The organism is Enterobacter sp. EGD-HP1 (assembly GCF_000733275.2).
GTDB lineage: Bacteria > Pseudomonadota > Gammaproteobacteria > Enterobacterales > Enterobacteriaceae > Enterobacter.
Genome location: NZ_AVOP01000012.1, coordinates 453518 through 511188 on the forward strand (window position 1 = coordinate 453518; position 57671 = coordinate 511188).

A 57671-nucleotide genomic window follows, 5' to 3' on the forward strand; every position below is an offset into this window, starting at 1 on the left:
CGCCACGGTCGCGGCGGGAACGCTTTCAAAGCCCGGGAAGAATCCGTCGTACGCTTCGGCGGATTCGGTGAGCACCGTCGGGCTAATCAGGTTGATGCGGATCCCACGCGACAGCTCACACGCTGCGGCGCGGACAAACCCTTCCAGCGCCGCGTTTACCGTGGTGGCATTCACGCCCTGGGCAATAGGCTCGTGCGCCACGATGCCGCTAATCAGGGTGATCGAGCCGCCCTCGTTCAGGTAGTGCTGGCCGGTCAGCGCCAGGCGCACCTGCCCCAAAAGCTTATCCTGAAGGCCCTGGTTGAAGTCGCTGTCCTTCATGGTCGCGAGCGGGCCAAAGTAGAGACCACCGCTGGCGGAGACAATGGCATCCACCGGGCCGATTTTCTCAAACAGCGCCTGGACGCTCGCCTGCGAGGTGATATCCACCTGCTCGTCGCCCTGCGTGCGGCCGACGCGGATGACCTCGTGGCGACGACTCAGCTCTTCCGCTACTGCACGACCGACCGTACCGCTGGCACCAATAATGACGATTTTCATAGCCGACTCCTTATGTTGTGAGCCTTCATTCTTTAATAAATAAAAATGCAGATAAACTGGGCTAAAGTTAGAAGATTGCTAACCAGAGGTTTGGAATATGGATAAGCTTCGCAGCATGGAGACCTTTATTGCCGTGGTGGAAAGCGGCAGTTTTACCGGTGCGGCGGCACGGCTGGAGATGTCGGCGGTGATGGTGGGGAAATACGTTGCGCTGCTGGAATCACAGCTTGGCACCCGCCTGCTGGAGCGTAACACGCGACGCCAAAGCCTGACGGATGCCGGACGGGTCTATTTCGACGAGGCGAAGCGGGTGCTGGAGCAGGTCATGATTGCCGAAAGCGCGGTTGAACGGCTGCGCGCCGTACCGTCTGGCACCCTGCGCGTCACGGCACCCACGTCGTTTGGCGGCTGCGTGATTGCCCCGCTGACGGCAACCTTTTTACAGCGCTACCCGGAAGTACGCATTGAGCTGGATCTCACCAACCGGATGGTCGATCTGGTGGAGGAGGGGGTCGATCTGGCCATTCGCATTGGTGACGTTCGCAATGACGATCTGGTGGCGAAGTACCTGTGCCCCTACAACATGGTGATCTGCGCCGCGCCGGATTATTTAGCGCGACACGGCACGCCCCAAACGCCAGACGATCTGGTGGATCATCTGTGTCTTTCGCACACGGTGTGGACGGCACGTAACGAGTGGCGGCTGCCGGGCGTGGAAGGTGAGGTGCGCTGGAAGCGGGATGCGGTCTTAAGATGTAACGACGGCTACGGCTTACGCATGGCCGCGCGAGCCGGGGCGGGGCTGTTGCTACAACCGGAAGTGCTGGTGGCGGAAGAGCTGGTAAGCGGCAGGCTGGTGCGGGTGCTGGAGCAGTACACGCCCGCGCCGAGGCCGGTGCATTTATTGTGGCGCCAGGATTTACGTCAACTGCCTAAGCTTACGGAATTTATCGCCCATATTCTGCTAAGATTGGGCACAATATAAAAAAAGAAGGTAATCAAAGAATGTCTGCAAACAAACTCGCCAGCAGCGCGCAGGGCCTGCAATCCTCTGCCATCCGTGAATTATTAAAACATAGCAAAATGGCGGGGGTGATTTCGCTGGGCGGGGGTATTCCTAATCCCGATCTGTTCGATCACGAAGGGCTTAAAATTGCTGCCGATGCCGTCTTATCACAGCATTTTGGCGAGGCGTTTCAGTACGGCCTGACCGAAGGCGTACCGGGACTGCGGGAAGAAATTCAGCGCATCTGCGAAGGGCGAGGTATTCGCTGCAAGGCGGATGATGTGGTGGTGACATCCGGTTCGCAGCAGTCTCTCGACGTGCTGGCGCGTGCATTAATTAACCCGGGCGATACCGTTGTGGTTGAGCGTCCAACCTATCTTGCTGCGCTGCAGGTATTTGGCCTGGCGCAGGCGAATTTTGAATCCGTTGGCACCGACGGCGACGGAATGAACGTCGACGAGCTCGAAGCGCTGGCGGCAAATAAAACCATCAAAGCGGTCTATATAGTGCCGACGTTTGGCAACCCTGGCGGGGTAACCCTTTCTGAAGTGCGCCGTAAGCAGCTGGTGGAATTATCGAAGCGCTATGACTTCGTGATTATTGAAGACGATCCGTACAGCGAGATTAACTATACCGATGAAGTGTTCCGCCCGTTAATTGCCCATGCCAAAGATATCGGCAACGAAGAGAACGTGGTCTATACCTCGACCTTCTCTAAAATTCTCGCGCCGGGTACGCGCGTAGGCTGGGTGCTGGTGCCGGAATGGCTGAAGCGCGCGGTGGTGAACCTTAAGCAAACCACCGACCTGCACACCAGCACGCTGTCGCAGCTGATGACGTACGAATACCTGAAAACCGGTCGTCTGCCCGATCAGATTAAAACGATCCGCGAAGCCTATCGCCAGAAGTACCAGACGTTCGCAACCGAACTGGAGGCCGAGCTGGGCGATGTGATGTCGTTCCACAAGCCGAAGGGCGGCATGTTCCTGTGGGCGAAGATGAATAATGGTAGTAATACCACCCGCTGGCTGGAAAAAACGTTAAGTAACGGCGTAGTATTTGTGCCGGGCGAATTTTTCTACTGCAATGAGCCAGACCATTCAACGCTGCGCATGTCGTTTGTCACGCCAACGGATGAAGATCTGAAAGAGGCGGTTCAACGCCTGAAAAAATCGCTGTAAAAGACCTGCGCATAATGGCGTTCTGGCCATTATGCGCAATACGCGTTCAGGGCGGCACGGGCCGCGATCGTCCATGGAGATCTCCATGTTTGAATTTCTGTTCGGTGTCGTTACGCATACGCCCGTCTGGGTGTGGGTGCTGTTTATCTTCCTCATCTCTCGCGGCATTAAAGCCCGCAGGCCCGCCACCGTCACGCTGGAGCGGCTTGCCATCATTCCGGGCATCTTTCTTATCTGGGATATTTACGATCTGGTGGTCTACCGCACGCTGACTCCCGGAACTGTCGCCTTGTGGACGGCGGGGATCCTCGCCGGGGCCGCGCTGGGGTATTTCCTGATTAAGCAGGCGGCTATCACCCGCGCAGAGGCGCCGCGCAGCCTTTACCGTCAGGCAGACTACACCGCGCTGCCGTTTATGATGCTGGCGTTCGGCGTGAAGTATGTGCTGGGCGTGATGAGCGCGGTCTCTCCGCAGACGATGCAGCAGCCTGCCATGAGCGCGCTGGCGATCGTCTCCGGCGGCGTGTTTGCGGGCGTGTTTATCGGGAAATTTGCGCGCTATGTTGGGGTGTATAACCGTACCGCACCGCGCCCGGCGGGGTGACGTTATTCTATCGCGTGTGCCAGCGTGCGGTCTGCAGCATCACCGCTGAGGGCTCGCGTGACTTCATGGATCCGCCAGATTTTCCCTTCACGCATCGCGGCAAACAGATAAACCTCGATAGAGTCCCTTTTTCAACTTAAACTATTACTTAAAATAAGTATCACACTCGATTTTACATTCATAATTCCGTCGTGCTAATTATATACTTTAGAATTCCGTTGAATTCATTGAATGATTCTAGAACCCCTGGGGCTATCTTATCTCGGACTTCAAATATTTTACATTCCATATTGTATAAAAAGTATGACATACTATCTTCTCCTATAACGATGTTATCTTTTAAATCCGGATCTATAAATATTTCATTATCTCTATAATAAAAATTCATTGTATAAATATTTGACCACAACAGTTCCCCATCAGCAACCTGACTGAACCCATATATCGTCGCCGCATTAAATTCTAATCCATCAATTTTCGCATAAAAATGTTTAATATCCTGCCTTTCGTCAAATATTGTTTTTATGTCCTGGTGTACATTTTTCTTTATTTCATTCCATTCTGCGGGTGGCATGTCGCTTTGAATAAAATTTTTTATGTCTTGAGTGAGCGGTGTTGCGATAGTGTAATGATATTTGATCATATTGTTTTTTAATATTTCAATTGATTTATCAATATCTTGAAAATTTATACTTTCCATTGTTCACTCCTATTTTTTGTAAAATGTTCCATTTGGCATAGGCCATAATGTATCAATGCTTTGACCAGGTATCAAATCTTTAGTTACGGATTTTTGCACACCATTTAATACATTATGATATGGCTTTGATTGTATTAATATCAAATTTCCAAAGCTATTATCCCCTCCATCATCGAGAGGTAATTTATGATGAACCTGCCAGGTCTCAGGAACACCACCACGCGCCATTAATTCAATTTGAGCGGCATTAAAATAATTATCAATACCTGGTTCGACAGATAAACTTTTCATAAATTTTTTTCTGACAGAATTATCAAACTCTTTTCTAAGTATTAAATATTCATCACGCGGTCTGCGTAAGTAATTTATCTCTTCAATTTTAACGTCCTGCAAGAAAACTTTTGAATTTTTTGTTTCCCCCAAAAATCCTGTTAGCTCTTCAGCCATCGCAGGATTCTTTACTAAAAGAATAGATGCAGCCGCTATACCGATACCGATATTTGTATCAGTCATAACTCCATCATAACCCTCTACCGTTTCTTTACCCAGTTGCTCCGCAGTTTTCCTGAAGTCATCAATATTATTATTGTATATCCCACCTGCTGCAAGGAGACGACCTACATTTTTATTATTTAATGTTTTAGTCGATTGAGCATGTTGCTCAGGTTCAACATAACCCGGTGCACCGTATTGAATTTTTTGGGTTGGTCTGGGTTTTATTCCTCGATTTCTTTCTAAGACTTCCTGATATGCGCCCATCACAACATCACGGAATGAACTATCCCACGCATCTCGCATAAAAGGTTCATAAACAATATTCCCTTCTTCATTAAAATAAAAAGGATTATTATACCAGGCCCAATGCTCTTCTCTATCTACAGCAATCAACCATCCTAGTTGCAAATTCCTCTTTACCTCATCATATATTGGATCATAATAAACTAAACTTTTTCTTTTATATTTTTCCCCGAAGAATCTATTTCCGTTCCTTTTTCTTTCTGGCAAACGAAAACGCAGTTGCTGTTCATAATAATCATAGTCTAATTCATAATAGCTACATGCCAATTCCAATCCTCTCTTTGGACTTACTATCCTTTCAAAGTCTGTAATATTGGCTCTCCGTCTAAAATCATATTGTTCATAAAGTTCAAATCTAGGCATTTTGTTTCCTCTATCTATTCAAATGGTAGAAACATTCACTATACATGCATGGAAATAATATCTTTTCTTTGTTGATAAGGAAGCAAATGTCCATAAATAAAATCCGAATTGCATTTATATGCAATTCGGATCTAAATTTTTATGGCTGAAAAATTACTTATGCAAAAATCACGTTACAAAACTATATCATTTTCCATGATTTTATTGATAATTTCCATACCATCATCTTCTAACAAAAGACTTAACGCCTTTTCCCATTTTAAAGTAGTTTCGCGCTTTTCAATGAAGTAATCATATTTATCATAGTGCTTTTTACTGATGGTTTTGTTTACATGCTGATTGACTATGTCACGTTCATTTTCTGTAAAATGTAGCATTCCAGCGAGTGTTTTAAATGTACGGCGAATATCACGCATAGAGAATGGCTGATCAAAATGTATTTTTGCGAATTCGTTCATATGCTTTTTCCATGCATCACTATTAAGTCCTGTAGTGGGTTTTTCCATCTTAGTAATCGGATTTGCTTTTAATTCCTTTTTGTATTTTTTTAATTGTTCTTCATAGTTTACGTTTGGGAAAAAGAAATCACTATCCGGATAGCGAGCTGCTTGATCATTTAGAATTTCTTTGGCTTTATTACTGATGAATATTGCTGTTTCGATTCCGGTTTTTGAGAACTCTTTAGCAAGAACTATTTTATTTTGTTCCGGGATATATCTGCTTTTTTGTAAGTGACATAACTCGAACGGGCGTTGTCCACACGTATAAAATCCAAGTTCAACTAAACTTTGTACATCAGGAGGAAGGACATTTTTTTCGTTATCAAATAGCGTTAACAGATAACGTAGCTCTTTAAAGTCAAGATAACGATCGCCTGGTGTACCAGCCTCAAAATTCTGGACATTACGCACCGGATTATGAGCAATCTGAAACTGCACTCCGTTGCATGCAACATCACTAAGCGGATCATTATCAGCAACAATGCCGTATTCAAAAAGAGCATGAAGTTTTTTCCTGACTTCTTTCGCTCTTGACATGAAATCTTGCTTTGTCCAGTGCTGGATGCAGCGTGTGATCTGCACAGACGTAATCTCATTAGCTATTTCATCACCTGTGAAGAGTTTTAGTTTGATTAGCTGTTCAAACAGTGCGCCATACTGACTTATCGTGCTGCGGTGTCCAGAGCGCGATTTGAAGGCTATGAAAGCCGCAAAGAGTTCGCGCAGTGTTCCTGTTCGCATTTTTTTACCCATCGCGTCAGAGCGACTCTGGAGGGGCATACCCGCAAGTTCAGCATAGCGTTGCGTAGCCTTTTCTAATGTGAAGTGAGGCCAGTCGCCCAGCGTTTTAAACTTACGTTTTCCATCAGCCTGGAAACGATAGACAAAGGATTTACGACCTGAAGGAAAAATTTTGATACCTAATCTGCCCGTTCCCCTGGTGCCATCATCCCGGAAAACATAGTAGGCTGAATCTTTTGCGCGTAGTCCGCCAATCACACTATCATTTAACCGCATTGTTGCTTTCTCCTTTTGCATAAGCGGTGCATACAATTTGCATAACAGCGGGTGTTGTTGTGGGTGCTGTTACACTGAAATCGTATGCATCCAGATAGGATTGCACAACTGTTAAATAGACTTGTTAATCAGTGAGTTACAACAAGTCTGCGATTAAATTATAGTCAATGATTTTGAATGTTCCTCTCCCCGTGGGAGAGGGAGAAAACCATGTCAACCCAGCAACGCGACGCCAGCCTCGGTTCTCAGCCAGCGCGGGGCTTTTAGCTGGTCAGCAAAATATCCTGTCAGTTCAAAGAGTAAATCTCCCATCACACGAGCGGATTCAGGGGCGAGCGCTCCCCCCATCAACAGTTGCGTAATTTCCTCGCAGTAGCGACAGAGCTGATCGGATTCAGCGTTAAATGCAGGTTCACATTCGGGGAACACATTGACGGTAAGACGTTCCTGTAAGTGCTCAGGGAGCGGCTCCAGCAGCATCGGGCGAAGCAGGGCGAGGGTCGATGCAAGACGACCGCAGAGCGCTATTTTTCTTGCAGGATCGGTCTCTTCCACCAATGCTTCGCAATAGCGTTGGCAGTTGTCGGCAAGTTCAGTGAAGTCGGTATTGTGGCCGAAGGGGGTCGTGAAAAGTGCGTTACTGGTGGTCATATGACAGTTTCCATTAAGTGATTAAGACCCTGCCAGAGAAATGCCAATTTCCCGGGTGGCAGGACTGAACGGAGTTGGCATTACCGGTCTTAATGGACACCGGCGCGTCTTGCGACGCCCCCGTCCAGCCCACCATTGAAATGTAGCCAGACGCACGGCGCAACAAGAGCTCACGCCGCCATTAAGTTTAACCGGGATGCCAATCCCGACGCCAGATTTTGCTGGCGTGGAAGGAACATACGCCCGATTAACCCTAATAAAAAGCAGGCTATCCAGAAGAAGTTAAATCCTGCGAGGCGGCTTCAGAAAATGATGTAAGGCGTTTCATCACCGCTCCCGCAGCGCCTCTTTCGCGCGGTTAAACGGCTTGATCAGATAATCCAGCACCGTTTTCTCTCCGGTCTTAATGTCCACCGTCGCAATCATCCCGGGCACAATCGAGAAGTGCCTGCCTGCCTTATTGACCAGGTAATCCTGGCTGGTGCGGATAAACACCCGGTAGTAAAACACCTCCGGCTTGGCTTCGTCCTGGATAGTATCCGGGGAAATCGTCTCAACGACCCCGTGCAGCCCGCCGTAAATGGCGTAATCGTAGGCGGTGATTTTGACCAGCGCCTCCTGGTTTGGGTGGATAAAGGCGATATCGCGCGGCGACAGGCGGGTTTCAATCAGCAGGTGATCGTCCACCGGCACAATCTCCATCAGCTCACCGTTGGGCGGGATCACGCCGCCGATGGTGGTGACCTTGATGTTTTTCACGATCCCGCGCACCGGGGATTTTACCGTCAGACGGGTGACGGAATCCTGGCGGCCTTTGAGGATGGCGGAGACCATATCCACCTCCGCGTTCGCTTTGGATAACGCCTCGCGCGCCTGAACGTAATACTGCGAGCGCACGTCGGTGAGCTTCAGCTCCAGGTCACTTTTCTGTCGCTGCAGGCGCAGCACCTCCACGTGGCTGGCGGCACCGGTTTTGACCAGCCGCTGGGTGATGGCCAGCTCCTTATTGGCGAGGTCTAACGCGGCGCGCAGCTCCCGCTGGGTATCCTCCAGCTGCGCGCGGCGGGAGTTGTACAGCCGCGTTTCGTCAGCAATCAGATCCGGCCATTTTGCCAGCGAAGAAGGGAACTTCAGCGGGAGATCGTTCACCTCGGCGTACAGGCGGGCGCTGGAGGCCAGTGAGGCCCGGTAGCGGGCCGCGCTTTCGCCGACGTTCGATTCGGAACGCGTCGGATCGAGCCGCGCCAGCACCTGTCCGGCCTGCACCTGATCGCCCTCGTGGACGTTCAGCTCGGTGAGGATCCCGCCGTCGAGAGACTGTAAGACCTGTTCGCGCGAGCTGGGGATCACTTTACCCGAGCCGGTTGACACCTCGTCCAGTACGCCAAACCACGCCCAGACGCCCAGCACCACAAACATCAGCAGCGAGAAGAGCACGATCCGACGCGCGCCCGTGTAGCTGCTTTCGGAGTCGAGGGCGTTATCCAGATCGTCCATTGCCGCCACGTCACGCTGACTGATTTTCATTTTTCCACTCCCGTCCGGTTGCTGCCTGCTGCTGTTGCTGCTGCATACGGCTGTTGTTCAGCGCCTGGGCTTTTGGCGCGTCCATCACCAGCATCCCTTCTTTCAACACCACGACGCGCTCCACCAGTTCCAGCACCGGTACGCGATGCGTGGCGACAATCAGAGTGCGATGCCCGAGCCAGTCGCCCAGACGCTGGATGAATTCCCGCTCGGTATGCTCGTCCAGCGAGGCGGTGGGTTCATCCATCAGGACAATATTCGGATCGCGCAGCAGCATTCGCGCCAGCAGAATAGACTGGCGTTGCCCGCCGGAGAGTCCCACGCCGTTTTCCATGATCGGGTAGTCCAGCCCTTTGGGCAGTTTCTGCACAAAGCCCGCCGCGCCGGTCAGCTCCAGCGCCTCAAAGATCTCTTCGTCGGTGGCGCGCGGCATGCCGAGGGTGATGTTTTCGCGGAGGGTGCCGTAAAACAGCCGGGCGTTCTGGGTCATAAAGCCGACGTTGCGCCGGACGTCGGCCACGTCGAGATGCGGCAGGCTGAAGCCGTCGAGCCGCAGCTCGCCAGCCGCCAGATCCATCCCGCCCGCCATGGCCTGCAGCAGAGTCGATTTCCCGGCGCCGTTGCGCCCGAGGATCGCCACTTTTTCGCCCGGCCTGATTTCCAGACGGTTAATACGCAGCGCCATGCGCGGATCCTCCGGGTGATAGCGGAACTGCGCCTGTTCAAAGAGATAGTGACCGCGCAGCACGTCCTGGCGGATCGGCGTCTCCTCGCGCTGATTCTCGGTGGGAAGCTGCATGATGCTGTCCAGCCCCTCTTTTGCCGCTTTGACCTGCTGCCAGCGGGCCAGCACGCCGCACAGCGTCGCCATCGGGGCAATCATGCGGGAGGCCAGCATCGACGCCGCGACCACCGAACCGGTGGTCAGGGTGCCGTCGATCACCATCGGCGCGCCGACTACGATCACGGCGGCGTAGACCAGGCTCTGAATGGTCATCCCCCAGCTGATCAGGTTCTGCGTCAGCTCGCGGGTGCGCAGGCCGGATTCCGCAGTGATCTGGATATAGCTGTTCCACTGCTGCAAAAAGCGGTTTTCCGCCTGCATCAGCTTGATGTCCTCCAGCCCCTGCACGCTCTCCACCAGCACCGCGTTGCGCAGGGTCGATTCATGGGCCGACTGTTTCGCCAGTTCCGCCAGCTTCTTCTGCAGCAGCAGGCCGGGCAGGACCATGATCGCCGCCGCGACCGGGGCGATCCACGCCAGCTGCGGGGCGATGATCGCCAGCACCACCACGAACAGGAAAAAGAAAGGTAGATCAACAATCGTCGAGATGGTTGACGAGGTCACCATCTCGCGGATCTGCTCCAGCTCGCGCAGCTGAGAGATAAAGCTGCCGGTGGAGCGGGGAATAGCGCTGTTGCGCAGCCGCAGCGCGTGGCCGAATACGCGATCCGAAACGCGCATATCCGAGCGCTTGCCCAGCAGATCCATAATGTGCCCGCGCGCCACGCGCAGTACAAAACCAAACAGGGTGGCAATCAGTACCCCGATGGTCAGAACGTAAAGCGTCGGGTAGGACTGGGCGGGGATCACCCGGTCATAGACCTGCATGGAAAAGACGATCCCGGATAGAGACAGCACGTTGATAAAGAGGGCGGCCAGCATGACCCAGCTGTAGGGGCGCAGGTCGCGCATCACCAGCCGGTAGAGCCAGTCCGGGCGGTATTTTGAGATATAGGCATCCACGCGGCTGTCCTTCAGCGCGGCGAGTGGACGCAGGGCAATAATGTGTCGGATAGCGGGCAGCATCGCCGTCATCGACAGTCGGTTGGTATACGTCTCATCGTCGAAAAAACTGACCTCCAGCGTATCCTCCCCGTCGAAATGCTCGATCACGCCGATCCTGCCGTCGTTCATCGCCACCACCACCGGCAGACGCCAGCTGTTTATCGCCTGCCGATCGTCGGTAAGAAGCTGAAACGACAGCCCCGCTTCGCGGGCCAGCTGGGTGAGGGCGGGTACCATCGGTTTGCCTTTTAGCCACGGTGCGCCTGCAATCAGCGCGCCGGGTGAGCAGGCGACGCGGTAGCGCGTGGCGACAAAACCAAAGGCCTGCGCCCACTGGGCCAGAGCTTCATCCGTCATGTTTTCACCTTGCGGGATATCACGCTGCTTCATGGCTGGATCTCCACGGTCTGGATGGTGCGGTTATCAAGATCGAACGCATGACGCAGCTGTCCGGTGTTATACAGGCAGTTGAGCTGCAGCTGGTGCAACTGACCGAGGGTCTGCTGCTGGGTGAAGCGCGCCTGATAGACCTCCTGTTCGGCATTGAGCACGTCGAGCAGTGGGCGCGAGCCGAGATCCAGATACTGCTGCTGGTAAAGTTCGCGGGTGCGGGCGCTGAGCGCCTCCTGGCGGCCCTGAATTTGCAGCGTGCTTTGCAGGCTCATCACCTGGCTGCGGGCTTCCAGCAGTTTCTGGCGGACATCAAGACGCGTGCGCTGAATGGTGGACTGCGCCGCCTCCACCGCGTGTCCGGCAGCGTTACGCCGTGCGGTGAGGCCGCCGCCCTGGTAGATCGGCATCTGCACTTTCACCCATGCGGAATACTGGGTGCGATCCCGGGTTTCGCTCCCCGCATAGCGATCGTTCATGTAGTGGCGCACCTCCGGCTCCAGCGAGACGGTCGGCGTCATCTGGGCGTCGGCGTAGTCGAGGTTAGCCTGGGCGACGTTAGCCTGCGCCCAGGCGGCAAGTACCGCGGGAACCAGACGGTCATCCGGCTCGGCGATGTCGCAGCTCCGGCCCAGCTTTTGCGGGAAATCGTTGCTGATCGCGTTCAGGCTGTTCCAGCCGAGAAAGCTCATCAGCGTGGCGCGGGCGCTGTCCAGGCTGGCCTGGTACTGCATCAACTGGGCGCGTGCGCCTTCGATACGGGCATCGGTCTGCACCACGTCAGAGAGCGACGTTGCCCCTTCGTCGTTACGCTGGCGGGTCAGCGTGCCGATGGAAGAGAGGGCTGAAAGTTGCTCTTTAGCGGTGTCGACCATCTGCTGCATGGTTTGCACCTGTACCATGGCGATGGCGGTATCGTGGGCGATGGTGTCGATGCTCACCAGCACGTTGGCCTGCTGCTGGGCCACGCCGGCGCTCTCGGCGCGCACCTGGCTGGCCACTTTGCCGAAGTCGTAGAGCATTTGCGAGAGAGAAAGCACCAGCGACGGCGTAAAGCCGTTCTGGTCGCCGTCGTGGGAATACCCGTTGTCCACGCCGGCATTAATCTGCGGATAGTATTTTGATTTCGCGACGTCCACCTCTTCGCTCTGCTGGTAGAGTTTGCCCACGGCTTCGCTGATGGCCGGATGCCAGGTGACGGCGCGGTTGACGGCGTCGCCAAGCTGTAACGAACCGGGAGCGGCGTTGCCAGCCGCAGGAGCCACGCGGCCATTGAGTGAGGGGAGTTCCTGCGTTTCGCGCAGTTGTCCGGTATTGATGGTTGCCGCTGGGTTCGCGCATAGAGCAGGCACAGATATCAGGCAGCACGAGAGCCACCAGTAAGGCATCTTCATTCCCATGTCATGTCCCTAATAAAATAAGTAAAGCTTTATTGTTATGCCCGGGCGCTGTGCGCCCGGGTCATCTCTTGCAGGTGCTATCAGGTAATGATGTGCTGCTGGTTAACAAGCTCGTCGTAGGTGGTTTGAACGCCATCAAGCGTAACGAGCGTGGTATTAGTGTAGGTGCCACCCGCACCGTCACGGTCGATGGAGATCACGGTATTGCCATTACTATTAGTGACATGGAGATAATTCCCGAGCGTCGAGGCGCTTCCGTTCCAGCCCACCAGCAGATCGCCGATGTCGATCTTGTCTCCCTGCGCCAGCGAGAAGCCGGTCCAGTGATCCCCCGTCGCGCTGCTGACGTTCCCCCCCGTGGCGTTGCCTGCGGTACTGTTCAGCACCTGGTAAATCAGCGTATCGCCGTAGGCCGTACCGGTGATGGCGTCGTTATGTTCAGAGCTGATGAACTGCGGCGCCATATTGATGGTCAGCGTGGCGCTGTCCGTTTTCCCGGCTGAGTCGGTCAGGGTGTAGTTGAAGGTCTCCTTCGACGTGATGGTTGAGAGCGACACCCCGGTATTGAGGGTGTAGGTGTAGTGACCGTCCGCGCCGATCGCCAGCGTGCCGTAATGGCCGGTGATGTTCACCGTAGCGCTGCCGTTATACGGATCCAGCGTGGTGGTCACGCCGTTGTAGCCGGTAACGCTCAGGCGGGTGTCCACCGAGTGCAGCTGATCCATCGCCCCTGCGGAATCCGTGCCGTCGAAGATATTGCCGTTAACGAAGTGCCCGCTGGTGGTGTCGAACTGGCTGAGCGAGTAGGTGGTGCCGTTTACGCTTGGGGTAATGGTGATGTTACCTACGCTCAGCCCCGGTACGCTGCCGGTATAGCTCAGCGTATAGGTCCCGGCGTTCAGATCCAGCCCGGTCAGCGGAACGTCGATGCTGCCGCCGAGCAGCGAGCCGCCGCTGAAGGAGCCGGTGCGGATCGCGCCGTTGGCATCGCTAATCGTCCAGTTCACCGTCAGCCCGCCCAGCGCCAGCAACGAAGCAACGTTAAAGTGCAGCGACGCGTTATGCAGGGCGGTGTTTGGATCCACCACAAAGGTTCCGCTTCCGCTGCCCTGGGTTGATGAAAGCAGCGCGGTCGTCCAGCTGGCGCTGCCGACGGTGGTATCGGAGTAGGTCGACGTGTGGTGTACCGAGGTGACGTCCATTACGGCACTGACATCGTTAACCGCATCCATCGCCCGTGCAGTTGGGGTGATGTTGAGCGTCGCCGTGTCTTTCGACCCGTCTGGCGCGGTGATGGTATAGACAAACGTATCAGGGGTGCGGATATGGTCCGCGCCCACGCCGCTTTTCAGGGTATAGGTGTACTGGCCGGACGAATTAATGGTCAGCGTGCCATATTCCCCCTGAATGGTGGTTGTTCCACTGTTGTTGACCGTCACGCCGTTTACATCCGAGACTACCGTTCCCGCCGGAACAGGGTCATTTGTCAGCACGTCGCCGGTGGTTGTCTCGCTGATGCTCGCCACGCTGTAGACATGATCCTGCAGGACGCTCAGCGTGTAGGCCGTCAGGGCAGTGATCCCCGCCGCGGTGTTCAGCAGGAACAGGTACTCCCCGGCGGGCAGGTTCAGCGTCAGCTGAGGCGAGGTGCCTCCCAGCAGTGGGGCGCGTAGCCAGCCCGACTCGACGCGAACCTGCTCGAAGGTCTGGGTCGCGTTGTTGAACTTATAGACGTACAGATCGAACACCGACGCCAGCGCTACGCCGCCAACGGAGGCCTGGATGGTCATGGTGCGTGTGGTGCCTTCCTCCACGTTATAGATAATGGGGTTGGTCATGTCGTCCAGCAGGTTCAGCCCCAGCGTGTTGCCGAGATTGATGCCCACCAGGGTAAAGCCGCTCTGAGATGACGTACCGTTATTAACCTCGCTCACGGTGGTGTCGAAGGTCAGCGAGGCCGTGTCGTCAACGGCGACAATGCCGTTCGTTACGCTGCCCGCACCGAGCGACAGCACGAGGTTCGCCGACGCGCTCACGCCGTTATGGGTGATGGTGTAGGTGAAGCTCTCCGTGCGGCCAATCACCGCGGCGCTGGTGTCGGTGAGGTTGTAGGTGTAGCTGCCGTCGCGGTTAATGGTCAGCGTACCGTACTGCCCCTGGATCACCGTGCCGTCGGCGTTCACGCTGGTGGTTACCCCCAGCGCGTTGGTGACGGCGGAAACGGTGGTTCCTGCCGGTGCGTTGTCGCTGCCCGCGGTCGGGTCGGTATCGAGGATCACGTTGCCGTTAAGGCTGGTGTCGCCCGTTACGGTGCCCGCACTTGTCTCTTTCACCGCCACGTCGAGGCTGGTGTAGGAGCCGGTGGCCAGCAGGTTGGTGTTATAGCTGAGCACGCGATAATCGCCGTTCGCCAGCCCGGTCAGGTTGAGCGATACGCCGGTGGCCCCCAGCGTCAGCAGGTCGGCAAACTGCGGTTGTCCGGTATCGATAACCGTGGTCCAGGTGCCGTTGACGCTGTCGAAACGCTGCACCACCAGCTCAAGGGTGTTGAGCAGAGAAAGCACGGCGCCGGTGGCGTTGGCATTCACCACGATATCGGCACTGCCGCCGCTGCCTACGGTGAAGTCCACCTGCGCGGTGTCATTCCCCAGTAGCGTCAGAACATTTCCCACAGCCCCCACCAGCAGGAAGCCGTAATCGCTGTACTGGCTGTTGGTGACGGTGGCGGTGGTGCTGAGATCCAGCTCTTCGACGTTGTTGCTGGCGGAGAGCGGCACCACCGGTGCAAGGGCTGAACCCGGCAGCGAGGTATTGCCCGCGGCATCGGTGGCGGTGATCTGCAGCGTCTGACCTTCCGTCTGTTTGTTGAGGAAGGTGTAGCTGTAGGTCCCGTTGCTTCCTGCGGTGGTCGTCACCGTGGTGCCGTCGGCAAGACGGATGGAGACGGTGCTGCCGGCCTCTGCATTCCCGGTCAACACGCTGCCGTCGGCATTAATGGTGCCGGTCGGTGCCGTTGGCGCGGTGAGATCGACAATCACGGTGGTCGCACCGGAAACCGGGCTGGTACCCGAACTGTTGCTCGCGGTGGCGGTAAAGGCGTGAGCGCCTTCGCCTAACGCCGGAGTGGTGAAGCTCCAGTTGCCTGAACCGTCCGCAACCACGGTGCCCATCGACACGCCGTTGTTATACAGCGTGACGGTGGAACCCGCCAGGGCGGTCCCGCTCAGGGTTGGGGTGGTATCGTCGGTGGTTTTGCCGTTGGTCAGATTGCCGGTCACGGTGCCCACGTTATCGTTGATGGTGGCGATAACCGGCGCGTTCGGGATTGGCGTGACGGGCGCAATCACCGAGGCGCTGACGCCGGCGTTACCGGCCTTGTCGGTGGCGTAGACCAGCAGGGAACCTCCGTCTGTCTGCGCCGGGGTGATGGTCGCGTTAAAGTTCCCGCTACCGTCCGCCGTTGCGGTACCGAGAACCGTCCCGGTACTGGTGGTGATGGTGACGGTACTGCCCGCTTCGGCGGTACCGGTGACGTGCGTCCCGTTGGTGATTACCGCAAGGCTGCCCGGTGCGCCAGGTGCAGTCAGATCCACCGTTATGGTGGTTGGGGCCGATGCCACGCTGGTATTGCCCGCCGCATCCGTGGCGGTGGCGGTGAAGGTATGCGAGCCTTCCGTCAGCGTGGTGGTGGTTTGCGGCAGCGTCCAGTTGCCGCTGGCGTCGGCGGTGACCGTGCCAACCAGGGTGCCACCGTCGTAGATGCGCACGGTGGCGTTGGCTTCTGCGGTACCGTTCAGCGTTGGGCGCGCGTCGTTGGTCGGGTTGCCGCCGGTTATTGGTCCGGTGATGCTGCCCACATCATCCACCACCGAGCTGATGACCGGGGCAACCGGCGCGGTGGCATCCACGTTAATCACATACCCGGTAGTAGGCGCGCTGGCGTTGCCGGCCGCATCCGTCGCGGTGAAGGTAAGGCTGTGCTGCCCGTTAGCGAGCGGCGTGGTCGGCGTAAAGCTCCACGCCCCACCGGTGGCGGTCACGCTGCCAATCTGCACGCCGTTATCGAAAATTTTCACCGTCGCGCCCGCTTCCGCCGTACCGGTGAGGGTTGGCTGCGCGTCGTTGGTTAACCCGCCGTCGCCGATCGGCGTGGCGGCATTACCGACGTCATCCACAATGCTGCTCAGCACCGGCTGCGCAGGCGGCGTGGTGTCGATAGTCAGGCTGAAGGTTGTTGACGGATCGCTGGTGTTGCCAGCCGCATCCGTCGCGCGGGCCGTGAAGCTGTGCGTGCCCGTAGCCAGCGTGGTGTTAAGCAGAATACTCCAGCTTCCGCTGGCATCCGCGGTGCCGGTTCCCACAAGCGTTGCACCTTCATAGATGTTGACGGTGGCAAACGGCTCGCTGGTCCCGATGAGACGCGGAACGGTGTCGTCGGTGGTCTGCCCGGAACCGATCGCGCCGGTGACGGTACCCACATCGTCAATCGCCTGGCTGATAACCGGCGCGGTGGGAGCGGTCGTATCCACCACCAGCGTAAAGCCAGGCGATGCCGGGCTGACGTTGCCGGCCGCATCGGTGGCCGTGGCGGTCCAGGTATGGCTGCCGTTTGCCAGCGGCGTGGAAGGCGTAAAGCTCCATGCGCCGCTGCCGTTCGCCGTGGCGGTGCCGACCTGCTGACCATTCTCGTAAATCGTAATGGTGGCATTGGCCGCCGCCGTGCCCGTTAGCGTTGGCGTGGTGTCGTCGGTACTCTGTCCGGAGGTGAGCGGGGCCTGTACGCTGCCTGCATTGTCCGCCGCGGTTGAGATAACCGGCGCTGACGGCGCGATAGTGTCCACCGTCAGGTTAAACGGTGCCGTGGTGGCGCCCGTGTTGCCTGCCGCGTCGGTGGCGTTGAAGGTAATGGCGTGCGGCCCTTCGGCGAGCGCGGTGTCCGGGGTAAAGGTCCAGTTCCCCTGAGCGTTGACGACCGCAGTGCCAATCTCGCTGCCATCCACAATGATGTGCACCGTGGCACCGATTTCGCCCGTGCCGTTGAAGGTCGGACGTGCGTCATTGGTGCTGTTGCCCGTTGTGAGGGTACCGGTGACCGGGCCGACATCGTCAATCACGCTGACGATCGCTGGCGCAGCAGGGCCCGTGGTATCGACGGTGAAGACGAAGACAGGCGAGTTGGCGGAGACGTTACCGGCGGCATCGCTGGCGTTGATGCGTATGTTATAGCTGCCATCCCCCAGCGCGGTGCCAGGGGTAAAGCTCCAGTTGCCGTTAACGTCTACCGGGGCGGTGCCAATCTCCACGCCATTGTTCAGAATGTGGATTGTGCTGCCGGCGTCACCTCTCCCGGTGAGCGTTGGCGTAGCGTCATTGGTGACCTGGCCGGTCGTAAGATTACCGACGATCCCGCCCGCCACATTGTCGCTGACGGTATCAAGCGCAGGAACTGCGGGAGGCGTCAGGTCGACGACTACGCCCCAGGTATTGGAGATCTGGCTGACGTTCCCCTGCGGATCGGTGGCGATGACGGTAAAGCTATGCAGGCCTTCACCGAGGGCGGTGTCAGGGGTAAACGTCCATGCACCTGTGCTATCCGCTGTGACTACGGCAATCTGCGTCCCGTTGTCTGAGATCGTCACTACGCTGTTCGCATCTGCCGTACCGGTGAGGGTTGGCGTCGCGTCGTTAGTCGGATTGCCGCTGACGACCGTAGTGGCAGCGTTGCCGACATTGTCGGTGACGTTGGTAATCACCGGTGTGGTGGAGATCGTATCAACCACAACGGTAAAGCCCGCCGAAGGCCCGCTCTGGTTTCCGGCGGGATCGGTCTCGCGGATGGTCAGGACATTATTGCCGTCTGCCAGCACAGGCGTCGTATAACTCCAGGTGCCCGTGCTGCCGACCTGCGTGGTTCCCAGCAGCGTGCCGTTGTTGTAGACGGAGATGGTGTCGCCAACCGCGCCGGTACCGGTAAGGGTTGGTTGGTTGTCGTTAGTGGCCTGACCGTTGGTCAATGGGCCAGTGCCAGGACCGACGTCATCAATCACTGCGCCAATGGTTGGGGTACCGGGGGCGGTGAGATCGACAGTGACGGTAGCTGCCGGAGAGAGGCCGCTGGTAAAGAGGCCGACCGTGGTAGTCGCTTCAAAGAAGTGGTTTCCTGGGCTCAGCGGTACGAGCAGCTGATAGCTCCATGTGCCGTCTGTCCCTACCGGAATAATCGCCAGCGGGATCAGGCTGCCGTCCTGGTAGAGCGTGACGGTACTGCCAGCAGGAGCCGTTCCGCTGATCGCCGGCGCGGTATCGTCTGAGGTTTTACCCAGCACGTTACCCGTTACGGCCCCGACATCGTCAGTGATGGCGGTGATGATGGGAACCTCTGGCAGATTGGATACTGTACCGCTGACGGTAAAGTCAGCTTCCGGGCTTGTACGTCCTGAGGCATCGGTTGCAGTCACAGTCAGGACTGCGCCATCCTGCTGAGCCGGACTCAGCGCAATGGAGAAGTTGCCGCCAGTGGCCACCCCTGTGCCAAGAACGTTGCCATTGCTGTCGGTCACGGTGACGGTTGCTCCCGCTTCGGCAGTACCGGTCAACGGGGTACCTTCAATGGCTATACCGGTAACGACAGGCGCATCCGGATCGTTAGTATCCACCGTCACGCTGAGCGGGGCTGAACTGCCGGAAGTATTACCCGCCGGGTCAACCGCAGAGACGGTAAAGGTATGGGCGGTATCCGACAGCGTACTGCCCGCGGTCCAGGTCCATGTGCCGTTCGGCTGTACCGTCACCGGCACGCTTGATGGGACGCCGTCCACGGAAACGATCACCGTGCTGCCCGGTTCGCCTGTCCCCGTAAGGGTTGGCGTGCCGTCGCGGGTGTAAAGCGTATTGTTCGTCACCTGGCTGTCGGAGACCGCGTTAATCTGCGGTATTTCAGGTGCAACGCTATCGAGCGTGACGGTAAAGACCTGGCTGAGATCGCTGACGTTACCCGCCGCGTCCACCCCCGCAACGGTGATGTTCAGCGGACCGTCAGTCTGGGTCGGCAGTTCAAGAGACCACTCGCCATTCACCACGACGACGCGTCCAGCCTCGACGCCGTTGTTATAGACGATTACCGTCTCGCCGTTGACGCCGGTTCCACCGACGATCGGCGTGGTATCCGTGATAATACCGCCGCTCGGCTCGCCGCCGACGGCACTAATGACTGGCGTATCCGGTGCCACGGTATCAACGGTAATGGTAATTGCAGGTGACGGATCTGAAACGTTGCCCGCCTCATCTGTCGCAGTGGCAGTAAATTCGTGGTTTCCCTCATCAATATTGCTGCCAGGACGCCAGTTCCAGTTACCGTTGCTGTCTACGGTGACGCGGCCCACTTCGCTGGCTGGCTGATTATTCACGCTGTCATAAATAATAATCACGTCGTTCGCCGTACCGGTGCCGCTGAGTACCGGACGCGGATCGTTAGTGGTTCCGCCATCGGCAACCGGACCGGTTATCTGGCTCACGCTGTCGGTCACGGTAGGGGCCGCAGGCGTGGTCGGTGGATCGGTATCAATGGTGATGGTCACCGGCTGGGACGGTGCGCTTTCGTTGCCCGCGCCATCCTTGTTGGTGACGGTGAGGGTGATGTCATAGGTGCCATTGTTCAGCGGAGTCGTTGGCGTCCAGCTCCAGTTGCCGTCGCTGCCTACCGGGACCTCGTCAACTTTAACGCCGCCGATATAAATCGTGACGGTATCGCCCGCCTCCCCGGTGCCGCTCAGCGTTGGGGTGGTATCGCGGGTAACTTCTCCTGGCTTCAGCGCGACCTCGGTTGTGCCGCCATCCGGGTTGACGGTAACGGCCGGCGTGTCCGGTGTGGCAGGGGCGACGGTGTCCACCACCAGGTCGAACGGATCGGAGACGCTGGTGTTGCCGGCGACATCTGTGGCATGGACGGTGATCGAATGCGGGCCATCGGTGAGTGGGGTGGTTGGCGTAAAGCTCCAGCCGCCGTTGCCGTCGAGGGTGGCGGTGCCGAGCAGGGTATCGCCGTCATAGAGGGTGATAATGGTGTCCGCCGGCGCGCTGCCTTGCAGCAGGGGCTGGGTGTCGTCCGTGGTATCGCCGCTGCTGAGCGGGCCCTGCACGTCGCCAGCGTCATCGGTCACGCTGGCAATGGTCGCGGCAGGTGGCGGAGTGATATCGACCGTAAAGGTAAAGCCGCCTGAAGGTGAGCTACTGTTACCTGCCGCATCGGTTGCAACAACGGTCACGGTATGTTGTCCGTTGCCAATCGGCGTGGTGGGGGTGAAGGTCCACGCGCCGTTGCTGTCAGCGACGGCAGTGCCAATGCTGTTACCGTCCAGACGGATGGTAATCGTCGCGCCCGGTTCGGCGGTACCGTTAAGCGTCGGGGTCGGATCGTTGGTGATTTCGCCGGTATCGAGCGGACCGGTACGGCCTTCAACATTATCCACCACCTGCGTAATGACCGGCGTGCCGGGGGCGACGCTGTCGACCGTTATGCTCCAGGTGTTAGAGGTTGCGCTAGCGTTGCCTGCCGCGTCGATGGCTTTCGCGCTCAGTACATGTCCACCTTCTTGCAGAACTACGCTCGGGGTAAAGCTCCACTGTCCGGAGGGAGGGATAACCAGCGTGCCGATTTGAGCGCTGCCGCTGTAGATAAATAGCGTTGTGCCTGCTTCACCGGTACCGCTGATGGTCGGGGTTGCATCGTTGGTGAGCCCGCCCTGGGCGATGGGCCCCGTGGTGGGCGCGAAGTCATCGACCACCGAGACAATCACCGGGGTTTGTGCCGGGGTAATGTCCGGTGCAAGGGCCGGCGTTGTTGGACCTGTATTACCGGCTGGGTCGGTCGCATCAGCCGTCAGGGCTTCACCGTTGGCTTTTGGCGGATTCAGCGTCACGCTAAAGTTGCCCTGGTCATCGGCGACTGCCTGACCTACGGTGACGCCGCCTTCGCGGATGGTCACGGTGCTGCCCGCCTCTGCGGTACCGGTGACGGTGGTGCCATCTCCGGAAACGACCACATTGTCCGGCGCAAGCGGCGCAGTGCTGTCCGGTGCCGTGGCCGTATTCGGCAGGCTAATATTGCCGGAGCCATCGGTCGCGACGACGGTCAGCACTTCACCGTTGGTCTGGGCCGGGCTTAACGGCGCACTGAAGGTGCCGTCGCCGTTGGCTGTGGTTTCACCGATAACCGTGCCATCTGCCCCTTTAATAGTGACAGTGCTGCCCGGCTCCGCCGTGCCGCTGATGCTTTGTCCATCGTCAGTGACCTGAAGGTTGCCAGGGGCCTGAGGTGGCGTGGTGTCTGCGGCGTTGACGGTCGCCGCCGGGCTCTGGTTGCCCGCGGCGTCAGAGGCCACGACTGAAATGATCTGACCGTTGGTTTGTGCAGGCGAGAGAGTGGCAACAAAATTACCATTGCCGTCGGTTGTCGTACGGCCGACGATCTCCCCGTTATTGTTGGTAATCACGATGCTGCTGTTAGGTTCGGCGGTACCGGTAATCTGCGTGCCTGCCGGGTTTAGGGTAATAACCGGTTTGTCCGGCGGCGTGGTATCCACGATGAAGGTGATTGGCTGCGACATGGCGCTCTGGTTCCCGGCTCCATCGGTGCTCTGGACGGTAATGGAGTGAGATCCTTCCGCAATCGGGCTGGTTGGCGTAATGGTCCAGGTACCGTCTGGCTTAACGATCGCCTCCCCTACGAGCTTGCCATTATCATAAATGGAAATAGTGCTTCCGGGTTCTCCCCGGCCCGTCAGACGCGGCTGAGTGGTGTCGGTAGACTGTCCCGCGGTGAGAACGCCTTTCAGCGGGCCGAAATCATCGTTGATCACAATGGCGCTGGGGGTGACCGGAGCGGTCAGATCCACGTTAATGGTGAACGCGGGCGATGGGGGGCTGGTATTACCTGCCACATCCGTGGCCGTGACGGTGAGAGAGTGGCTGCCTTCACTGAGATTCACCGACGGGGTGAAGGTCCATGTGCCGTTGCTGCCGGCGACTGCAGTGCCAATAGCGATAGAGCCGTCAAAAATAGTAATGGTGGAGCCCGCTTCTGCAGTGCCGCTGATTTGTGGACGCCGATCGTTGGTGCTGCCACCGTTACTGATTGTTCCTGTCACCGGATCGACATCGTCGGTTGCGCTGGTGATAACCGGAGCGGCTGGTGCGAGCGTATCAACGATAAAGTTCACGGCGCCCGATGCCGGGCTGGTGTTGCCTGCTGCATCGGTAGCCGTCGTGGTAATGGTGTGGCTGCCGTTGGCGAGATCGGTTTTGGGGGTAAAGCTCCAGCTACCTTTAGCATCTACCTGCGTGGTACCTATCTTCTGGCCGTTATCGTAAACCGTAATGGTGCTGCCGGGCTCGCCGATACCGCTTAAGGTCGGACGGGCATCATCAGTACGCTGGCCGTTTTCCAGCGGGCCAGCCTTGTCGCCCGCATCATCATTCACTAACAGGATATCCGGGGCATCCGGCGCGGTGGTGTCCGGTGCAGTCACAGTCGCGCCCGGGCTGGTATTCCCCGATGGATCCGTGGCGGTGGCGGTAAGCTGTTCGCCGTTGGTCAGCGGCGTCCCCAGATCGATGGTGAATTTACCGTCGCTGCCGGTTTTACCCGTGCCAACCACATTGCCATCGGCATCTTTCAGCGTAATGGTGCTGCCGGGTTCGGCGGTACCGGAGACGGTTTTACCATCCGCCGAGAACTGAAGGCCGGTTGGGGCATTCGGCGGGGTCCTGTCCGGATCGGAAGGGTTTGTCGGCGTGCCTGGGTTAGTGGTGTTGCCGTTATCGCCACCGCCACCGCCTCCGCCGCCACTACCACTTGCTGCCGCCGCGATGCCGCCCGCGGCGACAATGCCGCCCAGCGCCCACGGCCAGATGGCGGCCCCACCGGTATCGCTTCCTGACGAGGCAAGCAGCACATCCGTCGAGGCGATAGATTCATAGGTGGCGGCCCCGGTAGGATCTTCAATCCACCATAATGCGCCTTCGCTGTCCTGCAGAACCAGCTGGCTTACGCCCTGCGCATCAGTGACGTAGAAATTTTTAAGGGTAATCACCTCGCCGGAGTGGAGTGTGATAACCAGATCGTTACCGCTTCGCGCGAAGTGGGAGACATCGGCTCGCTCGACATGAAGCTCAACGATAGAGGAATGGCTCAGGGTAACCTGGGTGCCTTCCGTGGTTGTTTCCACGCCAGTAAGTTTCGATATAACAGAGATTTGGCTCATTTAAATATTACTCCAGCAGATGTGTCATGAACGGCGAGCAAGACGAGCCATCTCTGCAGAAGGTAAAGGGCGCCCCCGGCGCAGTCGCTGTTATAACGCAGCACTGACCGTTGTTTTTAGCGCGCACGATGCCCGCCAGGATTCAGAGTGGCAACATCAGAGCGAATCTAATTACTTATGAAAGACAACCGTTTTTATTGGTACTTTGCGTCTTATAAAACCCTGTAATTAATAGAGGAATTATTTTTGAGGATATAAAAATGATATAGACAGAAAACACGGCTTGTGCAACTTAAGCTTTCGTAAATAAATGCGGAAACAGTGAGGGCGGCATTGATATATTGATATTGTTAATGGCCTTATTGGTACAACATTCTGTTTTATATGATTTTAATTTCACGTTGAAATGTTGTTTATTAATGTGGGCTACGCGGTGTGATAATTGGTAGGAGGTGTTTTTAATATAATATAAAACGTTATTGTTTAATTGCGCTTAATATCCATTTAAGTTAGGTTAACATTTTTGATATAAGATATATTATATCGCCTGCGCAATGAAATATATTCTTATGCCGGGTTAAAATTCTGCTATCACACGAAAATAATAACGTTAAGGCAAGGGTAAAATAACCTGATTCATTTTCATTGGGGCTACGACGTCAGCATGATTTTGCGACAGCAAAAAAAATCACGAGGAGAATGAATAAAAATCGCCAGACGCGCGTTTACTGACGTCACTTCCTTCTTACCCTGGAGCTTTATATGAACACGACCTCGTTTCGTTTGATCCCGGTGCTGATTTTTTCCCTGCTGTCCCCCCTGGCGCTGGCAATGGGCAATAATAGTACCGAGAGCAAAACGCCCGACTGTCCTTCCGGACAGGTGTATGACAGCGCCACTCAGAAATGCGTGCCGGACAAGAGCAGCAGCCTCAGCGACCAGGACAAAACCAACTATGCGTACCATCTCGCAAAGAAAGGGGAATACCAGGCGGCGCTGAATCTGCTTGATTCGCTCAAAAATGGCAATACGGCTGAAGCGTGGAACTATCGCGGGTTCGCCACGCGCAAGCTTGGCCGCACGGACGAAGGGATTGGTTACTACCAGCGCGCGCTGGCTATTGCACCGGATTATGCCAAAGCCCGGGAGTATCTCGGGGAAGCGTGGATGGTAAAAGGACGTCCCGACCTTGCGAAAGAACAGCTGAAGGTGATTGCCGGTATTTGTGGCCAGTCCTGCGAGGAGTATCGCGACCTGCAGGCCGCTATCAACGGACATCCGGAATCCTGATTTCCTGGTGGAGGGAAAACACATCGCTACCAGTGAGGTTCGTCAACAGTTAGCCGCACACCTGTCGCGTCTCTGGCGCTATGGGCTGGTGTTGTCGCGAAACAGGGATATCGCCGAAGAGCTGGTTCAGTCCACCTGCGTGCGTGCGCTTGAAAGGAGCAGCCAGTATACGCCAGGCACACGCATCGACAGGTGGCTGTTCGCGATCCTGCATTCCATCTGGATCTCAGAGCTTCGGGCAGGACACGTGCGTCAGGGGCAGGGATTTGTGGCCAGCGACGAGCTTCTGGCGCCGGACAGCCGTGAACAGGATGAGACGCGCCTGCATTACCTGAAGGTGATGCAGCGCGTTAACTCGCTGCCTGAAGCCCAGCGCAACGCGGTATTTTTGGTTTATGTCGAAGGCTTTACCTACCAGGAGGCGGCGGAGACTCTGGCAGTGCCCATTGGTACCGTGATGAGCAGGCTGGCGACGGCACGGGCTCGGCTTGCCAGGTCCGCTGACGCTCTGCCTCAGGTAAAGGAGAAACGCTCTTGAACTCGCACCGTTTTGCACCGCCCTATAACGACGACGCTATCGTGGCATGGATCGATGGCGAGATGTGCCGCGCCGACGCGCAGCAATTTGAAGAACAGATGAAAAGTGACGAACGCCTCTCCGGGCGAACCGCCGAACTGATGAAAAGCAGCCAGGATTTCGCCGGGGCGTTTGCCCCCCTGCTGGATGACGCGCCTCTGGAGACGATGCACGCGCGTCTGGCAGCGATTCCCGATCCAGAAGCCTCCACGCCGGTCGGCGTCAGCAGGCGGGCGTTGATTGCCGCGTCGGTCAGTTTTTTGATGGTCGGCTCCGGGCTGGGCTACCTGCTGCGGCCCGCTTCCGCGCCTGCTGATGAGAACGCCCATATTCGCGACCTCGAAGCGCAATATATGTCCCTGTACAGCGTCGAGACGCTGCTGGATATGGACAGCGCAGCGCCTGTCCTGCAGCGCGGGCTGGAACGGGCCGCGCAGGATATCGGCATGAAGCTGCACATGTCGCAGCTTGTCCTGCAGGGGGCAGAGCTGAAAATGGTGCGCATGCTGCGCTATGAAACCACCTCGATCGCGCAGATTGCCTGGATCAGCGCCGACTACGGCCCGATGGCGCTCTGTATCTCTCCCGTGGATGAGAAGACAACAGCCTCTCTGCGCCAGGAGCAGCGTCACAGCATGAACCTGGCGTGGTGGCAGGAGGCGGGCTACCAGTTTGTCCTGATTGGCCGCAACCCGCCGCCTCACCTGCGGAAAAACGCGGAGCAGCTACAGCAGCTCATCTCAGGATGACGGTATGTCGTTCGTCTTAATCGCAATGGCGATAGCAATCCGATCGTCCACGACCAGCGCAAACTTATCCATCCCGTAGGCCGAGCGCGAGATCGCCGTCGTGGCGTCCAGCGTGAGGGCCTGCGCGTGCGGGTCTTTTACGATGGCCTCCAGGATCACCGGGCGGGCAATGTTTCGCACGGTCAGCGTGCCGAACACCCTGAACCGCCCGTCACCCCGGGCGACCACGCGAGAGCTGATGAACTCGATCGTCGGGTAGCGCTCAGATTCAAAGAACATGTCGCTTTTCAGCTGCCAGGTGAGCAGCTTGTTTGACGCCACGAGAGTCGCGACGGGAATGGTGACGTGAATATGGTCGTCGACGTCGTTTTCCGGATTGAGCGTCACGGCACCCGTCACGCCGCTGAATGTTGCCCAGGAGAGGATGCCGCCAAAGGCATGCCACGATAGCCGAATGGCGGTGTTATCGGTGTCGATGATGTAGCTCTTCGGGGCAGCCATCGCCCACGGACAAACCAAAACAAGCACTATTACCAGGCGTCGCAGCATCTCAGGATCTCTTTTAGGGGGGCAGGGAGTAAACGCGTCACCTCCGGGATCTATTCGGCTTTGTTGACATTATTTCAACCGGAGCGCGATGACCGGACCTGGTGACAAGTGTAGCCTTGAGAGCGCGGAACAGGGGGGAATAAAAAAGGCCGCGTCTGCGGCCTTTCGAAGGGATTACTCAGTGACTTTCTTTTCCAGCTCGCTGGCACCTTCTTTGGTTTTGTTCCAGCCTTTCTCAGCGCCTTCTTTGGTGGCATCCCACCCTTTCTCGGTGCCTTCTTTGGTTTTATGCCATGCTTTCTGGGAATCTTCGCTGACCTTGCTGCCCAGGCTTTCGCTTTTGCCTTCCGCAGCATGCTTCTGTTTCAGCTTCAGCTCTTCACCTTTGTTCTGCTCTTCGTGCAGTTTTTGCTTCGCCTCGTTGGCGTTTGCGTTCGCCGCAGCGACGGTATCGTCAGTTGCATGTGTGGTCGCAGCAAATACTGGGGAAGCCAGCAGAACGGCAGATAATGCGATAATTGTTTTTTTCATAATATCCTCATTTAACGTTATCGGTTATGAGCGTGATTCAGCATGGCACAGGCGAAGCGGGATGGCTTTAGGAAAAAACTGTAATGAGATCAATGTGCCCTGATGAGGGATATTTCGCCTGAGGATTATCCAAAGGATAAAAAGCCTATTTCAGCCAGAGCGGCGAGGGTCAGGAGAATAAAGATAATGACGGTTATGGGTTTGTACATGTAGGGGTTCCTTCCGGGTTGGGGCGGCTAATCCGTAGCGCTGGGTGGTGTGGGTAATTTTGCACAGGAGTGGGGGAAGGGTGTTGATGTTTGTCAAAGGGATGGGCAGCGGTGGGAATGGATAGGGACAAAAAAGACCGCAAAGGGATGCGTCGTGTGTCAACGAAGTTAGCTGCGGTTTTTTAGGAAGATAAGAGCGGTTTCCTGAAACAGGCTACCCGATGGCCTGTTATCATCGATATCAATCAATGCAAATGGACCACGGTCAGAACCCGGTTTTCAAGAAATTCATACCAACCCTTAAAGCTAAATCCCGCCTCATATTCATGATTAAGCCTGTGCGTCAGGCTGAAAGTAAACCGCTGCAAATGGGGGTCAATATCACGCAGTTCAAAACTGTGAAAATCCAGATGTTGTTGGTGTTCACGCGGAAAAGCCTTATAGGCGCTTTCTTTAGCAGAAAAAAGTAGCAGCAGAATAGCGTCCAAAAGCAAATCGCTGGTGGTGACCAGTATGCCAATTTCCCTGGCAGAGGCTATGCGTTGGCTTATCGTATCGAGAGCTATCTTCGGCGCGAGCGATTCAATATCTATCCCGACCCGACCATGGTGAATTTTGATCACAGCGGCAGAGGCTAAATCGCGATCGTGAGAAATTGCCCCACAAAAGGAAGGGGGCCATGCGGGTGCACGATAATCCGTTATCAGCGGTGCACGTAGCGTGCTATCGAAATGCTGGAGTAGTTTTTGCGCGCCAATACGTCCAGCAAGATATTCAGCCCGGCGTTGTTCCGTCGCATTTGCCAGCCGGCCCGGGACCGGAATATCATAAATTCTGAAAGCATCATTCAACGCGGTATCCCAGGCAAAACGCAATAGGGTGAAATGGATGTAATCGGGTAAGACTTCCTTTATCCGTTTTGTTTGAATCCAGAAAATTTTCATAATTGCACCGCAGGCTTATGCATCAGATAGCGACGAAATGGTAAACCATAGAAGCAGCGAAGCTGGCCATTGCCAGCGACAGCCCGCGATAAAAAAAGACTGGCCATAATCGTGATTGCTGCAGACCTTTTCTGGCAATCCCTTTCCCGCAGGCGACCCATATAAAAGAGAGGGGCAACAAAGCGACAAAAACACTCAACATTGCGGCAGAGAAAGCCTGAGGTTCTTTGAAGGCGATTGAAGGAATGATATAAACCGCAAAGACGAATGATTTAGGATTAAACAAAGTGGTAATGAATATATTTTTCATTTCAATTTTTGCCGATTGAGTCTGTAATGAAAACCCCCAGACCTTAACGGCCAGCCAGGCAACATAGCCTGCTGATAATAATTTAATAATACCGATTAGAAACGTCCCTTGCTGAGCAAGAACACTCACAATAATGCCCCAAAAGCTGATTGCGAAAAAGTATCCACTCCATTCAGCAACGATCATTTTTAAACTTCTTCTGATACCGCTGGCGTACCCTGAGAAAAGGAGGAGAGTATTGGTTGGCCCGGGCATTGCAAGCAACAGCATCCCAGAAACCGTAATTTTAATGCAGTCATTCAGTACCATTTTAACCTCTGATACATTAACAAATGAGAAAAATCAGAAAGATAACAAACGTTTAAACTCATGTGTCACTTTTAAAGCTATTTTCTTCCTTAAATGTTAATATGCTACTAATTTTATCCCGACTGTGAAGATTAAAAGATGAGTAATGCACAACAGAGCGAACGCTTAAAAAAAACGTACACCAACATTGGTAATAACGTAAAAAAGTTACGAATAGCTCGAAATCTTTCGCTTAATGAGCTGGCAAAACTTTCAGGTGTCTCCAAAGCCACGCTGTCCACGTTAGAATCGGGTGGCTCTAATCCTCGCGTAGATACACTGGATGCCATTGCCAGTGCACTAAGACTTACATTAGGCGATCTGCTCGGTAATAATAACGAACGCTATCCCTACATTGAAAAAAATGCTGGCTACAAAGGTGATTATTCCCAGGTAATGAAATTTCGCATTGGCCAGGGGAATATCACTGAAATATGGCATTTACAAATGAAGCCCGGTGTGGTGATAAACAGCCCGGCTCATGTATCAGGAACTCATGAGCACATTATCGTCCACCTTGGTACATTGCTTCTGAAAATATCTGACAGTGAAAGCATAATTCTTCATCCTGGGGATTTCTACGCATTCTCAGGTGATGTTAAGCATGCCTATATTTGTGCAGATGATGCTGTAAGTGCAACGGTCATCATGTCTTACAGTACGCAAGGTTAATTCAGCAGGTAAGAGGTACCGCTGTGTTATCACTCTCCTGCTTTGTTTAAATATTAAATATTTTGTTCTCCTTTATAAAATGTTTTGTTAGCTCACTAATTTCATGAGCCTGATCTTCTGAGATGAAATGTCCACCAGGGACCTCCTCCAGCCTGAATGGCTGGAGGGTACATTCCTGCCATCTCTGCGGTGGAGAAAGAAATAAGGGGTCTTCTTTTCCGAAAAGTGCTAATACTGGAATATCATCAAGCGTACCGCTCTCTTCTTCACTGATAGAATTAGCAACCTGCAAATCAGCGGAAAGAACCCGCAAGAATTGCTCCAGCAAAACGGGCTCGCGCTGCAGCCAGTCTGGTAATTGTCCGAGATGGTTTGCGAACTTAATTAATGAATCTTTTGAACTTTCACTGGATTCGGTAAAGTCAAAAAACTGACGACAATGAATTGGCTCATTTCCTATCACCACGAGCAGGATTTTCTGTCGGGTATTATGGGAACGGTATTTTTTGGCCATCACATACGCGATATAGGCGCCGAGACTGTGACCCATAAAAATGATTGGGCAATGGCGCGGCAGTTGTGGAAAAAAATCCTTAGTCAGCTGATTGACGTTCGTTAGCAACGGAGCCTGGCGGCGGCGTCCGCGGCCAGGCATTTCAAATTTAATAACCTTGAAATTTGAAAATTTTTCTTCCAGCACATTCAAAGCCGCTGCATTTCCGCCAGCATGATGAAACATGGCGATATGTGGCCGTTCATTCATAACGCTTACCTTCAGCAATACGTCCCAGCAGGGCTGCACAGATAATGATCCCGCCCCCTAATGCTTGCAGGAAACCAAGGGTTTCTCCCATGATGGTGATAGCAAATAACGCTGCAAAGGCCGGTTCGAGAGATAAGATCAGCCCGACGCGGGTCGGACTGGTTATCTTGGCGGCATATAATTGCATCAGGAATGCAAATGCCGTCGCCAGCAGGCTCAGGAAGAGAATCAATCCCCATGTCGAAAAAGATATTTCAGGAATATATTGCAGCGCTGTCGGTTCGGTTAGCACAATGGTAACCAACCCGAGGGCCGCAACAACAAGCAGTTCAATTAAGGTAATATTAATTAGCGAGTAATCCTTACCCGCAGTCTGCCGACCAAACATAAATATCTGAAAACCGCGAATCAACGCAGCCGATAAGATAAGAATGTCGCCTTGATTGAACTCAATGCTACCATTGGCCGTAAAGCTCAACATACCACCACCTGCAAGGGACATAAAGCAGGTGAAATAGATGAATTTGCTTTGTTTTCTCTTACCGATAAAGCGTTCAAAAAAGGGAACTAACACTACGGATAATGCAATCAAGAATCCCGCATTAGCCGCTGATGTGTGTTTAACGCCAAACGTTTCAAATGTCAGGATAGCGTAAAGGAGCACACCAAATACGATCCCGTTGATCACTTCACCACGGCTGATGCTGCTTAATCTGACGCGAGTGCCAACAAACATAAAGGGAACGGCCAGCGCGAACCTCAGCATTAAAAACAAGGGTACGGTGACGCCTGCATGGATAATAAGCTGCATCAAGGAATAACTTGCCCCCCATGAGAGGGCAACAGCCAATAATCCCAGGTCAATTATCCAGAGTCGGCTACGCGGCGCCAGAATAGAATAATTAGACATGATTTTCCTTTAGCGGGACATGCCCGGCATCATAGCTTATCCGTAGTGTTCCCTTTTTAAACTTTATGGCTTTAATACTAAAGGCGTTGATTTTCGCCAAATCATCCGCGTGCGTTCCTGCACAAGGCATAGGTTCGGATTGGTTAATCTGGCACAGGCGGGTGGAACCCTCGAACCAACTTCGGACTGCCGCCCCCTTCTGGAGACGCTGGGAAATAATGCTCTCAATTTCAGCTGCATTCAGGCGATCGGCTGGAATAGCAGAAGCATCAATGGCGCTAAACTCAACCCGTGCCTCGCCTGGGAAATGGTGCCCCCGGACAGCCATCCATCCGAACTGACGCATTTCCCAATTCAGTAAATGCCCGGCGGTATGTAGCGCTGCATGGTAAGCGCGGGCCTCTGCCGATATAACGGAAGAGACTTTTGTTTCTACCGGAGGCGAAAAAGGAGACTGCGGATAAAGCACTACTAATCCTGACTCCTGTTTTTTTACCACCACAGGAATGTCGTTAACCCACCCAATATCTGCGGGCTGTCCGCCGCCCTGCGGATGAAAAATATTATCCTGCAGAGCAATCCATTGCCCTCCTTCATCAGCGCCGGTTGCAATGACATCGCTTAATATATTTAAGCGGTAAGTGTCATCCAGATAACACTGGTTTTGTTGCATAGCGATATTCCTTATTTTATACAGAAAGAGGAGTAAATGGGTTTCCGAGTAAGTTGTGGGTTGCTATACGGTTATTGTCATTACGGCTTTGACCTGCAACAATCACGCAGCCAAATTTATCCAGTGGAATATTACCGCCGTACTCATGCACATGATCGGTGTTGGGATAAATATCAACAAAGCTGGGTGCGTAACGGGTGGCAAAACCCATTCGATACATCTTGTCAGAGATATTTGGATAGGACGCATGCATTAGTGTTGACCAGAAAATAACGCATTGTCCGGCTTTCATCTCCAACGGAACGGCCTGTTTTTCATCCGGATGCCAGTCAGGATCGATTTGCAGATCGCGATAATCATAGCCAAAGAACCCGCGGCTCTTGCCTTCCTTTTCAATGTTATTAATAATATCACTCTGATACTCCATTGATTTTTTCTCATCATAATTCATTTTATGATGGGTGCCAGGCATAATTTCCAGACAACCATTCTCAATGGTTGAATCAGTAAAGGCAGTCCAGACTGTTAAGGTCCCTTTGCCAAACTGATCTTCAGTTTCTCCTGGCCAAAGAATTTGTGGTTTTCCACTGGCATTGGCAAATGTATCGGCCTGATGCCAGTCAGTACCTTCATCACCTGGGTATTTAGGGAAAAACTCCGTACGCCAGCATAAAACATCATCACCAAGAATATCAGACACCGGAGCCACAATTTTAGGATTAGTGATATGTTGGCTTAGTTTATTGATATCAAGATGACGATCGTAATTAGATATATTCGTCGCTGCACCGTAAGAATCTGAAGGATATGCAGCATTAGAACGATCTGGTAATTGACGACGTACAGCACCCCAAATTTCTGCCATTTCTTCTGGAGAATAAATGGTGATTGGGCCGATGTAACCGTTTTTATGGAAGCTAGCAATTTGCTCTTCAGATAAATGAATTTTGTTGGACATGATAAACTCCAGTAGCTGATTGATTTTATTTAATGCTGTAAAATGTTTCGCTAAGCGTGCTGTTATATAAACGTTCCATAGATAATGTTAGGTTGAACTCATTTCGTACGCGTTCATTCAGTGCAATAGCAATCATTGAATGCCCACCAATATCAAGGAAGTTATCTTCCTCACTGACCGGTCTTTCTAAAATCTCTTGTATCCATGCGATGTACTGCTGTAAAGCAAGTACTTTTATCTGTTCTTTATTCACATCATCTAAATCAACTGCGTTCATAATTTACTCCACAGAGAGTTTCAGGTGTTGTTTATCAATTTTACCGTTAATAGTTTTCGGGATGGCATCAAAACCGCGATAGCGAAGAGGTCGCATATAAAATGGCAATAACTCTTTCGCCAAAGTTTGTAGTTGCTCAATAACCTCCGGTTTATTGTCCGATGAAGCAAAGCAACAAACCAGATGATTGCCAAGGATTTCTGAATGAGACGTTATCACAGATATATCGATAATAGATTCATGTCTCGCAAGCACAGACTCTATCTCACCGATTTCAATGCGATATCCATTTATTTTAACCTGCTGGTCGCATCGCCCCATGTAAACTAACTTGCCGGTGGCGTTATATTGAACAAGATCCCCTGTGCAATAATACCGTTCGGTAATGTTATTTTTTTCAGCTAAAATAAATTTTCCATTGGTCTCATTATTCTGGTTCAGATAGCCAGGCGTGACTTGCGGACCACAAAGAAGTAATTCGCCATAGCCAAGTTGCTGATTACTCTCATCAACGGGCCGAATGATATAATCGAATCCCGGTAATAATTCACCAATAATCGACTCTGAGTGTTCCAGATCATCATCACTGATAATATGCCAACTTGAATGAACAGTCGTTTCGGTAATGCCGTACATATTGACCAGTAAAGGAGATGCTAACCCTATATGCTGCTGCCATTGTTTCAGCGTCTGAAAATTAAGCCTTTCGCCACCAAAAACTACAAAGCGTAAATTCAATGACCCCTTCGGGAATTGACAGAGCCAGGGGGCATTTACGGAAAAAGCACCTGGTGTCTGGTTTAGTAAGGTAATTTTTTGATCGAAAATGAGCTGAGCCAGTTTAGGCGGGGTCAAACGTGTTTCGTTATCTGGAATAACAAGTTTTCCGCCGTAAGCTAAAACTGACCAAATTTCCCAAACCGAAAAATCAAAAGCATAGGAATGAAAAAGTAGGGTAGAGTCATTTTCATTGAACTTAAACACAGGCTCCGTTGCACAAAAAAGGGCACGTAAATTCGCATGGGTGATTGGCACACCTTTCGGGCTACCCGTCGTGCCCGAAGTATAAATGATATATGCGAGTCCTTCCGGAACGGCGGCGTTCAGTAATGAATCCGAAATAACAGATACCGACAGCATCTGATATACGCTCTTAGCCTGAAAGCCAGCAAAGTTTGTCTGTCCGCTCTCATTGATAATCATGCGGGGCTGAGAATCATTGAGTATCAGACTGTTACGCGCTGCTGGCGCATTACGGTCTAGTGGTACATATGCAGCACCAATGAACTGAACTGCCAGAACAGAGGCGATTAACTCGGCGCCTGGCGGCAGCTCAATTGCAATGCGGTCACCAGCGTGAACACCTTCCTCTTTCAGAACCTGAACAATCCTTAACATCCAGTCTCTGAGCTCGCCATAAACGATCTCATGGTTGGGATCTTTAACCGCGACCCGCTGGGGAAATTTCCAGGATACTGCCCAAAAAAGCGCAATCTGAGTTAACGCATCATGTGCCTGTGAATCAATGGTTCTCATAAAAGATCCTCCTGTTCGGAATAAAAGTACAATAAGACACAAAAGCGAACAAATGTTTTTTTATTGTTAAATTGATTTTTTTAATTAACTTATTGTTAATAATGGATAAATAAATTAATTTCTTGTTCGTTTAGCTTAGTGACGTAAATGCTCTGTTCGTTTTAGCTTATCTTGTTAGAGCATTAGAAGAGCGTTCGGGTGAGGTATCCGTGGGTTTACCCAGCTCAGCGGAAAGCCTTTTCATTCGTTAAATAATGACTTCAGCTTACGCCTACCGACGCCGGGGTGGTTTGAGTCCCGAGCCTGGATCTGGCTTCATTGTGCGGTGGTGAAGCTGGGAAGGGGCGAGTTCTTTGAAGCCTGAAAGATTTCGGTCTGTTTCGTCCCCGATTTCAGACGACGTTTGGAAAAAAATGGTCGTCTGAATTTCGGTTGTGACGGTTTTACGGAATGCTTAGATTCATTTTCAATCTATCGAGAGGACATGGATATGAACTTTGCAGAACTCCACAACCAGCATGACCCCCTTCTTATCGCTAACGTCTGGGATGCCGCCAGTGCTGTCGCAGCGCAAGAAGCAGGTTATCAGGCACTGGGAACGTCCAGCGCAGCAATTGCGTCAACACTGGGATATGAAGACGGACAGGGAATGCCGTTTGATGAGCTATTTTATATGGTCACCCGTATCCGGGCTATCAGCAACCTGCCATTGAGCGTTGACATGGAAGCAGGGTATGGTGATTCAGCCGAAGAGATAACAGCCAATATCAGGCGCCTTGCTCAGACAGGCGTCGCAGGCGTTAACCTCGAAGACAGCAGAGTCATAAATGGGGAGCGCCAGCTTGACGATGCCTCTGATTATTCCTGTACCCTGAAAACAGTATGCGATGCGCTGAGAAGCGAAAATCGTAGCCTTTTTCTGAACATCCGGACTGATACTTACCTGCTCGGGCATGAAGACGCGTTGCAGGAGACAATATTACGGGGACAGCGCTATAAAGCTGCAGGTGCTGACGGCCTTTTTGTTCCCTGCCTGACGTCAGAGAAAGACATCAGCCTCATTGCAGAGGCAACGGGTTTGCCTCTGAATGTCATGTGTATGCCCGATCTTCCGTCGTTCGACAGGCTGAAACGGGCCGGGGTAAGCCGCATTTCAATGGGCAATTTTGTTCATTCAGCCATGCAGTCGACGCTGACTGATGTCATGCATGCGATCCGATCTCGTCAGACGTTTGAAGGACTTTTTGGTGATGAAAATAACCGATAAGAATTTGTGTGATATCTGGTATCAGGCATTACTTGAACGTGCTTCAGAATATACTGGCGTGTTTTTTGTTGGCGTCAAAACTACGGGCGTATTTTGTATTTCGGTATGCCGGGCACGAAAGCCTAAACGTGAAAATGTCGAATTTTACAAAGATGCCAAATCTGCCCTTGCGGCCGGCTTTCGTCCCTGTAAGGTCTGCAGGCCCGCTGAAAATGCGCACAGCGCGCCATTGTTTGTTGAACAGGCGCTTGCGCTTGTCAGGCGCGATATAAAATCCCGCGTAGCAGACGCGGAGCTTCGTCAGCATGGGATTAGTCCGGAGCGGGTAAGACGCTGGTTCCTGCAACATCATGGCATTACTTTTCAGGCTTTCCAGCGAATGCAGCGGGTCAACGTTGCCCTGCAGGAGCTTAAAAGCGGACGAGCGGCGACTGACGTGGCGCTGGACAATGGCTATGAATCCCTGAGCGGGTTTGGTTATACCTACAAGCGGCTTACTGGCGCAGCGCCGACTCAGACAACCCAGGTGATTGTCATTCACCGGTTTACTACCACGCTTGGGCCTATGTTTGTCTGCGCGACAGAACGGGGAGTCTGCCTGCTGGAGTTTACCGATCGCCGGATGTTAGAAACAGAATTTCGCGATATCCAGCGTTTATTTAACGCCAGAATTGTTACCGGAGAAAACAGCCATACCCGGCAGACAGTAAAAGAAATCAGCGAGTATTTTGCCGGAACCCGTCGACAGTTCGATCTCTCTGTAGATGCGCCAGGCAGTGATTTCCAACAATCCGTCTGGCACGAGCTGCGTGCAGTTCCCTATGGACAGACTTCACACTATCAGGTCATTTCGCTACGGATGAATAAGCCAAATGCTGTGCGCGCCGTCGCTGCTGCTAATGGGGCAAACCGAATTGCGATCGTGATCCCCTGCCACAGGATAATCGGAAAAGATGGCGCGATGACGGGCTACGGAGGGGGTATTTCACGCAAAGAATGGCTCATTGAGCATGAGAGGAAGAATGTTTAATGGCGTGATGCTCCAGTATGAGCGGGAAAATTTCTGGGCTTCTTGGGACAAAGTGAAGGCACAAAAAAGCCCGCAGGGCTTGCGCCGTGCGGGCTCTTAGGACTTCATCGGATGACTCTGGTAATCACCGATGGAGAATTTTGGTGGGCTGGCGGAGTATGAACTTGCATAGTATATTGTTGTTTTTATTGTGTATTTATTTTTATGGTCTTTGTTGGTATACCTAAACGTATACCAATAGCGGGGTGCAATACTTATTTAACTTAAAAAAAATCATCCTTAAATAGGTTGTTTTATATTCAAAAAAACAAAAAAAATCTTTTTTAAATAAATTGTTCACACTGTTCACTTAGGTTTTTTATCATTCAAAATCAAGGTAATAGAAGTTAACTGTATGGTGAAGAGTGAACAGATAACTCTACATTCTTGCGCCAGCGAAAACAAAACCCGGCATCAGCCGGGTTAGTTGCAAATTATTTTATTGTTGGCTCATCGCACTTGGGTAGCCAGTCTGCATTACTCTCTTCTTTTAAAGTGAGGTTAGTCTGCATTCCCTGATTAGTTCGCCGCTTCTCATAATGTAGCCCGTACTCCTTCAGCATAACTGGTAGCCCTTTGCCAAACATTGTCAGGCTGAGGGTATTTTTATAGCCATTAGCCTCCATGTATACGAGATAGGCATGGTAAAGGTAGGTACGTGGCTGGCGCGGGACAATATTGGCGTTCCCCATAAACATGCCGTTGGTGTCGGGTAATGCCTCAAGATAGCCACAAAAATCAAATGCAGGATCAGCGTCACGCTTGATGGTGAGAGCTTCATCAGAATTCTGCTGCGACTGAAGCAATGTTCTGGCGCTCATCGGATCGCTGAAACGCTGCATGAGCTGGCGAACAATCACAGCCAGTTCTCGTGCAATCTTATCTTTCAGCTGCGGATCGCGTTCTTCCGGTGCTATCTGCTCAGGAAAATGCAGAATAACTCTCCGGCGGGACACACCACCACTACGATCAGTGAAGCGCATAGGATTATTATTTACGGCCAGGATAACCGCCGGAATATGTGTTGAATAAGCATTCTGATATTTGGGGTCCACAGATACTGCATCGCCACCGGTTATAGCCTTAAGCCCGGCGCCATCGCCGCTCCATTTCTCCTGATCAGGCAGGCGAATAAGAGAAAAACCGATCAGAGCCGCACGTTCTCGTGGGGACTCCAGAGTTTCAATTGTCGCTGAGGTGGCGTTATCCTCTCCTGCAAGCATCGTTGCAATTTCAGCAAGGATACTTTTGCCACTTCCGCCAGGGCCAGTCACTTCCAGAAAGAGCTGCCAGTCATAGCGGTTCGCCAGCACCATAAACAGCGCTGCGAGAATAATGTCGCGTTTTGCTGGCTTGTGCCCGGCGGCCCTGTCCAGCCAGCGCCAGAATGCCGGGGCATGAGTTTCAAGCGTTTCCCCATTTACCGGTGGCGTGAAATCGACTTCACACAGGGTACGCAGCCAGTTCTCTTTACAGTGCGGACTAAACAGCCCTGTTCGCGTATCGAGGACGCCATTACGAAAACCGATCAGATGACGTGCCGGATTTTGCTGCTGCGGAACAATTAACTTTAATGTTTCCACCAGTGAGGCAATTTTTCCTGAGGAAAACGGTGCACCGAGGCGCTGAAAAAGGGCTGCGACATCTCGGGCAAAATCTGACTGAGAAATCACTTTCCACGCTCCAGACTCATAGCGGGATAAAAGCTGACCGTTCGGATCAACCGCCAGTGCATCCCTGTAATGCTCCCGAACCCTCTGAGCTTTTTCGCTGACACTCATCGCTGTGAATTCTGCTTCACTCATCGTGTCGAAAGGACTGGCGTTATGTGGCTTCAAAGCCTCAAGAATTGCCTTCCGGGTGGATTCCTCTCCGTAATGGGCAAGCGCATCATTCCAGTCACCAAAAACCGGTGGCAGCACAATGTCACATTGACACGCTTTTGCAGCAGCTTCAGCCCTGTTCTGGCCTGAACCCTTCAGATCGCGGTCCGCTGCAATAATTAACTGATATCCCGGATACTTGTTATGGGCAACGCTGGCCAGAGAAAGAAAGTTGACCGCCGAAAATGCCACCATGACGGCTTCTCCTGTCAGATGATGAATGGTAAGCGCCGTGGCGTAGCCTTCCGCAATCCACATCCTTCTTACTGAACTCCCGCTCCCTTCTATCAGATGATAGGCCTCCTTAACCTGACCTCCTTTAAGAAAACACTTGCTACCATTGCCACTGATAAGCTGAATATTCACCAGCACCCCGTCAGCGTTATAGAGCGGGACGATCAAATCACCGGGGCGGAACATCACCCCACCGGTTTTATGAGCTGAAGTCAGCTCATGGCAAATATGCTCCGGGAAACCTTTATGTGTAAGATAAGTGTTTCCGGCAGATTCACGCGAGGCTTGCAGCAGTCGTGCGGCAAGTGCTGCCGCTGCATCTTTCCCGCTATCGGTATCGGCGGTTAACTTCCTGACTTCGGAATTAGCTATAGACAGACCATGTGTCAGTCCATGTATCCTGTCAGCCGCTTCACTGATATCCACATTCAGTGCCCTGGTGACTAGCGCTAAACCATCCCCGGCTCCGCACTGATTGCAGAACCATGTTCCGCGTCCTTCCTGATCGTCGAAGCGAAAACGATCTTTACCGCCACAGACCGGACAAGGCTGATGGCGATTTTTCAGTACGTTCACACCCAGCGCTGGCAGAATCTGAGCCCAGTGACCGCGGGCAGCCTTCACGGCCTGACTGACTTTCATTCCTGACATGATGCAGTTCTCCCTCAGTGTAAAACCGGCTTTTTGATGTGACGGACGCATAACTCATCCATTACGGCTATTCCGAGCTGGGAGAGTGCGGGACAGGACATTAGAGGGCCGGATTCCATCAGGTCTGAAAGCAGGGCGCAGGCGATCTCAATGCCTTTTGTTTGCCCGTGCTGTCGCAGATAAAATCCTTCAAGCTCACGGGCAATAGCGGTTTCAATTTCATCCAGAGTGAGCTGCAGGTGGCGGTTTTGCTGATGGCAGATACTTATCCAGGCACAGGCAACCGCGCGGCGATATAAAGCCACCCGAAGTGGGAGTGGAAGAGCGCGTGATTTCATTGCACCACCTCCATGTTCATCAGGTCATCCTGGCAACGCTGTACCACGCCATCAAGCTGTTCTGTCATCAGATAAATCAGCGAAACCAGTTGTTCACATTGAGCACTGGCAGGTTTTTCGTAGCAATCCTGAAGAACAGCCATTCCGGTGACAAACTCCCCCACGTTACGAAGATGCTTCAGGCGGACAATATCGTCATAAGAGATTGCGGCGTGATTCATCACATCACCTCCCGGACAGGCAGGCGAGCAGCAAGGCAAAGCACATATTCATGGACCAGTGAAAGACGTGCATGATACTCATCGCTGGCGACAATACGCAGCATACTGATACGTGGTTTACGTTCTGCACGACGAACGGCGGCAAAAACAAATATAAATTGAGGATGTGATGGGGCGAGGATCGTAGCCATAAGGGCAATCTCCAATAAGTAGCGGTTATTGCCACCACCAGAGCTGCAAATCTCATGGGTGATGGCCCGGACGGGGTTTGCAGTACCGGCCTTATTGGAAACCGGCCAGCCCGAAGGCTGCCCCGCCCGGACCACCATTATCTGACAGGAGCCACGGTGTAAGCACCACAGCCCGAAAAATAGGTGTGCCTGAGCAACGACATAAAAAAACACGCTCGACGCGTGCTGTGTCGCCAATAAGTTACACGGGCTGCAAATCCCGGCTGCCGATTTTGCGGCAGCGGAAAAACTATAACTGGAAAGGTTGCCAGGACGCAAGCCACAAAAAAAGAGATGAGACTGCAAAGCCAGATTCACGCATGGTCTCCTTGCTCGCGGGCTGCAATTCGCGCCGCCATCCATGCATTGACCTCCGACTGTACCCAGGCAACATTTTTTCCACCCAGGGAGATCTGCTGCGGGAAGGCATCACGGCTGATAAGGTCGTAGATGGTTGAACGGGATAGCCCGCAAAGGTGCATCACTTCAGGTAATCGTATGAAGCGCTCCTGCTGAGTCGGAACCGGGAGCACCGGAGCAGCTGGTGCTGGGGTGGAAACGGAAATAGTATGCATCTCGCTACCTCTCTAATATGTTTTCAGTAGTCCGGACAATTCCATCCGGATTCAGGTAGTTCCTTATTATGTTCATATAAGCGGCTCGCGCATGCTTTATTTAATTAGAGTGAAATATTGATTTCTCAAAAAATAAAACAGCTAAAAACCGGATGAAACGGACAAAAACAAATCATTCCTTCATGGAATATAATAAGGAGCTTCAAGAATAAAAAAATCTATTACACCAGGCAGGATCGCCGCTCAAGTTTGAACCAGACCATATCATTCCGGGCGTTACATCATAAGGATGAAGACAGCACCGGAATAATAAAAGGGCCAAAAAACGTTCATAAAAAACAGTTCTTCATATGTATTAATTAAGTTAATGACTAAAAAAATTAAATTACCCGCATCCTTCCGCATTTATCCGGATGTGTTTAATGAGCATCAGACAGATTCATTTTTATGGATATTTTCCTGAAATGCAACCGAGTGTAGAGAGGTTAAGTGTTGAATTTTCAAACAGACATAAGACACATTTTATACTGTATATTGAATAGTGTTGAATACGTGTGAATAGTGGTGAGGAGTAAAAATCCAGTAATAAACTGAAATAAATATCGCGATTTATATAAAAAACAAATATAAGTTTAAATTTATCTCTGTGAACAGTCATGAACAGTAGATGACCACTTTGATTTAAACCCTACACTCCTTAACTACATGTATTTACTATTCTTTTATGAAAGTGAACAGTAGTGAATAGTATGTATTAAAGGAAGGGTGAAGATCAGACATGACACCTTTCTCTGGCTAGCCAGAACAAGGTCATTGTTCAGTCACTGGCACAATCCTCATCGGTAGTGCGCTTGTATGGGCACCGGCACAATTGACACAACAACAAAACACTACCGGAGCAGCCATGACAACTGTTAACCAGATCCCTGATGCAAACATTACACCCTCCCTCCCACCGAAAATTCGCGAAGCGGTAGAAAAAGTTAAAGCAGCAAAAGCTGTCTGGCAGGAAGAACGGCGAATACAAACTGAAGCCGCTGCAATGACTGAAACTATCCGTAAACGTCAGGAAGATACAAAAACGGAGACGCAGGCGCTTAATGATGAATGGCGAAACCTGTTTCGTGAGAATCAGGGGAATATGACGCCACGAATGAAAAAACTGCGGGCAGAAATCGCCCTGGGACGCGAAACACTTGATGAGTTCGAAGATTTGCTTGAAGCTCACTCCGCAGAAAATGAATTCCTGCCCTGGAAAACTGCGGATGCTGCAAACCGCTACATCAGCGAACATAACCGGCTGATTGAAACTCATGCAGTGTGGCTCTGGAATGAGTTTATGAAGGAACACGGCCAGAAACTTATTCAGATCCTTGGATTGCTGAAAATGACTCTGGGGCGAAGCGCTTCTTCCGTTATCGGCGTGGTTCATACCGTAAACGACCCTGAAAGTGTGCTGAAGCAATTTATCGGCGAGCAACTCACCACTCCAGCACTGTCCTGTAACGTATCTTCAACGGATGATATTGCCCTGCCGGGGATCAGCATTTATGCGGACGATAAAGCCATCCGGGATGCCAGGCAATCACCTAGTCCTGCAGCACGTTCCCGGATGCTTAAACAGCGTGACATGGTTAAAGGGGAAGAGAAGGGATGAATACTGGAAATATTACTCAGGAAGCTCTCAACAACTACCGCGCGGCGATAAAAAGCTGGCTGACACTACGTAATGTGCAAAGTACCAGCCAGCTTCGTCTGGCGGCTCTGCTGGGTACTGAAGAAAAACCGGCAGCATATGCCAGCCAGCTTGAGAATCTTCGTGAGCGTCTTGCACTCCTCGAATGGCAGATTAACTGCGCCGCCCGGGACGGTCTTTATGCTCACCAGATTGTGCTGGAAAGCTGTGTTACAAGCGCAACTGAAAACTTCATGAGCGAGCATGGTGATGCACTCACTGACGCTCTGGCTCCTTTTCTTTGCGCACCATACGGGCTTGAGGCGGCAATGAAAATATTACGCACCGTTGTAGTCCAACAATCCGAAATCCGTACTCCTGTAATTCCAGCAACATATAAGAGCATTATCGACGAAACCGGATTAACGGTGGATGCATCAATGCGAGCTGATGCTTCAGCCACTTTCACCCCGGCAAAACATAAAGTTTTCCTGGCCCGCCTCAACAGGCTTAATGAAAAAGGAGGGCATTGATATGGCCCTAAAGTGTCCTGAATGTGGCACGGTCGCACACGCCAGAACCAGCGCCTATGAAGCTCCATCGGTTAAGCGCTCATGGTATCAGTGCCAGAATCTTGAATGCTCCTGCACATTTACTGCCCTGGAAAGTGTGGACACGATAATTATGAAGCCCCATAAACCAGCAGCACCTGAGCCTGAATCACAGAGCGATTCTCTTGTCCGTCAGCCGCATACACTGGGCCGCTACGGTTCAGCCTGTACCCTTAAAGACCGCCATGCACAATAAAATGAGGAGGAACAACAATATGGCAGAACAACAATTGACTGAAAACCAGATTCAGGCCGCAACCGGACACGTATTAACACTCCTCGCGAGGGCAAAAAAACCGCTTCAGGATGCGGATTGGCTCATGAATTTGCCTGCAAATGAAATAGCCCGCGAGACGGAAAAACTGACGAAAAGCCTTTCCTCCGACTGGCAATCCCGAATTATCGACCTTTACCAAAAAATGCAGACCTGGGTGGAGGCCAGACAGGCCGAAGAAGCAGCCATTGAGAACCTCGGGGCCCTGCGCCAGCATCAGACCGAAACTGAGCAGGCCAGCAAAAACAATCGGGCGCAGTTCAGGGAATTGCTTAACCAGAGCGGCGGCATCGTAACGCCGGAGATGAAAGCTCTTCGGGCTGAATATCTGGAACAACAGGAAACAGCCACAGAACTGACTGGGCTGATTACTGAAAAAGAAGAGTTGCTGCCGCTACTGGCTGACGCGACCGCGCGTAAGGCAAACGCCTATGTAAACTGCCATCATGGTATCACTGAGGAGCGTATTGATGAGCTTTTACGAGACTTTTTTATTTTCCACGGTTCCGAATTGAGCAGCCTGCTCAGGATGAAGTACAGACAATTCGAACGGAATAGCTCAGTGCAAATACCGGGCATTATTGAAGGGACAAATGATGCAGATACGTTGTATCGTGAATTTATCCTGAATCTAATGCTGAAGTGGACGAATGAAATATTGCCGTTGAGATTCCGGGACGACGTGATGAGTCTGACCGGTTCAGCACCGGTATCAGGATCACATGAAGACAGAAAAAAAAGAAAGCTGTTCTGACATGAACAGAAAAGCTCACTTAAGCCCGGCCAGTGCCGGGTTTTTTGATGCATGTAGCCTGAGTGCATGTCTATACTGCATGAAATCGCATGACTTTATGCACTTGCATTTTTACTTCCCAGACCAGATAAGGCGCAGTTTAGAGCCTATCATGCAACTGCATGAAAACCACTCCATAAAGCGGGCAGGCGTGGCGGGGCTACGAGTGCCCTCAACAGAGTTAAAATGAAAAAATGCGGAGAAAGCTTCAGCCAAATAGCCATTTCAAACTGCTAGGGAATTGGACAAGTTGCAAAAAAAAGCGCCCCGCGGATGTTGCTGAGGCGCTGTAATCAAATTGAGTACGTTAATCGCCTCAACACCTATTTTCCGGATCTTTTTTTCGTATCATCGTGATCGAATGCTTGCCGGGAAGGTGGCTTAGAAGGGGCCGGAGGCGGTGGTGGTGTGTTGGTTTTTTCATTTTTTGTCATTTTTGCTTTTCCTTTGCGAATGATCGTCGTTGAAGCTACCTTGAACCAAACGAGTTATTGGTGGCTTCGGAGGCTTAGGTGGTGGTGCTGGGGGGACAGCATTATTACCCTTTGGTTTATTTTGCTCGCTCATTTCTGTTTCTCTTTTCATCTCGTCTAATTTCTTTTGCTTTTGAATCATCTTCAATAACTACCCTTCGTGCGGGAGGTTTCGGTGGTGGTGGTGGTGCTGGTATTGGTTGTCGCATCAAGTTCTCCGTACGTTTTCAAGTGGAATTATTAGATATTTGGTGTCGTTCTGCTGTCGAGGAGATGCTGCATCCAAGTCAGCTGATAGGAATATGATAACTGCAGCGATTATTGGTATCCAGGACCATACAAGGTATTTTGTTGATTCATATAATTTGATGGAACGTGCTTCATTAACATTACTATTCCAGCTAGCACACTCTCTTATTTCCTGGTGTATGAATTCCCATAATTTATCATCTGGATTATGACTATTGTCATAAGTCAGGCCATTTGTATTGCAGTAGCCTTTAAAGGTGGTTTCGTAAGCAACAAGGTCTTGATGATAACTATGTATTTCTCTGGGAGCCGGGCAATATTTAAATTCATTACCCCAGATTACTCCTTTCAATAGAATGGATGACCGTAACACTAAAATAAATGAAATAAAAGTTAATAAAAATACTATTACAGCTAAAATGAAATGGTTCTCATATGATGTATTTTTGGCTAGATAAGTGAGGATGGTCACCGTAATGACCATCAAGCCGAAATCGGCTTGAGCACGAGTGTGTATCTTATCCTTATTCTCTATTTCAGCAAAATAAAGCTTCTCGTAAAACTCCAATGCTTTGTCGTTTTTCATGGTATGATTCTGTGCGAAGTCGAAACATTGAACATATCATGATACCAAAAAAAGAAAAGCCGAAAATTAAGCGGCCAAATACTAATTATTCGTTTGATAGAGCATAAGAAGTGAACTTAATCACATCATGTTTGCACCATTTGTTTAAATCTTCAAATCGCTTTTGCAAGGGAATGAGTTCATTCCGCACAAAGACTCGGCTAGCTTTCTCCACATCCCCAAATCCACCAACATTGTTGGGCATGAGCCCCCTCATTTGAGGTGGAACGCGATGCGCAGCAATCATGTCATCGTGGCTTACGTTCTTGATGTTCAGAAACTTATCCTTTGTCGTCATTTCTGAGAACGGGATGATCTGGATGCCGTCCTTTTTACCGTTTGGCGAGTACATAAACAGGTTGCGGAAGTTGCCAGGCCCTTTGGCGCTTTTCATGGCCTTGCAGATATAGTTCACATCCTCGTGATTCTGCGCGGCGTCGGTCCTGAACATGATAAACCCTACATAGCTGCCGTTGATGTAATAATTGCGGCGAAACAGAGTGGCGGATTCGTTCAGCAGGGTGGAAGGAATTGCGGACAGGTATTCCGGTAGGCTGTAGATTTCCAGGTTTAAATCCGGCTCCATCAGGTGAAAGATGCTGCCTTTAGTGAACTCATATGGCCGCCTGGTCATGCCGTGTTGCACAAACCAGTATATTTCCAGATCCACGCCGCGCGGGGTGTATTTCGCCAGCGATGGTTCCAGTGACAAAATACCGCCGAGGCGGTTGGTGCGCTTCTCAAGATAGGCGTTATCGAATACCAGATAGTCCTGCATGAACCGGCTGAAAGCCTGCTGGCTCAGCAGCGGATGTGGGATAAAAGTGCTGGTCAGAATGTTGCGCTTCACGGCAAAGGGTTAGCTTTGATGTACGGCGGCGCGATAGGTCCGCGCGAGCCCGTCAAAACTGACAGCTTCGTAGGTGGATGAATTTAGCTGGCTGTGATCGCGTTGTAGGGGGAGAGCATTGTGCACATATAATTTTGGATTTGAGAAAGTCTGGGCTAGTAAATATATTTACCTCGTATAAAATAACAAAGACTCAACGAAGTTAATCGTTGAGCCATTATTTATTAGATACGAATACTAGCAGAATCTTTTTGTTGTGCGTCGATATGAATGATCTTTGAGGCTCTGAAACCTTCATTAACTGCTGCAATTTTAGCTTGTTGAACCTTTTGGTATTTTTCACCTAAATGACCAATATCAACTATTACGAAAAATGCACGATCAGTATCGTCACCATTTCTATAAATTTCTAATTGTTTTTCATATCCATGAAGTAATTTACCATTTGATGATAACTTAACTTCTACTAAAACTTTCTGAGCGAAACCTTGCGAAACTTTGAAGTCTACAGGTCCATTACCAGAGTCTGCTTCAGGGCTAATATCCAAGTTATTAGCTCTGCAATATGAATATGCGACAGCAAAAAGTAAGCGTTGGGCCGCTTTTTCTTTACGTGGTTTTTTATCATCTGCCCACATTTCTTTCCACAGACCTTTGTTTTCAATTAGATCTTTGAATTGGTTTAATATCTCATCAACTAAAGCTTCAACTTCATCTAATGTTAGTTTTTTATTGAATTTCGAAAGGTTGAAGGGGTATTTCTTATCTAATGAAGATACAAGCCTTGACCAAAATAGCTCTCCATTTTTATCAGCTTTGAAATCGTAAGGCTCTTTTTCTACTTCTTTTATTAATTCTAAGAGATCTTCAAAATATTCTTTTTTCTCTAAAGCCCTGCGCTTAGCTTCAGCCTTTTCTTTTTGAGTCATTGATGCGAGTAGTTTGCCAATGTTGGTATTAATCCTGTCTCGTAGGTCTGTATTTTCTTTCATTGTACTGACTGCGCCGCTCCAGTCAGTGGATATAGGTAAATCACGAACAATATCTTTAGGAACAAGTATTAGTGGTGTATTAGTTAAAGGATTATGTGGGGCGATGTATTTACTTCCTTTAAATGAGAACTCTTTTGTTGGAATTTGTAGTGTTTTATTAACTCTTTCTGAAAATTCCACTAAGGACTCAAATATAATGTTTGTAGTCATGTCGCTGATTCTATCAGCTCCAATTCCTTCTTCAAATAACGACATGACCATAAATAAATCAGGGTCATCAATATCCATATTGATAATTTGATAGGCAGTATTCATGGTAGTGTTTACTAAGTGTGGCCCGAACCCTGAGCCTTTTGCCGATGAGCCATAACCCAAACATGTCCATCCTATTTCGGAAAATGAAAATAATTTTTTGGCAGCCTTCCAAGCAACATCACTGTCTTTCTGCTCCTTAGATGCCTTAATTAATTTAATGATTTTTGTGAAGGTGGATATATATTTATTATGAGCATTTAATCTCATTTCAGTATGCTTACTTTCAGGAAGAAGCATAGGGTCAATAAAAAGCAGAGTATCTGTTTCTAATAAAACATCAACAACATCAAGTTGATCAAGAACTAATGGCGATATGTTAAAATATGAAGAAATGGTATCGATAGATTTTACTGTGCTCATGTGTAATCCTTTAGTATCTATTAGTAATCTTGACAAAATTACCCCACCAGTCCATTAGCTCAACTCTTTGTTTCAAATAAATGGACCGATTGTACGCTTTCCTAACTTCATTCTTATCTGTGTGTGCTAGCGCAGACTCGATTACATCAGAATTAAAATTAGCTTCGTTGAGAGCTGTACTAGCTATAGAACGTAAACCATGCGCAACTAATTTTCCACCATAACCAATACGTTTTAACGCGGCATTAGCCGTCTGGCTATTCATTGGTTGTTTTGGGTCATTCCGACTCGGAAAAACATGTTCACGATGGGCGCTGATTGGCTTCATCACATCAAGTATCTCTAATGCCTGAGGAGATAAAGGGACTATGTGTTCCCGCTTAGCTTTCATCCGTTCGGCTGGAATAGTCCAGAGTTTAGTGTCGAGATCTATCTCTGCCCAACGAGCACCTGATGCCTCAGAAGGGCGCACTAACGTCAAAAGTTGCCATTCTATGAGACAGCGAGTCGGAACAGAAAGATTTGACATTATTAAAGAACGCATCAGCTTCGGCAATTCTTCAGGCCGCAACGTCGGCATGTTTTGTTTTTTAGGTTTCTCAAAGGCCATTCCGACACCTGACGCTGGGTTGGCATCAATTAGACCAGTGTTTACGGCATAAATCATTATCTCGTTAATGCGCTGCACCAGTCGACGTAAAGTCTCAAGAGCCCCACGAGCTTTGATTGGTTCAAGCGCTTCAACTAATGTACGGGCTTTGATTTGCTGAACGGGGGTTTCACCAATGGCAGGGAATACATCTTTCTCAAGTGAGCGCCAAATGTCTTTTGCGTAATCAGGGGTAACGCTTTTGCGTTTGAGCTTGAACCAGTTAGCGGCAACCGTTGAAAAAATACTGTCCAGAGCGATTTGCTGCTGTTCCTCAACAACTTCAGCTTGAATTTGCGGGTCAATTCCGTTGGCTAATAAGGCAAGGAAATCCGCTCTTAACCCTCGGGCATCAGCAAGCGATAGGGCGGGGAAGGCACCAAGTCCCATCATTGTCCGCTGCTTTGTTGCCGGACGTTGATAACGGAAACGCCAGAGCTTTTTCCCGCTGGTTTTAACAATCAGGAAAAGCCCATCGCCATCATGAAGCGTTAGATCCTTTTCTAACGCTTTAGCGCGCAGAACTTCAGTGTTTGTCAGGGGGCGTGTTGTCCGTGCCACTGTGGCCGCTCCTTCAGGTATTGGTATACGCTTATAAGTATACATCCTACCGTATACCTAAACGTATACCAATAATCACCGGATATAGCCGGATGTTCTCGGACAACGACAGACACAAAAAAGCCCGCAAGGCTTGTGTCATGCGGGCTTTCTGTACTTCACCGGACGTATCCGGATCATGATTTGGTGGAGCTGGCGGGAGTTGAACCCGCGTCCGAAATTTCTACATCCTCGGTACTACATGCTTAGTTTGTCTTTACATTCGCACGCCAGCTGCGGACAGACACGCCACTAACGAACTAGCCTGATTAGTTTTAACGCTTCAACCCCAGGCAGGGCTTCCACGCGATCTCTTTTGGGTTTGACCTCTCTTTGATCCCCGTCTTAAGAGCGGAAGCTAGGGAGAGAGGGCTCAGAGCAGGTTATTAAGCTGCTAAAGCGTAGTTTTCGTCGTTTGCGACTATTTTTTTGCGGCTTTTAACGAGGCAAACCGCCCCTCGGCATGCACCTTGGGTTTCGCAAATCCCGTCGAATCCAGAATCAGCCCCAATAGTGTTGAACTGAGTATACCAGATTTCACTTCCTGGATACCAGCCCGGAACGCTAACTTATTGAATAGTACAATAAGTGTGCAGAATCAACGTCCTGCGTTTTTCATGATGCGTGCTTTGTCCAACTGCCACTCGCGCTCTTTCAGGTCAGTACGTTTGTCGTGCTGTTTTTTACCTTTCGCGACGCCAACTTTCACTTTGCACCAGGCGTTTTTCCAGTACAGCGACAGGGCGACCACGGTGAAACCTTCACGGTTGATGCGTCCGTAGAGGGATTCCAGCTCGCGCTTGTTCAGCAGCAGCTTACGGGTGCGCGTTGGGTCACACACGTAGTGTGAAGAGGCGACGGTCAGCGGCGTAAAGTTCGCGCCGAACAGGAAGGCTTCGCCATCTTTCAGGATCACGTAGCTATCGCCGATGTTGGCTTTCCCGGCGCGCAGCGATTTTACTTCCCAGCCCTGCAACGCAAGGCCAGCTTCGAATTCTTCTTCAATGAAATACTCGTGGCGAGCACGCTTGTTGAGCGCAATGGTCGCCGAGCCTGGTTTATGTGCTTTTTTCTTCGTCATAAGTGTCGTAAAGCCGTCGGTAATCTGATTTCAAAAAGTCACCTCATTGCGTCCTGTGAGGTCTAACGCGCTATCTTAGCACGAGATGAGGCTTAGCGTTTTTTTAACAGGTGATAAATGTTATTATTTGTCCGTTGTGTGACCATGGGAAATGCTATGCCTCAGATTAGCCGTACTGCGCTTGTGCCTTACAGCGCGGAACAAATGTATCAGTTAGTGAACGATGTTCAGTCTTATCCAGAATTTATTCCGGGGTGCACCGGGAGCCGCGTTCTGGAGTCCGGCCCGACGCAGATGACCGCGGCGGTGGATGTCTCCAAAGCGGGGATCAGCAAGACGTTCACCACCCGCAATACGCTGACGAGCAATCAGAGTATTTTGATGCATCTGGTGGATGGTCCGTTTAAATCCCTGATGGGGGGCTGGAAGTTTACGCCGCTGAGCACTGACGCCTGTCGCATCGAGTTCCAGCTGGACTTTGAATTTACCAATAAGCTGATTGAGCTGGCGTTTGGCCGTATCTTTAAAGAGCTGGCTTCCAATATGGTTCAGGCGTTTACCACCCGCGCCAAAGAGGTTTACAGTGTCGCATAAGATTGCTGTAGAAGTGGTGTACGCGCTGCCGGAGAAGCAGTATCTGCAGCGCGTGACGCTGGAAGAGGGTGCAACCGTTGAGGCGGCTATCCGCGCGTCGGGCATCCTTGAGCTTCGCAGCGATATTGACCTGGCGAAAAATAAGGTCGGGATTTACAGCCGTCCGGTGAAGCTGGGCGATGTGCTGAAAGAGGGCGATCGGGTGGAGATTTATCGTCCGCTGATTGCCGACCCGAAAGAGCTGCGTCGTCAGCGTGCTGAGAAATCGGCTAAGTAGCGCTTTCTTTCCCCGGTGGCGCTGTGCTTACTGGGGCTACGATTCTGCGCTAGAGTTCAGACACAAAAAAGGTGCTCAATGAGCACCTTTTTGCATTTCTGACTTCTGATTATTTGGTCAGGGCAGGCTTGTTGTCGATGTTGGTCAACACACCGGCGCTGCTGAAGGTCAGCGTCAGGGTCTGCTGGGTCGCATCTTCGTGGCCCGGCTTCTGACGGAATACATAGAACCAGGTGTTTGTGCCGAACGGATCGGACATCATCGGGGTTCCCAGTGTATAAGCGACCTGCTGTTGTGTCATCCCCACACGGATTTTGGACACATCGTTAGGGGTAAGGTAGTTCCCCTGGTTGATGTCAGGACGGTAAACCACTTTCTCCAGAGTGGAACAGCCTGCGGTCAACATCAGAAGAACCGCTGCGGCAGCGGTCAGCATTTTACAACGCATAGTGATTTGATTCCTTTTCGGGCCCGAGCAGAACGCGGCTCATATGTAATATGCCGATGATAATAGACCTTGCCCCACTTTGAAACCGGTCTGGCGGCGTTTTTGTTGTTCTGTATGACCCTGAGATCCCGAAAAAGTTTATGCCGCCAGCAGTTCTTTCGCGTTCGCGAGCGTATTACGGGTGACTTCGCTGCCGCCGAGCAGGCGTGCCAGCTCCTGCAGGCGCGCACGTTTATCCAGCGGCTTCATGTGCGTTTCGGTCATTTCACCGTCGGTTTCTTTGCTGACGATAAAGTGATGATGACCACAGCCCGCGACCTGCGGCAGGTGGGTGACACACATCACCTGCGTTGATTCGCCTAGCTGGCGCAGCAGTTTACCCACCACCGCCGCTGTTGGGCCACTGATGCCGACATCCACTTCATCGAAAATCAGCGCCGGGGTTTCCATTTTACGCGCGGTAATCACCTGAATCGCCAGCGCAATACGTGACAGTTCACCGCCGGAGGCGACTTTAGAAATTGCCTGAAGCGGCTGACCCGGGTTAGTGGTGACGCGGAACTCGATGCGGTCAGCACCTTCCGCCGTCAGGTGGTTCTCTTCAAAGCGGACATCAATGGTGAAGACGCCGTGCGGCATCGCCAGCGTGTGCATGCTGTCGGTGATATGCTGGCTTAACTCCAGGGCGTAATGCTGACGGATTTCATGCAGCTTTTGCGCTGTCGCCAGCGCCTGTTCATGGTGCAGGTTCACCGCCAGAGAGAGGGTTTCCAGCGAGTCAGCCTGATCGTCAAGCTGCTGCTGTTCTTCCAGCAGAGACTGATAGTAACCCGGCAGCTCTTCCGGCGTAACGTGGTGCTTGCGCGCCAGTGAGATCTGACGGGAGATGCGCTGCTCCAGCTCAAACAGACGGTTCGGGTCAAGATCCAGACGTTCACAATAGTGGCGCAGTTCGTCACTGGCTTCGGAGATCTGAATCGCTGCTTCTTCCAGCATATCCAGGACGCCAGAAAGTTTGCTGTCCATGCCGACCAGCTCGGTAATCAGCTGCCGGACATTATACAGCTGGCCTTGCAGATTAACGTCTTCGCCATCCGCCAGCAGGCTGAGCGCATTCTGGCTGGTTGAGAGCAGGTGACCGCTGTTCGCCAGGCGTTTGTACTCTTCGTCGATTTGCTCAAACTCACCCGGCTGCGGGTTGAATTCGTTCAGCTCTTTGAGCTGGTACGCCAGCAGCTCCGCGCGTGCGGCGCGCTCCTGGCTTTGCTGCTGATGTTGGGCGAGCTCGCGGCAGCTTTGATGCCACTGGCGATAGTGCTCTGCCATAAGCTGAGTAAGCGCGTACTCACACGCATAGCCATCCAGCAGCGCTTTCTGCTGTTCTGGTTTGACGAGTTGCTGGTGCGCGTGCTGCCCGTGGATCTGGATAAGCAGCTGGCCCAGTTCGCGAAGCTGGGAAAGCGGAACCGCCGTGCCGTTGATAAAGCCACGTGAACGACCGTCGCTGCTGATCACGCGGCGAAGTAAACACTCACGTCCATCTTCAAGCTGGTTCTGCTCCAGCCAGCGCTGGGCGGCAGGGGTGTCTTTCAGGGAGAAACGGGCGCACAGATCGGCACGGTTTGCGCCCATGCGCACCATATCGCCCTCTGCGCGGCCGCCAAGGCACAAGCCGAGGGCATCAATGGCAATGGATTTACCTGCACCGGTTTCCCCGGTGATCGCCGTCATGCCGCTGTGGAAATCGATCTCAAGCTCACGAACAATGGCAAAGTTGCTGATGGTCAGTTGTGCCAGCATAATTGTTTTCCTGTATGAAAAACCATGACTGTGTTTTCATACAGTATAAACTGGTTTTTTATACAGTAAAGTACTGGATGCAAAATCAGAACAATTTTTTTGACCAGCCAAGCTTCGAGCTTAATGTATTGAAATAGCTGTAGTCTTTTGGATGAATCAGATTCAGGTGGTAATCACACCGCCGGATCAGAACATCTTCACCTTCCTGGATCGGCAGCGCTATCTGGCTGTCGCAGCTGATCTCCAGGTCGTTACGGCGGTGCGAGAAGCGCAGACGTATCGTGCTGTCGCCGTTGATCACCAGCGGGCGGGCGGAGAGCGTGTGCGGGAACATCGGTACCAGGGTGATGGCATCCAGCGAAGGCGTCAGGATCGGGCCGCCGGCAGAAAGCGAGTAGGCGGTTGAGCCGGTCGGGGTGGAGATAATCAGCCCGTCAGAACGCTGGGAGAAGGCAAAGATTTCGTCGATATAAACTTCGAACTCGATCATGTGCGCCACTTTACCGGGGTGAAGGACCACCTCATTTATTGCGGTGCTGATGCGCTTCTGGCAGTCCTGCTGGCATACCTGCGCTTCCAGTAAAAAGCGTTTTTCACTGATATAGTGGCCTTCCAGCACGTCGGCCAGCTGCTGTTGGGCATTGTCCGGGTCGAGGTCGGTTAAAAAGCCGAGATTGCCACGGTTGATGCCGATGACCTTAATGTCATAGCGCGCCAGCGTGCGGGCCGCGCCAAGCATATTGCCGTCGCCACCCACTACCACGGCGAGATCGGCCTGTTGACCAATCTCTGCCAGCGTGCCGGTTTTGACGCTCTTCAGCTGCAGCTCCTGCGCAATCTGCTGCTCGACCATCACTTCATAGCCTTTGCTACACAACCAGCGATACAACATTTCATGTGTCGTCAATGCGGTAGGGTGACGCGGATGCCCGACGATCCCAATACACCTGAAATGATTATTCATTTTCTGGAGGTCCTTGTGCCTGATGAATGATGACAATCTGTCTTGTTCCCTTGAATCCCGGAAACTGATCCCCATAATAAGCGAAGTTAGCGAGATGAATGCAGAAAAACGCGGAGAAATTCATGAGTAGTAAAGAACAGAAAACGCCTGAGGGGCAAGCCCCTGAAGAAATTATCACGGAACAGCACGATGAAGTTGAGGCTGTAGAGCCAGACGCATCTGCTGAGCAGGTGGACCCGCGCGATGAAAAAATTGCGAATCTGGAAGCCCAGCTGGTAGAAGCACAGAATCGCGAACGCGATGGTGTTCTGCGCATCAAGGCGGAAATGGAAAACCTGCGTCGCCGTACCGAGCAGGACGTTGAGAAGGCGCATAAATTTGCGCTGGAGAAGTTCGTCAATGAACTGCTGCCGGTAATTGATAGCCTCGATCGCGCGCTGGAAGTGGCTGACAAAGCGAATCCGGACAACGCGGCGATGATCGAAGGTATCGAACTGACGCTGAAATCCATGCTCGACGTAGTGCGCAAGTTTGGCGTGGAAGTGATTGCCGATACCAACGTTCCGCTGGATCCAAACGTTCACCAGGCGATTGCCATGGTGGAGTCCGAAGAGGTAGAAGCCGGTAAAGTGTTGGGCGTGATGCAGAAAGGTTACACCCTGAACGGCCGTACCATTCGCGCTGCGATGGTGACCGTGGCGAAAGCGAAAGCGTAATTTGCCATCCGTAGTGCCGGGTGGCGGCGTTCGCCTCACCCGGCCTACAGCCTTACTCAGCGATACTTTCGCGCAGGGGTTTAACGGGCAGGACTTTCACCTGCTTAATCATGTTGTCCTGCACGTCCAGGATATCAATATCGTACTGCTCAATGCGCACCCGCGTGCCCGCCGCCGGGATCTCTTCCAGCGCCTCCAGAATCATCCCGTTAATTGTGCGAGCCTCATCTTCCGGCAAATGCCAGTTAAAGGCTTTGTTGAGTTCGCGAATGTTCGCGCTTCCGTCAATCAGCACCGAGCCGTCGTTTTGCGGGGTGACCTCTTCCGCGAGGGAAGGCGACATTGACGTGGTAAAGTCCCCGACAATCTCTTCCAGAATATCTTCGACCGTCACCAGCCCCTGAATGTCGCCGTACTCATTAACCACCAGGCCAACTTTCTTCTTGTTGCGCTGGAATTTCACCAGCTGCGTGCTGAGCGGGGTGCCTTCCGGCACGTAGTAAATCTCGTCGGCGGCGCGCAGCATCACCTCTTTGGTGAACTCTTTTTTCTCGGTCATCAGACGGTAGGCTTCACGCACGCGCAGCATGCTGATGGCGTCATCCAGCGAGTCGCGATACAGCACAATGCGCCCGTGCGGGGAGTGCGTCAGCTGGCGGACGATGGCTTTCCAGTCGTCATTGATGTCGATACCGACGATTTCGTTACGCGGCACCATGATGTCATTTACGCTCACCTTTTCCAGATCCAGCACCGACAGGAGCATGTCCTGATTGCGCCGGGAGATCTGCGAGCGGGATTCATGCACGATGGTACGAAGTTCTTCTTTGCTGAGCGCGCTGCTGATGGTCACATCGGCTTTGATCCCCACCATCCGCATCAGTACGCGCGTCACCATGTTCAGCAGCCAGACCAGCGGCATCATCAGGATCAGCAGCGGTGCCAGCAGGAAGCTGCTCGGGTAGGCGACTTTCTCAGGGTAAAGCGCGGCGATGGTTTTCGGCAGCACTTCGGCAAACACCAGCACCACGAACGTCAGCACGCCGGTAGCAATCGCCACCCCGGCGTTGCCGTACAGGCGCATCCCGACAATAGTGCCGAGGGCGGAGGCCAGAATGTTGACAAGGTTGTTGCCGATGAGCACCAGGCTTATCAGGCGATCCGGCTTGCGGAGCAGTTTTTCAACGCGACGTGCGGCACGGTTACCCTGTTTAGCACGATGACGTAACCGGTAGCGGTTTAAGGTCATCATGCCGGTTTCCGAGCCGGAGAAATAGGCGGAGATGACCACCATGACGATCAGCGTAACGATCAGCGTGGTGGTAGAGATGTGTTCCAGGGGGAACTCCTTTTGTTACTTAGCCAGCAAATTGCTGTATGAAGCGGCTGCCAAAATAGGCAAGGGTGAGAATGCCCGCACCCGCGACGTTGAACCAGACCACGCGACGACCGCGCCAGCCTTCATGATAATGGCCCCATAACAGGACAATATAGACAAACCACGCGATGATGGAGAGCACTGCTTTATCGATATTCTCCACGCTGAACAGGTTCTTCATGTAAAACAGGCCCGTGCAGAGCGTCAGCGTCAGCAGCACTACGCCCACCTGGGTGATGTGGAACATCTTACGCTCAATGACCATCAGCGGCGGCATCTCATGGTTAAACGCCAGCTTTTTGTTTTTCAGCTGGTAGTCAATCCAGGCGAGCTGCATGGCGTAAAGCGCGGCGATGATAAGCGTCGCGTAGGCAAATAGCGACAGGCCGATGTGGACCAGCATCCCCGGGGTAGCCTCCAGATGCGTAATGAATTCATTAGGCATAAAGGTGGCGA

At 52.1% G+C, this 57671-nt stretch carries 50 protein-coding genes, 1 other RNA gene and 2 pseudogenes (2 of these 53 running past the window's edge); 17 read left to right on the forward strand and 36 right to left on the reverse strand.

From position 1 onward, the window contains the following. Nucleotides 1–540, reverse strand: partial view of a short chain dehydrogenase gene (locus tag N037_RS11280; protein ID WP_032640917.1) — the 5' portion only. Its footprint begins 63 nt before the window's first position; 540 of the gene's 603 nt are visible here — the first part of the coding sequence; it begins with the start codon at nt 538–540; the stop codon falls past the left edge of the window. A 97-nt stretch (nt 541–637) separates the two neighbouring features. Here N037_RS11280 and N037_RS11285 point away from each other — a divergent pair, with 97 nt between their 5' ends. The 3 genes from N037_RS11285 to N037_RS11295 all read left to right on the forward strand — a co-directional run bounded on the left by N037_RS11285 (nt 638) and on the right by N037_RS11295 (nt 3331). Further along, complete coding sequence (locus tag N037_RS11285; protein ID WP_023333151.1) at nt 638–1525, forward strand: LysR family transcriptional regulator; 888 nt, start codon at nt 638–640, stop codon at nt 1523–1525. Nucleotides 1526–1545: 20 nt separating this feature from the next. Beyond that, the gene (locus N037_RS11290) at nt 1546–2727 is read left to right on the forward strand and encodes an aminotransferase-like domain-containing protein (RefSeq protein WP_032640919.1); all 1182 of its coding nucleotides are present in this window, start codon (nt 1546–1548) and stop codon (nt 2725–2727) included. A gap of 85 nt (nt 2728–2812) precedes the next feature. Then, nucleotides 2813–3331, forward strand: a complete 519-nt coding sequence (locus N037_RS11295) for a DUF6622 family protein (protein WP_023333149.1) — start codon at nt 2813–2815, stop codon at nt 3329–3331. Nucleotides 3332–3509: 178 nt separating this feature from the next. Here the strand turns inward: N037_RS11295 and N037_RS11300 are convergent, their stop codons facing one another. The 8 genes from N037_RS11300 to N037_RS11335 form a co-directional block, all read right to left on the reverse strand. Further along, the gene (locus N037_RS11300; RefSeq protein WP_050511239.1) at nt 3510–4031 is read right to left on the reverse strand and encodes a YrhA family protein; all 522 of its coding nucleotides are present in this window, start codon (nt 4029–4031) and stop codon (nt 3510–3512) included. A gap of 9 nt (nt 4032–4040) precedes the next feature. Beyond that, entirely contained in the window at nt 4041–5192 is a 1152-nt protein-coding gene (locus tag N037_RS11305; RefSeq protein WP_032640921.1) for an HNH endonuclease signature motif containing protein, read from the reverse strand. A 173-nt stretch (nt 5193–5365) separates the two neighbouring features. Continuing rightward, entirely contained in the window at nt 5366–6709 is a 1344-nt protein-coding gene (locus N037_RS11310; RefSeq protein ID WP_032640923.1) for a tyrosine-type recombinase/integrase, read from the reverse strand. A gap of 213 nt (nt 6710–6922) precedes the next feature. Further along, nucleotides 6923–7360, reverse strand: coding sequence for a hypothetical protein (locus tag N037_RS11315; protein WP_023333145.1), 438 nt, complete (start codon nt 7358–7360; stop codon nt 6923–6925). Nucleotides 7361–7687: 327 nt separating this feature from the next. Next, complete coding sequence (locus N037_RS11320) at nt 7688–8857, reverse strand: HlyD family efflux transporter periplasmic adaptor subunit (protein WP_156369724.1); 1170 nt, start codon at nt 8855–8857, stop codon at nt 7688–7690. 10 nt (nt 8858–8867) lie between these two features. Then, nucleotides 8868–11066 (reverse strand): type I secretion system permease/ATPase, encoded by a 2199-nt coding sequence (locus N037_RS11325; protein WP_032640927.1) that lies wholly within the window; start codon nt 11064–11066, stop codon nt 8868–8870. Continuing rightward, nucleotides 11063–12466, reverse strand: coding sequence for a TolC family outer membrane protein (locus N037_RS11330; RefSeq protein ID WP_023333142.1), 1404 nt, complete (start codon nt 12464–12466; stop codon nt 11063–11065). Before N037_RS11330 ends, N037_RS11325 begins: the two co-directional genes overlap by 4 nt. A gap of 80 nt (nt 12467–12546) precedes the next feature. Next, the gene (locus N037_RS11335; protein ID WP_032640930.1) at nt 12547–23727 is read right to left on the reverse strand and encodes a BapA/Bap/LapF family large adhesin; all 11181 of its coding nucleotides are present in this window, start codon (nt 23725–23727) and stop codon (nt 12547–12549) included. Between the two features lie 762 nt (nt 23728–24489). Between N037_RS11335 and N037_RS11340 the strand changes: the two genes are divergently transcribed. From N037_RS11340 to N037_RS11350, 3 genes are read left to right on the forward strand one after another with little or no spacing between them, the layout of a single operon-like run. Then, a complete protein-coding gene (locus N037_RS11340; protein WP_023294382.1) occupies nt 24490–25017 on the forward strand; it encodes a tetratricopeptide repeat protein in 528 nt (175 codons plus the stop codon). Nucleotides 25018–25024: 7 nt separating this feature from the next. Then, nucleotides 25025–25555 carry an RNA polymerase sigma factor gene (locus N037_RS11345; protein WP_050511240.1) on the forward strand — a complete coding sequence of 177 codons (531 nt, stop codon included), beginning with the start codon at nt 25025–25027 and terminating at the stop codon, nt 25553–25555. After that, nucleotides 25552–26343 (forward strand): anti-sigma factor family protein, encoded by a 792-nt coding sequence (locus N037_RS11350; protein WP_032640932.1) that lies wholly within the window; start codon nt 25552–25554, stop codon nt 26341–26343. Before N037_RS11345 ends, N037_RS11350 begins: the two co-directional genes overlap by 4 nt. Here the strand turns inward: N037_RS11350 and N037_RS11355 are convergent. From N037_RS11355 to N037_RS11370, 4 genes are all read right to left on the reverse strand, one after another. Beyond that, the gene (locus N037_RS11355; protein WP_032640934.1) at nt 26335–26892 is read right to left on the reverse strand and encodes a YceI family protein; all 558 of its coding nucleotides are present in this window, start codon (nt 26890–26892) and stop codon (nt 26335–26337) included. The two genes, N037_RS11350 and N037_RS11355, sit on opposite strands and share 9 nt — an antisense overlap. A gap of 174 nt (nt 26893–27066) precedes the next feature. Next, nucleotides 27067–27423: a hypothetical protein gene (locus N037_RS11360; RefSeq protein WP_023333137.1), complete on the reverse strand. Its 357-nt coding sequence runs from the start codon at nt 27421–27423 to the stop codon at nt 27067–27069. Nucleotides 27424–27877: 454 nt separating this feature from the next. Then, on the reverse strand, nt 27878–28576 hold the full coding sequence (locus N037_RS11365) for a 4'-phosphopantetheinyl transferase family protein (RefSeq protein ID WP_050511241.1): 699 nt from the start codon (nt 28574–28576) through the stop codon (nt 27878–27880). A 22-nt stretch (nt 28577–28598) separates the two neighbouring features. Then, entirely contained in the window at nt 28599–29195 is a 597-nt protein-coding gene (locus N037_RS11370; RefSeq protein ID WP_050511242.1) for a LysE family translocator, read from the reverse strand. A 138-nt stretch (nt 29196–29333) separates the two neighbouring features. Between N037_RS11370 and N037_RS11375 the strand changes: the two genes are divergently transcribed. Next, nucleotides 29334–29906, forward strand: coding sequence for a helix-turn-helix domain-containing protein (locus N037_RS11375; protein ID WP_023333134.1), 573 nt, complete (start codon nt 29334–29336; stop codon nt 29904–29906). Between the two features lie 46 nt (nt 29907–29952). Here the strand turns inward: N037_RS11375 and N037_RS11380 are convergent, their stop codons facing one another. The 6 genes from N037_RS11380 to N037_RS11405 are packed head-to-tail and all read right to left on the reverse strand — an operon-like array spanning nt 29953 to nt 35023. Further along, nucleotides 29953–30669: a thioesterase II family protein gene (locus N037_RS11380; RefSeq protein ID WP_032640936.1), complete on the reverse strand. Its 717-nt coding sequence runs from the start codon at nt 30667–30669 to the stop codon at nt 29953–29955. Next, complete coding sequence (locus N037_RS11385) at nt 30662–31579, reverse strand: DMT family transporter (RefSeq protein WP_023333132.1); 918 nt, start codon at nt 31577–31579, stop codon at nt 30662–30664. The genes N037_RS11380 and N037_RS11385 overlap by 8 nt, the downstream gene beginning before the upstream one ends. After that, nucleotides 31572–32252, reverse strand: a complete 681-nt coding sequence (locus tag N037_RS11390; protein ID WP_032640938.1) for an alanyl-tRNA synthetase — start codon at nt 32250–32252, stop codon at nt 31572–31574. The genes N037_RS11385 and N037_RS11390 overlap by 8 nt, the downstream gene beginning before the upstream one ends. A 16-nt stretch (nt 32253–32268) precedes the next feature. Continuing rightward, entirely contained in the window at nt 32269–33210 is a 942-nt protein-coding gene (locus N037_RS11395; protein ID WP_023333130.1) for a chlorinating enzyme, read from the reverse strand. Nucleotides 33211–33235: 25 nt separating this feature from the next. Beyond that, nucleotides 33236–33487 carry a phosphopantetheine-binding protein gene (locus N037_RS11400; RefSeq protein WP_032640941.1) on the reverse strand — a complete coding sequence of 84 codons (252 nt, stop codon included), beginning with the start codon at nt 33485–33487 and terminating at the stop codon, nt 33236–33238. Between the two features lie 3 nt (nt 33488–33490). Further along, on the reverse strand, nt 33491–35023 hold the full coding sequence (locus tag N037_RS11405; RefSeq protein ID WP_050511243.1) for an amino acid adenylation domain-containing protein: 1533 nt from the start codon (nt 35021–35023) through the stop codon (nt 33491–33493). A gap of 274 nt (nt 35024–35297) precedes the next feature. On the opposite strand from N037_RS11405, the pseudogene N037_RS24860 reads away from it, so the two are divergent. The 3 genes and pseudogenes from N037_RS24860 to N037_RS11415 form a co-directional block, all read left to right on the forward strand. Continuing rightward, nucleotides 35298–35384: pseudogene (locus N037_RS24860) on the forward strand (nucleotidyltransferase domain-containing protein); the annotation flags it as partial. Between the two features lie 129 nt (nt 35385–35513). Continuing rightward, entirely contained in the window at nt 35514–36290 is a 777-nt protein-coding gene (locus tag N037_RS11410; protein ID WP_032641035.1) for an isocitrate lyase/PEP mutase family protein, read from the forward strand. Continuing rightward, the gene (locus N037_RS11415; protein WP_032640943.1) at nt 36274–37320 is read left to right on the forward strand and encodes a bifunctional transcriptional activator/DNA repair enzyme AdaA; all 1047 of its coding nucleotides are present in this window, start codon (nt 36274–36276) and stop codon (nt 37318–37320) included. The genes N037_RS11410 and N037_RS11415 overlap by 17 nt, the downstream gene beginning before the upstream one ends. A 473-nt stretch (nt 37321–37793) precedes the next feature. On the opposite strand, the gene N037_RS11420 is transcribed toward N037_RS11415, so the two are convergent. The 5 genes from N037_RS11420 to N037_RS11440 are packed head-to-tail and all read right to left on the reverse strand — an operon-like array spanning nt 37794 to nt 41491. Then, entirely contained in the window at nt 37794–40127 is a 2334-nt protein-coding gene (locus tag N037_RS11420; protein ID WP_032640945.1) for a primase-helicase zinc-binding domain-containing protein, read from the reverse strand. 14 nt (nt 40128–40141) lie between these two features. Next, a complete protein-coding gene (locus N037_RS11425) occupies nt 40142–40465 on the reverse strand; it encodes a DUF5375 family protein (protein ID WP_032640947.1) in 324 nt (107 codons plus the stop codon). Beyond that, the gene (locus N037_RS11430; RefSeq protein ID WP_001014982.1) at nt 40462–40686 is read right to left on the reverse strand and encodes a hypothetical protein; all 225 of its coding nucleotides are present in this window, start codon (nt 40684–40686) and stop codon (nt 40462–40464) included. The genes N037_RS11425 and N037_RS11430 overlap by 4 nt, the downstream gene beginning before the upstream one ends. Beyond that, entirely contained in the window at nt 40686–41234 is a 549-nt protein-coding gene (locus N037_RS11435; protein WP_082440890.1) for a host cell division inhibitor Icd-like protein, read from the reverse strand. The genes N037_RS11430 and N037_RS11435 overlap by 1 nt, the downstream gene beginning before the upstream one ends. After that, the gene (locus N037_RS11440) at nt 41231–41491 is read right to left on the reverse strand and encodes a helix-turn-helix transcriptional regulator (protein WP_032640949.1); all 261 of its coding nucleotides are present in this window, start codon (nt 41489–41491) and stop codon (nt 41231–41233) included. Before N037_RS11440 ends, N037_RS11435 begins: the two co-directional genes overlap by 4 nt. A gap of 904 nt (nt 41492–42395) precedes the next feature. Here N037_RS11440 and N037_RS11445 point away from each other — a divergent pair. Genes N037_RS11445 through N037_RS11455 form a run of 4 tightly spaced genes read left to right on the forward strand, consistent with a single transcriptional unit; the run spans nt 42396 to nt 44805 of the window. After that, on the forward strand, nt 42396–43148 hold the full coding sequence (locus tag N037_RS11445; RefSeq protein ID WP_032640951.1) for a septation initiation protein: 753 nt from the start codon (nt 42396–42398) through the stop codon (nt 43146–43148). Next, a complete protein-coding gene (locus tag N037_RS11450; protein ID WP_032640953.1) occupies nt 43145–43699 on the forward strand; it encodes a phage polarity suppression protein in 555 nt (184 codons plus the stop codon). Before N037_RS11445 ends, N037_RS11450 begins: the two co-directional genes overlap by 4 nt. 1 nt (nt 43700) lies before the next feature. Next, nucleotides 43701–43973, forward strand: a complete 273-nt coding sequence (locus N037_RS23835) for an ogr/Delta-like zinc finger family protein (protein ID WP_059385953.1) — start codon at nt 43701–43703, stop codon at nt 43971–43973. Nucleotides 43974–43992: 19 nt separating this feature from the next. Next, nucleotides 43993–44805, forward strand: a complete 813-nt coding sequence (locus N037_RS11455) for a hypothetical protein (RefSeq protein WP_032640956.1) — start codon at nt 43993–43995, stop codon at nt 44803–44805. 459 nt (nt 44806–45264) lie between these two features. Here the strand turns inward: N037_RS11455 and N037_RS24865 are convergent, their stop codons facing one another. The 7 genes and pseudogenes from N037_RS24865 to smpB all read right to left on the reverse strand — a co-directional run bounded on the left by N037_RS24865 (nt 45265) and on the right by smpB (nt 51038). Beyond that, on the reverse strand, nt 45265–45465 hold the full coding sequence (locus tag N037_RS24865; RefSeq protein WP_156369721.1) for a hypothetical protein: 201 nt from the start codon (nt 45463–45465) through the stop codon (nt 45265–45267). Between the two features lie 60 nt (nt 45466–45525). Further along, nucleotides 45526–46152, reverse strand: a complete 627-nt coding sequence (locus N037_RS11460) for a hypothetical protein (RefSeq protein ID WP_032640960.1) — start codon at nt 46150–46152, stop codon at nt 45526–45528. Nucleotides 46153–46237: 85 nt separating this feature from the next. After that, nucleotides 46238–47104: pseudogene (locus N037_RS11465) on the reverse strand (phage portal protein); the annotation flags it as partial. A gap of 161 nt (nt 47105–47265) precedes the next feature. Beyond that, nucleotides 47266–48708 (reverse strand): hypothetical protein, encoded by a 1443-nt coding sequence (locus N037_RS11470; RefSeq protein ID WP_032640962.1) that lies wholly within the window; start codon nt 48706–48708, stop codon nt 47266–47268. 10 nt (nt 48709–48718) lie between these two features. Next, nucleotides 48719–49918, reverse strand: coding sequence for an integrase domain-containing protein (locus N037_RS11475; RefSeq protein ID WP_032640964.1), 1200 nt, complete (start codon nt 49916–49918; stop codon nt 48719–48721). Nucleotides 49919–50102: 184 nt separating this feature from the next. After that, nucleotides 50103–50466, reverse strand: a transfer-messenger RNA (tmRNA) gene (ssrA, locus tag N037_RS23845). An 89-nt stretch (nt 50467–50555) separates the two neighbouring features. After that, nucleotides 50556–51038, reverse strand: coding sequence for an SsrA-binding protein SmpB (smpB, locus tag N037_RS11480; protein WP_008502505.1), 483 nt, complete (start codon nt 51036–51038; stop codon nt 50556–50558). A 156-nt stretch (nt 51039–51194) separates the two neighbouring features. Here smpB and N037_RS11485 point away from each other — a divergent pair, with 156 nt between their 5' ends. Together N037_RS11485 and N037_RS11490 are read left to right on the forward strand one after the other, a co-directional pair. Beyond that, a complete protein-coding gene (locus tag N037_RS11485; RefSeq protein ID WP_197278576.1) occupies nt 51195–51632 on the forward strand; it encodes a type II toxin-antitoxin system RatA family toxin in 438 nt (145 codons plus the stop codon). Continuing rightward, entirely contained in the window at nt 51622–51909 is a 288-nt protein-coding gene (locus N037_RS11490; RefSeq protein WP_023333124.1) for an RnfH family protein, read from the forward strand. The genes N037_RS11485 and N037_RS11490 overlap by 11 nt, the downstream gene beginning before the upstream one ends. 109 nt (nt 51910–52018) lie before the next feature. Here the strand turns inward: N037_RS11490 and bamE are convergent, their stop codons facing one another. The 3 genes from bamE to nadK form a co-directional block, all read right to left on the reverse strand. Continuing rightward, a complete protein-coding gene (bamE, locus tag N037_RS11495) occupies nt 52019–52357 on the reverse strand; it encodes an outer membrane protein assembly factor BamE (RefSeq protein WP_023308883.1) in 339 nt (112 codons plus the stop codon). A 138-nt stretch (nt 52358–52495) separates the two neighbouring features. Continuing rightward, nucleotides 52496–54157, reverse strand: coding sequence for a DNA repair protein RecN (gene recN, locus N037_RS11500; protein WP_032640967.1), 1662 nt, complete (start codon nt 54155–54157; stop codon nt 52496–52498). 85 nt (nt 54158–54242) lie between these two features. Further along, on the reverse strand, nt 54243–55121 hold the full coding sequence (nadK, locus tag N037_RS11505) for an NAD(+) kinase (RefSeq protein ID WP_008502500.1): 879 nt from the start codon (nt 55119–55121) through the stop codon (nt 54243–54245). A gap of 122 nt (nt 55122–55243) precedes the next feature. On the opposite strand from nadK, the gene grpE reads away from it, so the two are divergent. Continuing rightward, nucleotides 55244–55837 carry a nucleotide exchange factor GrpE gene (grpE, locus tag N037_RS11510; RefSeq protein ID WP_023333122.1) on the forward strand — a complete coding sequence of 198 codons (594 nt, stop codon included), beginning with the start codon at nt 55244–55246 and terminating at the stop codon, nt 55835–55837. A 52-nt stretch (nt 55838–55889) separates the two neighbouring features. Here grpE and N037_RS11515 read toward each other — a convergent pair whose 3' ends face one another. Further along, nucleotides 55890–57176, reverse strand: a complete 1287-nt coding sequence (locus N037_RS11515; protein ID WP_032640969.1) for an HlyC/CorC family transporter — start codon at nt 57174–57176, stop codon at nt 55890–55892. Nucleotides 57177–57195: 19 nt separating this feature from the next. Beyond that, a protein-coding gene (locus N037_RS11520) for a cytochrome C assembly family protein (protein ID WP_014884879.1) crosses the window boundary here: on the reverse strand, nt 57196–57671 show its 3' portion. 316 nt of this gene lie beyond the right edge of the window; the window shows 476 of its 792 coding nt (coding positions 317–792); its start codon lies beyond the right edge, outside the window; the stop codon is at nt 57196–57198.

Coding starts and splice junctions, on each gene's coding strand:
- N037_RS11285 (WP_023333151.1), top strand. CDS start 638: ATGGATAAGCTTCGCAGCATGGAGACCTTTATTGCCGTGGTGGAAAGC.
- N037_RS11290 (WP_032640919.1), top strand. CDS start 1,546: ATGTCTGCAAACAAACTCGCCAGCAGCGCGCAGGGCCTGCAATCCTCT.
- N037_RS11295 (WP_023333149.1), top strand. CDS start 2,813: ATGTTTGAATTTCTGTTCGGTGTCGTTACGCATACGCCCGTCTGGGTG.
- N037_RS11300 (WP_050511239.1), bottom strand. CDS start 4,031: ATGGAAAGTATAAATTTTCAAGATATTGATAAATCAATTGAAATATTA.
- N037_RS11305 (WP_032640921.1), bottom strand. CDS start 5,192: ATGCCTAGATTTGAACTTTATGAACAATATGATTTTAGACGGAGAGCC.
- N037_RS11310 (WP_032640923.1), bottom strand. CDS start 6,709: ATGCGGTTAAATGATAGTGTGATTGGCGGACTACGCGCAAAAGATTCA.
- N037_RS11315 (WP_023333145.1), bottom strand. CDS start 7,360: ATGACCACCAGTAACGCACTTTTCACGACCCCCTTCGGCCACAATACC.
- N037_RS11320 (WP_156369724.1), bottom strand. CDS start 8,857: ATGGACGATCTGGATAACGCCCTCGACTCCGAAAGCAGCTACACGGGC.
- N037_RS11325 (WP_032640927.1), bottom strand. CDS start 11,066: ATGAAGCAGCGTGATATCCCGCAAGGTGAAAACATGACGGATGAAGCT.
- N037_RS11330 (WP_023333142.1), bottom strand. CDS start 12,466: ATGGGAATGAAGATGCCTTACTGGTGGCTCTCGTGCTGCCTGATATCT.
- N037_RS11335 (WP_032640930.1), bottom strand. CDS start 23,727: ATGAGCCAAATCTCTGTTATATCGAAACTTACTGGCGTGGAAACAACC.
- N037_RS11340 (WP_023294382.1), top strand. CDS start 24,490: ATGAACACGACCTCGTTTCGTTTGATCCCGGTGCTGATTTTTTCCCTG.
- N037_RS11355 (WP_032640934.1), bottom strand. CDS start 26,892: ATGCTGCGACGCCTGGTAATAGTGCTTGTTTTGGTTTGTCCGTGGGCG.
- N037_RS11360 (WP_023333137.1), bottom strand. CDS start 27,423: ATGAAAAAAACAATTATCGCATTATCTGCCGTTCTGCTGGCTTCCCCA.
- N037_RS11365 (WP_050511241.1), bottom strand. CDS start 28,576: ATGAAAATTTTCTGGATTCAAACAAAACGGATAAAGGAAGTCTTACCC.
- N037_RS11370 (WP_050511242.1), bottom strand. CDS start 29,195: ATGGTACTGAATGACTGCATTAAAATTACGGTTTCTGGGATGCTGTTG.
- N037_RS11375 (WP_023333134.1), top strand. CDS start 29,334: ATGAGTAATGCACAACAGAGCGAACGCTTAAAAAAAACGTACACCAAC.
- N037_RS11380 (WP_032640936.1), bottom strand. CDS start 30,669: ATGAATGAACGGCCACATATCGCCATGTTTCATCATGCTGGCGGAAAT.
- N037_RS11385 (WP_023333132.1), bottom strand. CDS start 31,579: ATGTCTAATTATTCTATTCTGGCGCCGCGTAGCCGACTCTGGATAATT.
- N037_RS11390 (WP_032640938.1), bottom strand. CDS start 32,252: ATGCAACAAAACCAGTGTTATCTGGATGACACTTACCGCTTAAATATA.
- N037_RS11395 (WP_023333130.1), bottom strand. CDS start 33,210: ATGTCCAACAAAATTCATTTATCTGAAGAGCAAATTGCTAGCTTCCAT.
- N037_RS11400 (WP_032640941.1), bottom strand. CDS start 33,487: ATGAACGCAGTTGATTTAGATGATGTGAATAAAGAACAGATAAAAGTA.
- N037_RS11405 (WP_050511243.1), bottom strand. CDS start 35,023: ATGAGAACCATTGATTCACAGGCACATGATGCGTTAACTCAGATTGCG.
- N037_RS11410 (WP_032641035.1), top strand. CDS start 35,514: ATGAACTTTGCAGAACTCCACAACCAGCATGACCCCCTTCTTATCGCT.
- N037_RS11415 (WP_032640943.1), top strand. CDS start 36,274: ATGAAAATAACCGATAAGAATTTGTGTGATATCTGGTATCAGGCATTA.
- N037_RS11420 (WP_032640945.1), bottom strand. CDS start 40,127: ATGTCAGGAATGAAAGTCAGTCAGGCCGTGAAGGCTGCCCGCGGTCAC.
- N037_RS11425 (WP_032640947.1), bottom strand. CDS start 40,465: ATGAAATCACGCGCTCTTCCACTCCCACTTCGGGTGGCTTTATATCGC.
- N037_RS11430 (WP_001014982.1), bottom strand. CDS start 40,686: ATGAATCACGCCGCAATCTCTTATGACGATATTGTCCGCCTGAAGCAT.
- N037_RS11440 (WP_032640949.1), bottom strand. CDS start 41,491: ATGCATACTATTTCCGTTTCCACCCCAGCACCAGCTGCTCCGGTGCTC.
- N037_RS11445 (WP_032640951.1), top strand. CDS start 42,396: ATGACAACTGTTAACCAGATCCCTGATGCAAACATTACACCCTCCCTC.
- N037_RS11450 (WP_032640953.1), top strand. CDS start 43,145: ATGAATACTGGAAATATTACTCAGGAAGCTCTCAACAACTACCGCGCG.
- N037_RS23835 (WP_059385953.1), top strand. CDS start 43,701: ATGGCCCTAAAGTGTCCTGAATGTGGCACGGTCGCACACGCCAGAACC.
- N037_RS11455 (WP_032640956.1), top strand. CDS start 43,993: ATGGCAGAACAACAATTGACTGAAAACCAGATTCAGGCCGCAACCGGA.
- N037_RS11460 (WP_032640960.1), bottom strand. CDS start 46,152: ATGAAAAACGACAAAGCATTGGAGTTTTACGAGAAGCTTTATTTTGCT.
- N037_RS11470 (WP_032640962.1), bottom strand. CDS start 48,708: ATGAGCACAGTAAAATCTATCGATACCATTTCTTCATATTTTAACATA.
- smpB (WP_008502505.1), bottom strand. CDS start 51,038: ATGACGAAGAAAAAAGCACATAAACCAGGCTCGGCGACCATTGCGCTC.
- N037_RS11485 (WP_197278576.1), top strand. CDS start 51,195: ATGCCTCAGATTAGCCGTACTGCGCTTGTGCCTTACAGCGCGGAACAA.
- bamE (WP_023308883.1), bottom strand. CDS start 52,357: ATGCGTTGTAAAATGCTGACCGCTGCCGCAGCGGTTCTTCTGATGTTG.
- recN (WP_032640967.1), bottom strand. CDS start 54,157: ATGCTGGCACAACTGACCATCAGCAACTTTGCCATTGTTCGTGAGCTT.
- nadK (WP_008502500.1), bottom strand. CDS start 55,121: ATGAATAATCATTTCAGGTGTATTGGGATCGTCGGGCATCCGCGTCAC.
- grpE (WP_023333122.1), top strand. CDS start 55,244: ATGAGTAGTAAAGAACAGAAAACGCCTGAGGGGCAAGCCCCTGAAGAA.